Below are 57,671 nucleotides of genomic sequence, written 5' to 3'. Positions count from 1 at the left end.
CATGACGACGCCGGGAAGCGGCGTGAAGCCCATGGAGGTGTCGACGACCTTGCCGTGGGCCACGGCGGCCAGCGAGCTGCCGTTGCCGAGGTGGCAGGTGATGATCTTCAACTCTTCGATGGGACGGCCGAGAATTTCGGCGCAACGGGCCGACACGAAACGGTGGCTGGTGCCGTGAAAGCCGTAGCGGCGCACGTGGTCTTCCTTGTAATATCTTTCCGGCACGGCATAGCGGAAAGCGTAGTCGGGCATGGTCTGATGGAACGCCGTGTCGAAAACGCCGACCTGAGGGACCGACGGCAACGCGGCCGTGATCGCCTCGATGCCGATGATGTTGGCGGGGTTGTGAAGAGGTGCAAGAGGCGCACAGCGCTTCAGGGCGTTCATCACAGCAGGCGTGATTTTTACGGAGCTGGCGAACTCTTCGCCGCCGTGGACAACGCGGTGCCCGACGGCGCCCAGCTCGTCAAGGCTCTTGAGCACGCCGACTTTGGCATCGAGCAACGACTTGAGGACGAGATCGACAGCCACCTTGTGATCGGGAATCGCGGCCTCGGTCACCACCGCGTCCATGCCGATCTTGGTGTGCTTGAGGCGGGAACCGTCGATGCCGATGCGCTCGACCAGCCCCTTAGCAAGCACGGACTCGTTGTCCATGTCGAAGACCTGATACTTCAGAGAGGAGCTGCCGCAGTTGATAACGAGAATCTTCATTACAAAAAACCTCCTTGACGTTTTTGACGCTCTGTCGTATATCCAAACTGTCACTCATCCCCTGCCGCCTCGGGCAAATTCAGAGGAGAATCACCATCATGAGAAAAATCATCGGCATCGTCGCCGAATACAACCCCTTTCATCGAGGCCATCGGTATCAGCTCGAGGAAATAAAAAAAAGAAACGGCGATGCGGCCATCGTCTCCGTTTTGTCGTCGAACTTCCTGCAGCGGGGCGTGCCCGCACTGCTGGACAAATGGGAACGCGCCCACGCCGCGGTGCGCTGCGGCGTCGATCTGGCGCTCGAGCTGCCGCTGCCTTTCTGCTGCAACAACGCCGGCGTTTTCGCCGGCGGCGCCGTGGCGCTGCTGAAAGCGGCGGGCGTCGTCGAAGCGATTTCCTTCGGCATGGAAGACGAAACGGATCTGCTCGGCGCAATCTCTGCTATTTTAGTTCAGGAACCTCCGGCTTTCAAGGCTATTTTACAGAATTTCTTAAAAAAAGGATCCTCTTACGCCCAAGCGAGGGCCGAGGCGGCCGACCGGTTTTGTCCCGGCGGCGGCGCGCTGTTGGGCAAGCCGAACAACACGCTGGCCGTCGCTTACGCGGAAGCGGCGCTGCGCCAGAGGGCCGGTTTCGAACTGCTGCCGGTGCGGCGCGCCGGCGCCGGGTACAACGACCGCAGCGAAGGCGAGATCATGAGCGCCACGGGGATCCGCGAAGCGCTTCTGAACGGGCGGATGGAGAGCGCGTGCCGCGCCATGCCGGACGAAAGCGCGGCCATCCTTCGAAAAAATATCGCCGCCGGACGCTGCTGCCTCGACTGGGAACCGCTCTGGCAGGCGCTGCGGCTGCTGCTCATGCGCGCCACAAGCGCGGAACTGGCGCGATACGCCGAGGTGAGCGAAGGCGTCGAGAACCGCTTTCTCGACCAGTTTCCGCGCTGCGAGAGCTTCGAGGAACTGGCCGAACGGGTGGCCACGCGACGCTATCCGCGCACGCGCGTCCGCCGTCAGCTCATGAGCCTGCTGCTGAACGTCAGCGAGGCGGACAACCAGCTCTTTCAGCGCCACGGCCCCGCCTACATCCGTCCGCTGGCGATGAACAACCGCGGCCGCGAACTGCTGCGCCTGATGCGCAAAAAAAGTTCGCTGCCGGTGATCACGAAACCCGCGGGGCTGCACGGCGACGACTACGCCCAAAAGATCATGGCGCTAGAATTCCGCGGCGCGGCGCTGTGGGAAAGTCTTGTGCCCCGCCCCGACTGGGAGCGAGAGAAGAAGGCCGTGCCGCTGATCCTCGACGATTAGCTTTTCGCCGGAACGGCGCCGGCTTTGGCGCCGCTGTGAAAGCGTTCCACCAGGCGGCGGTGCACGTAGGGCGGCACGAGGTTGCGCACCTCGCCGCCGAGCTGGAACACGTCCTTGATGGTATGGCTGGAAAGGAACGAATATTTGGCGTCGGTGACGATGAACAGCGTTTCGATCTCCGGCGCCAGCTGACGGTTCATCAGCGCCATCTGAAACTCGTACTCGAAGTCGGACAGCGCCCGCAGGCCGCGGATGACGATGCTGCTTTTGCGCTGGCGCAGAAAATCCACCAGCAGTCCGGAGAAAGAGTTCACCGTCACGTTGGAAAGGTGTTTGAGAGCCTCGCGAGCCATATCGACCCGTTCGTCGATCGCGAAGGCTCCTTTTTTGTCGGAATTGATCAGGACCGAGACCTCAAGTTCGTCGAACAGCGCCGCCGCGCGTTCGGCGATGAATACGTGACCGTTCGTGATCGGGTCGAAGGAACCGGGATAAACCGCCTTATGCCTGTACATCGGAGACCTCCTTCAGTTTGAGGAAATCGAGCACCGAAACGCCGTAGCGCCGCTCGTCCGCCAGTTCCCAGGGCGAATCCGCCAGGTCGAGCGACTCGCGTTCGGCGCGCTCGAGGATCACCGTGCCGCCGGGCTTCAGCAGCCCGGCGTGAGCGCCGAGGAGCCGCGGCAGCTCGCTCATCCACTTCATCTCGTAGGGCGGATCGGCGAAAATCACGTCGAAGCTCAGCTCGCGTTTTTCCAGCCAGTTCAGCGCCCGGCGCACATCCATGCAGAGGGCGATGTGATTTTCTTCGCCCAGCGCGCGGCGGATCTCCGCCGCCCGGTCGCGCAGCAGTTCCACCGTGACGACGGACGCGCCGCGGGCGCGCGCCTCCTTCGCCACCCGGCCGGTGCCGGAGAACAGATCGAGAAAGCTCATGCCCGACAGAGGCCCGAGGATGCTGAACAGGGCCCCCAGCGTTTTGCCCGTGGTCGGCCTGACCTCCTTCACCGCGCCTGGATCCTTCGCGCCGCATCCTCGACGGCGAAGCGCACCGCCGGCGTCAGAAACGGGGCGAAAACGCCGTCCAGCTTGACCAGCGTACACTCCGGCTTGCTGACGATTTTGACGTAAAACTTCTGCTCGTAGCCGGAGTCGGTGCAGATCGTCTCTTCCAGCAGCGTGCCGTCGGCGGCGCGAAAACCGCCGCGGAAAGCCCAGTGTGAGTCCTCGCCGTGGCGCCCCTGCGCGCTGCCCGTTTGCCCCGTTACCGTCCGGTCGAGAAGATCGAGATCGACCGGCACCGTCGGCGCGATTCTTACGTGCATGCCCTCCACGCTCCCTTCTACCATTCGCGGCACGCTCCAAAGCGCCGTTTTTTCGATGTAAAGATGATGGATGTCCTTGCCCATGTCCAGCCATTTGCGCTCGTACTTGGTGGTGAGGTCGCGGCGGAAGTTGAGGCGGCGTTCGGCCAGCTTCAGCGCCGCGTGGGCACCGAGGATCCGTTCGACCTCGTCGGCGTACCAGCCCTCGTCGGTGGCCATCTCGAAGACGCCGCCGATCTTCAGCACCGAGGCCAGCAATCCGGAAAAGCCTTCCGAGGTGACGCGGCGGCGCGCATGGCGCTCCTTCGGCCAAGGGCAGGGGAAACTCATGTAAATGCGTTCCACCGAGTTATCGGCAAAGCATTCGCGCACGAGGAAGCGCGCGTCGCCGCACAGCAGGCGCACGTTTTCCAGCTTCAGACGCGCGACGCGCGACAGCGCTTTTTCGAGGCACATGTGGGAAACTTCCACGCCGTAAACCAGCGCCTCCGGGCGTTTCTGCGCGAGATCGACGAGAAAATCGCCGTTGCCGAAGCCGATCTCGATCAGCCGCGGCGCGCCCTCGCGCTCGGCCGGCAGGCGGCATTCCGGCGTCGGCCTGAGGATCACGTCTCCACGATTCAAAATTCTTCCCTCCAATGCCTTTCCCTGCGGTTTGCAAGCGCGGAATTCTCGTTTTTTTCCGAAAGACGGCTCATTATAACAAAAAGTCAGCGGCGCGTGAACGGTCCGCCCGCCGCCGTTTTCCCAAACGAAAAACGTTTCACGCGGAACATTTTCGATTTTTTCCCTTGGGCCGCCGTGTTCGCGACGATATCTTTCAGGAAATATGACGGTCGCGCGCCAAACGGCGCGGGCAAAAAAAGCCGGACTCCTTTTTCATCGACGAAAAAAGAAGTCCGGCCTCCCCGTTCAAAAATCGCTCACGCCCGGGCTTTCACGCCGACGGTAGCGGCGGTCAGAGCCTGCATGAGTTCTTCGTTCTCGTATTCCTCGAGGCGCCCCGCGTCGCCGAGTTCGGCCAGCTTCTGGTCGACGGGGATGCGCGCCAGCGTCTTGAGACTGAAAAGCTTCTCGATCTCCTCGCGGTGCGACGAGCCGAAAAGGTCCCAACGTTCGCCGCAGTGCGGGCACACCGCGTAGGACATGTTTTCGACCAGGCCGAGCAGCGGCACGTTCATCATCTTGCCGAGATTGATCTGCTTCTGCACGATCATCGTCGACAGGCTCTGCGGCATGGTCACGGCGAGGATGCCGTCGACCTGGATGCTCTGCATGACCGTCAGCGGCGCGTCGGCGGTCCCCGGCGGCAGGTCGACGACGGCAAAGTCAAGACCGCCCCAGGCGCCGTCCTCCCAGAACTGCTTGATGGTGCCGCTGATCAGCGGGCCGCGCCAGACGACGGGCGCGCCGTCGTCCTTGAGCAGCAGGTTGACGGAAAGCACTTCGATGCCGCTGGCCGTCGCGGGCATTTGGATCTTGTCGTTCTCCACGTACGGCGCCCGATCGATGCCCAACAGTTTCGGGATCGAAGGGCCGGTCACGTCGGCGTCGAGCACGCCGACGCGGTAGCCGGCGCGGTTCAGCGCCACCGCCAGCAGCGCCGAGACGGTGCTTTTGCCGACGCCGCCCTTGCCGCTGCCGACGGCGATGATGCGGCCGACGCCCTGCCGCGTCGGGCCGGGGATCTTATTGCAGTTTCCGGCCGACGAACAGCTGCTGCACGAACCATTACACGTTTCGCTCATAGCACAAGCCTCCCCAAATAAAACTCAACGGCCCCATCATACCACTTTTATGCCGTTTTATCCGAGAATCAGCTCGCCGGCCGCGGAAACGAGCGTCGTTTTGACCAGCGTCGCCGCCGGACGCACGCCGCTGCCGCGGATCGCGTTGGTCAGCACGCGCGCCGCCAGCACGCCCAGCTCTCTGACCGGCGCGCGCAGGCAATTGGCGCGCAGCAGGCGCGCCAGCCGTTCGTCGCCGCAGATTAGATCGGGGCGTTCGCCGTCGGGCGGTTTTTTCGGGCCGTCCCAGACGACGAACGGTTCGCCGTCGCCCGTTTCCGTTTCCAGTTCCGACAGAAACTCCATCACGGCCGCCGGGCCGCCGCGATAGCGCACGGGACGACGTTCCGCCAGCGCACGGACCCGCGCCGAAACGCTCTCGCGTTCCAGCGCCACGCTGAATTGGCCGGGGCGGGGGCTCGCTCCGACGCACACCACGGGGATTTCCAGCGCGCCAAGTTCCGGCGCCGGCGCGCCGAACCAGATCAGCCCGTCGGCCTTGCGTCCCTCGATGCGGCGCAGCACGTTGACGGCCGGCGAAGCGCCGCCGCCCTCGAAAAGGAGCAATTCCATTTTGCAGCGCGACAGCACGCCGGATACCGCGCCCAGGAACTCGCCCGTCCACGGCGCGTCCATGCGTTCCAACACCACGGCGGCGACGCCGGTGCGCTTGCTGGAAAGTCCGCTGGCCACAGCGTCAAGTTCGTAGCCCAGTTTCTTCGCCGCTTCCCAGACGCGGCGGCGCGTCTCCGCGGAAATGCGGCGGTCGCCGCGCAGCGCGCGGCTGACGGTGCCTTTGTTGACGCCCGCTTCGAGCGCCACGTCGGCCATCGTGACCCGAGCCATGGCGGGGCCTTAGATCTCGATGATGCTGCCGCCGATGAACTCGCGCAGCAGCGAATTGCTGGGTACCAGACGGGGATCCATCGCCGGCACGAAGCGCAGCATGCGCAGCAGCCGCATCGCCTCGCCGCGCTGGGGCGACTCCTCGCCGACGGAGCGCAGCAGAATCTCGGCATAGGGCTTCATCACCGGCAGCTCGTAGATCAGCGAAGAGTTGAACATCACGTCGGCGTTCTTCTGGTAGGGGAAAATATATTTTGCCGCGCCGCGCACCACCGAGGGCCAGCGGTTCAGCGTCGCCTCGGGCGAGTTGCCGCGGGTGCGGTTGTCGCGGATCAGGCGCCGCAGCAGGCGCACGTCGGTCGTGCTGGTGCGGGAATGCTGGTCGAGGCAGAGGCTGGTCAGCGGCGAGAGGAACACGCCGTAGCGCGCCTGCGGCGGGATCGCCGCCAGCACTTTGTCGTTGAGTCCGTGCAGCCCCTCGAGGATCAGCACGTCGTCCTTCTCCAGCTTCAGTTCATCTCCTTCGGCGCGGCGTCCTTCGTAAAAGTCGAAGCGCGGCAGCCGCACCGTTTTGCCCGCCAGCAGCGCGTGGACGTGTTCGTTCAGCAGCTCGGTGTCCACCGCCTCGACCGCTTCGAAGTCGCGCTTGCCGTCCTCGTCGAGCGGGCACTTGTCGCGGTCTACGAAGTAATCGTCCAGCGAGATCGCCACGGGGCGCCGGCCGGCCACTTCCAGCTGGATGCGCAGCTTGTGCGACGTAGTCGTCTTGCCGGATCCCGACGGGCCGGCGATGGTGATGACGCGGCGCTCGGGCACGCTCAAAAAATCCTGCGTCACCTCGGCGACCTTCTGGGCGTGGAGCGCTTCGGACATGAGGATCAGTTCCTTGCCGCCGTCGCGCGCCACCGCTTCGCAGATTTCCACCAGGTTGACGACGTGGAGTTTGCGCATCCAGTCGGCATAATCGAGAAAAACCGTCGAAAGCTTGTGCGAAGGCCGGTATTCGGGCAGTTCGCCGCGGCTCAGCGCGATCGGGAAGCGCAGCACGACCCCCGGCGCCAGTTTCGAGAGCTTGTAAGGGCGAAGATAACCGGTGGAAGGCACCATCGGCGAATAGAAATGGTCGCGCTCGCCGTCGCAGCAGGCCATCTCCACGGGCAGATCGGACCACATGTGGGCCAGCAGCTTCGCCTTGTCGGGGCGCTCGTGCTCTTCGAAAAAACGCCGCGCTTCGTCGATCGGCGTCATTTCGACGCGGATGGGCAGATCGGCGGCGATGATCCGTTCCATTTCCGCGGCAATGGCGCCGACCTTGTCCGCGCCGATCTCCTCGTCTTCGCCGTCGCGCCGTTCTCCCGGACGGGGCACAACTTCCCAGAACGTGCCCTCGGAAATGGAATGGGTGACGCGCAGGCCGCGCCCCAGCACGCGGCGGGCCGCGATGGTCAGCACGAAACTCAGCGAGCTCTGAAAGACGCTCACGCCCTCCGACGAGGCGAGATCGACCCAGCTGACCCGGGCGTCCTTGTCCACGATCCAGTTCAGCGGCCGCAGATAATGATTGACGTGCCACGCCACCACCGGCACGCCGCTTTGAGCGCCGCTCGAGCGACGCAGCAGTTCCTCGCCGCTTGCCGGCGCGTCGCACGACACGCTCTTTCCGTCGGGGAAAAACGCGTTAAACATTTCCCAGCCTCCTCACAGACAGGTCTGCGCGGCGAAATCGTACCGCGCGCATTTTGCTTTTCATTATACAATGCCCTACAATAATCGGCGCAGCGCCGAGTGAGAAATTTTCGGGCGAAAGGAGACGAACGTCCATGGCCGACGGATTCGAAAGCGACCGCAGCGAGGCTTATTTCTACGGCGGCATGAAGCCGCGCCCGGTTCCCCGGCGTATCGGACCGTCCGGGAAAGACCGCGGCGAAAAAGCGGCCGCTGCGCAACGAAAAAATCCCCGCGCCGGAGGATAAAAATTTCCTCCGCGCGGGGATTTTTTTCGATCCGCGGCTCAGCAGTCGATGATGAAGTGTTCGGGCTCGTAAAAGGTCTGGAAGTCGGTGAGGTTGTTCTCGCGGGCGATGTTTTCCACCTCGTCCTCGCTCTCCACGCTGAAAACGTCCACGCCCTCGTCGGTGTAATTGACGAGCAGACAGCCGTAGCCCTCCTTGACCCCGTCCTTGAAGGCCTGGAGGTACAACTCCAGTTCGATCAGGTCCTCGAAGAAGATCTCGCTGGACAGTTCGCCCTCGCTCTCCGCGCCTTCCTCGTCTTCCGTCAGCGCCTGAAGATAGGAGGAGATGCGGTCGTTCATCGTCTGTTCGAACTCGGGGGCAATGTCGAGCTGCATCTCGTCCTCGTTCAGCTCCCTGAAACTGCCGGCCGGCTTTCCTTCAACCCACAGCTCGCCGGAATACAGAAGGCTCTCGTCGTTGTCCTGCTCGGCCAGATTGTGGATCTCCACACCGTTAATTGACGCGTGCTCGATATCTTTCATTTTAGAAGGTCTCCTTCCCGGAACTTTCATTCCTCGGAATGCTGTCACTCATTTTACCCGAATCGGAACGTAACCGCCAGACTTCTTTTCGCAGAGCCTTCTTTTTTTAGACTCATAACAGGAAGCGAATCACCAGCGGCAGCGTCAGCACCGACAGCATCGTGCTGACCATGACGGCGCGGGCCGTGTAATCGCCGTCCATGCCCATGGCTTCGGCCATTGGAAACGTGTTCATGGCCACCGGCATGGCCATGACGAGGATACAGGTTTTCACCATCTCGGGCCGAGCCGGGAAAAATCTGAAACCCAGCACGAGGATCAGCGGCGAAACGAGCAGGCGCACGATCACGTCGGGCCAGACCTGAAGCAGATCGCGCCGCAGCTCCCCGGGCTTGAGCTTCATGCCCAGCGTTACCAGCGCCAGCCCGGTACCGAGGTCGCCGAGGATCTTCAGCGACAGGTCGAGCCAGCGCGGCAGAGGCAGGCCGACGCCCACATTCCACAGCGCTCCCAGCGCGATGCTGAGCACCACGGGATTGCGGGAGAACGAGCGGAGAACGCGCCGCAGAGAATCCTTTTTCAGGCCGCCGTGAAGCACGATCAGGCCGCTGAGGGCAGAAAAAATTTCAAAGCCCGCCACGGAAAGCGCCATGAAACGCCCGTAATATTCGAGCGCGCTTTCACCCCAGAGCATGATCACGGCCGGCATGCCCATAAACATGTTGTTCGAGCGGACCGCCATCATCACCGAGGCCGCTTTGCGCCGTGCGTCGCCGCGCCGGAAACGCTCGCTCAGCCAGGCGCAGAGGATCATGCCCAGGTAGCCGCCGTACAGCACAAGAATGAAATTGACGTCGTCAAAATCGCGGGAACCGAGCGACAGCGTGATGCGGAATATCAAGCAGGGCGCGGCCACATAAAAGACGACGCGCCCCATCTGCGCGCCGCCCTCGTCGTTCAAGACCCCCGCGCGCTTTAAAATCCAGCCCGTCATGATGCAGCACATGATGGGCAGGATCAACAGAAAACCGTTGAGCATAACCTCGACACCTCCGCCGGAAAATGTTTTTCATTATAGATTTTCCGGCGAAAAAAGGGAACCCCGCTTCGCCCCAATTGTCGAAGCTTCCCCGAGACGATATAATGGACTTGAACCATGAGACGGCATTCCCGCTCAGACCATCCAGAAAGAAGGAAAATCCATCATGACCCCGGTTCCTTCCCGCATTTTTCGCGAGTACGACATCCGCGGCGAAGCCGAGAGCGAACTGACCGACGAGAACGTGCTGGCGATCGCGCGCGCCTACGGCACGTATCTGAGACGCGCCGGTATCCTTAAAGCCGCCGTAGGCGGTGACGTGCGCCTGTCCACCGAGAGGATCCGCGCCGCGGCCGTCGAAGGCCTGCGCTCCTGCGGCGTCGACGTCGTAGACCTCGGCACGGTCACGACCCCCATGCTCTACTGGAGCTTTTTCCGCTTCAACGCCGACGGCGGTGTCATGATCACCGGCAGCCACAATCCGAAGAACATGAACGGCCTCAAGCTGGGGTTCAAAAAAGCCACGCTGTACGGCGAAGAGATACAGAAGATACGCCGCATGGCGCAGACGGGCGATTTCGACTTCGCCGCCGCGCACGGCACACTGGAAAAAGCCGATATCGCCGACGAGTACGTCGCCATGCTCGCGTCGAAGGTGCGCCTGCCACGGCCGATGAAGATCGTCATCGACCCCGCCAACGGCACGGCGGCGCTTTTCGCGGGCAAATTCTTCAAAGCCCTCGGCTGCGACGTCACCGCCCTGTACGACACGCCCGACGGCACGTTTCCCAACCACCATCCCGACCCTCAGAAGAAAGAAAACATGCGGGACCTGGCGCGCAAAGTCGTGGAGGTCGGCGCCGAGGCCGGCTTCGGTTTCGACGGCGACGCCGACCGCATCGGCGTCGTCGACAACGAGGGCGAGATCATCGGCGGCGACATTCTCATGGCCCTGTTCTGGCGCGAAATTCTGCCCAAGCACCCCGGCGCCACGGCCATCATCGAAGTGAAGTGTTCCAAAGCGCTCGAAGAGGAAGTGCGCCGCCTCGGCGGCCGCCCGTATTATTACAAAGCCGGCCATTCGCTGATCAAGGCCGAGATGAAGCGCGTCGGCGCGCCCTTCGCCGGCGAATACTCGGGACACATGTTCTTCGCCGACGAGTACTACGGCTACGACGATTCCTTCTACGCCGCCGCCCGGCTGCTGCGCCTCGTCGCCGCCGGAAACGAGACATTGGCGCAGATGCGCGCCTCGATTCCCGCGTATTATCACACCGAAGAGATGCGCATCGACTGTCCCGACGAACGCAAGTTCGACGTGATGAAACAGATCACCGCGCAGGCGCTCAAGGACCACGACGCCGTCACCGTCGACGGCGTGCGCATTCTCTACGACGGCGGCTGGGGACTGATCCGCGCCTCCAACACCCAGCCCGTGCTGGCCGTCAGATGCGAAGGCACGACACCGGAAAAGCGCGACGCTATCGCCGCCGATATCCGCGCCCGCATCCTTCGCGCCGGACTGCCCGACTTCCAGTGGAAAATGTAAGGAGACTGCCATGAACGATCCCATTGAAAAAGTGCAAAAGGCCCTCGACGAACTTCACTACGACGGCCAGATTATTCACAGCGACGCTACCATCTTCACCGTCGACGACGCCTCGAAAGCGATCGGCGTGACGCCGGGCGAAATCCTCAAGAGCCTGATCTTCATGGTCGACGGACAGCCGTGGCTCGTGCTCATGTCCGGCCCGAACAAAGTCCATTCGGGCAAAATCAAGCGACTCAGCCAGGGGCATCGCGTCACCATGGCTTCGCCCGACTACGTTTTCGAAAATTTCGGTTTCAAAATCGGCGGCGTGCCGCCTGTCGGTTATCCGCAGGCGCTGCCCGCCCTGCTGGACGAGGATTTGTGGAAATTTCCCATCGTCTGGGCCGCGGCCGGCACCGACCACGCCTTCTTCCCCGTCGCCCCGGAAACGCTGCGAGAATACACTCAAGGGCAGAAAGCGGCCGTCAAGAAAGAGCCGTCCCCTCAGGCATGATCTTCCGACCTTATTTCTGGAAATGCAGAAAGGAGCTTCCCATGAAAACGCCGGCACTCAAGATCTATCGTGAACGCCCCATCGCAGGCTGCGGCTGAAGCACAGCCATCTACACCGAGAACGAGCTGAAACATTTTCCCGGTGCAGCCAACCGCGTCGCGGCTGGTCAGCTTTACATGAAGCTCAAAGAAGAGTATGGCTCCCGTCTCAACATCGACTTTTACGACCCGCGCTGTTTTGTATTTCTTTTCGACGCGCTGCGCTATCGCCTGCGCGGCGACGAAGTCACCTGGGTGCTGAACGGCAAGGTGATCTTCCGCGGCATTCCCGCGTGGGAAAAACTGAAAGACGCTATCGACGGCGTCCTTTCAGCCTCATAGACAAAAGACGAGACCGTCCCGGCCTGCTGCAAGCCGGGACGGTCTCTTTTTTCGTATCCGCGTGAAAACGAACTCGATACCGATTTTCACTTAAAAATTTTAATTGGGAATCACCATCAGTCGTGATAGCGCAGATCGATGCGCAAAAGCCGCCGCGGACGGCCTGCCGCGTCCTGCGGCTCCTTTCCCAATACGACCAGATAGCGAAACTCTTCAAGCTTCTGCAGCAGCCTGTTCATGCTGCGCAGCGACAGCGAGCAGTAGCGCGCCAGCTCGGACGAAGTGACCGTGTCGGTTCGATATTGCAGAAGGGCCTGTTCGATCTTGCTCAGCGACCTGATCCCAATCCCGGTCTGCACGGAGATCTGGCGCAGATTTTCGTTGAACAGCCCCTTCGCGTCGGGATCGTCCGACAGCGAGATCGGTCCGAAAAAATGCCCCCTCTCGTCAAGACCGTAACAGCAGGATGCCGGGGTTTTTCGGCTTCTCTGCTGCGCCTTGTCGGCCGCGTAACGGGCCTCCCGGGCCGTATATCCGATGCCGATGCCCGCCGAGATCTTATCCAGGCAGGGATTTCGAAAGGGCATGCGCAGCAGACTGAGACCGGTGAAGTCCCCCGTCTCGGCCATCAGCGTCCTCAGATCGCACGCCACGTAATAATCGGTCGCGTCCGTCTGAAACACGGCGCCGCCGAGATGCTGCGCAAAATAATAAACGGACTCGCCGATCTGCGCCTGCAGTCTCAGCGTCTGCAGCTCGTTGTGCATGTGCATCTCGCGGCTCAGCTGGAATTCCGGCCGGATCGCGACCACCGCGGGAAGGTTTCTTTCGGCGGCGGTGATCTGATGTCTCAGCAGCAAAAACTGGAGCTTCTGCTGCAGGAGGGAGAAATTCGGGCCGGTCTTGATCGACGGGATCCCCATTGCCCGGAGTTTTTCGTAGATTTTCTCCAGTCCCGTCACGCACAGGTCCGCCCTGCCGGTGCGATAATTTTCCGCATGATATTGAACGACCCGCTGAAAATAATCTTCGGCCATGATGTCAAAGCGGGTATTGTACAGCCGCACGCTTTCTTCGGTTCCCTTCAGCTCTTCGCGTATCTCTTCGATGATCTCATCGCCAAAACCGTCCATGCTGACGTTCTGAATCCTGTTTTTATATTTCAGTCCCGCCTTGACGAGCGCGCACATGGTCGACAGCATGTTGCGCGGCATAAAATCCCACGGGACCGCGGGCTGAAGCAGAGACGTCGCGTACAGATAAGGCGTCTGTCCCGTGAAAAGCAGGGCGTCGCACTTCCTCTCGTTTTCCTCGATCAGTTTTATCGTCTCGTGAAAATCCCGATACGCCAGAGGCATCAGCTGCACGGAAAATTGCGCCGACTTTTTCCGCAGGATTTTCAGACTTGTCTCGGGGCCAATCACGCCAATGATCATCATCGTTCCCTCGCGATAGAGAAATCTCGCCCGTTTCGCATGATCCGGACACACACATCATTGTACCTAGGCATCGAATTAAGGTCAAATTAAGGTCGTTTTATAGCATCTCAGACGCACATATAATGAAATAAGCAGTGAATTTATTTTTACAAACGGATTCATTGCGATTCATTCCCGAAAAGGAGGTTCTCTTCATGTATTGGGCTCTTCTCGTCGTGTTCGGCATCTTCGCGCTGGGAGATTACCTTGGCGTCGTCTCGAAGGCTCGACTCTCCTCCGTGTTCGTCGCCCTGATGTGCTTTCTGATGCTGTTTCTGAGCGGCGTTCTGCCTCAGGATCTAATTAAGGTCGCCGGACTCACCGATTTGGCTAAAATGGCGACGCCGTTTCTCGTTTTCTCCATGGGGTCATCCATCAACCTGTCGCAAATGCGCAGGGAATGGAAAGTCGTCGTCATGTCGCTGGCGGCCATGCTGGTCGCCGTCGTCTCCGTACTTGCCGTCGCGCCGCTGATCGGCATGCAGAGCGCTCTGGTATGCATTCCCATCGTCAACGGCGGCATCGTCGCCACGCAGATCATGACCGCCGCCGCTCTTGAAAAAGGATTCGGGCTCGCCGCCGCGCTTGGCACGCTGGTGTTCGCCGTGCAGAAATTCGTCGGCACCATCCCCGCCTCGCACTTCGGCCTCAAGGAAGCGAAGCTGCTGGTCAGCGACTACCGCAAGAAAAAGGCCCAGGGCGTCGATCTTTTAAAGGCCACTCAGCCGAAGAACCGCGAGGAAACAGACGCTCCGCCGAAAAAAGTTCCGTTCTGCGTCCGGTACGACAAATATTACACCGTCTACATGACGCTCGGCATTGCGGCCGCAGTCGCTTACGTCAGCAGCCTGATCGCCGGGGTCACGGGCATCGCCGCTTCGATCTGGTGCCTGCTTTTCGGCATGCTGCTCAATCAGCTGCATCTGATCCCTTCGCGCATCCTCGACCGGGGAAAGTCGAGCGGGCTGTTCATGACGGCGACGTTTTGCAGTTTGATTCCCGCCCTGGCGAAGATCAAGCTTTCCGACATGGGCAGCATGGCCGTCAGTCTGGCGCTGGTATTCGGGGCAGTGCTGATCGGCACTTTCCTGCTGCTCTACGTCCTGCCGCTGTGGAAGTTCATCGGCTCGCGCAACATGGTGGTCGGCATCGCCATGTCGCAGCTGTTGGGATTCCCCGCCACGTTCCTGATCGTCAACGAAGTGGCGACGGCCGTCGCGCAGAACGACGACGAGAAGAACTACGTCGTCGAGAAGCTGACGCCGGCTTTCGTCGTGTCGGGCTTCGTCTCCGTGACAACATTCTCAATCATCATCGCGGGAATTTTCGCCTCCTTTCTACATCTGTTCCCGGCATCGTAAATCCGGCCACGAAAAATACGAACGAAACTGTCGAATCTGTTTTATAATAGCGGCGGCCTCGAAAAAACGCTCTGCGCCGTCAGGCGCCGCGCGAGTCCGCTCACAACCCAAGGAAAGCCGGAGGAAAAAATCATGAAATTCGACATGCTGAATTATCGTTATCCGTCTCGCCGCAGCGTCATTTGCGGGCGCAAAGGCATGGTCTGCACCTCTCAGCCGCTGGCGGCCCAGGCCGGACTGGACATTCTGAAAAAAGGCGGCAACGCCGTCGACGCCATGATCGCCACGGCGATCTGCATGACCGTATTGGAGCCCACAGGAAACGGGCTTGGCTCGGACGCTTTCGACCTCGTCTGGTTCGGCGGCAAACTTTACGGGCTCAACGGCAGCGGCGGCGCAGCGAAGCTTCAGACCCTCGAGAAGATGAAGGCCAAAGGCTACGATTCCATGCCGCAGCGCGGCTGGGATTCCGTCACGGTGCCCGGCGCCGTATCGGCCTGGAGCGAACTGCACCAACGTTTCGGACGCTTGCCCTTCAAAGAGCTGTTCGCCGCCGCCATCGACTACGCCGAAAACGGTTATCCCGTCCATCCCATCGTCGGCCGTCTTTGGAACGACGCGGCCAAAGTCTTCATGCCGTTCAGGGACAAGCCGGAATTCCGTCCGTTCTTCGAAACGTTCCTCAAAAACGGCGCCCCGGCGATCGGCAGCCTGGTCAGACTTCCCGATCACGCCAGGACTCTGCGCGAACTTGCCGAGACGAACTGCGAGAGCTTCTACCGCGGCCGAATCGCCGCGGCGTTCGACGCGTTCTCGAAAGAGACGGGGGGCCTCCTGCGCGCCGAGGACCTGGCGGCGTACCGGGCCGAATGGGTCGAACCGGTCAGAACCAACTACAAAGGCTACGAAGTCTGCGAAATTCCGCCCAACGGCCACGGCATCGTCGCGCTGATGACGCTGAACATGCTGCAGAAGATGGACACCTCGCTGGGTCGCGACGCCGAGCCGACGGTACACAAACAGCTGGAAGCGATGAAGCTGGCTTTCACCGACGGACAGACTTACATCGCCGATCCGCGCTTCATGAAGATGAAGACGGATTTTCTGCTCAGCGACGCCTACGCCGCGGGACGCAGCGGTGAAATCGGCGCGGAGGCGCTGCTGCCGAAGCCCATCGATCCGCAGTGCGGCGGCACGGTTTATATGTGCGCCGCCGACAGCGAAGGCAACATGATCTCGCACATCCAGAGCAACTTCCGCGGCTTCGGCAGCGGCATCGTCATCCCCGGCTACGGCATCGCGCTGAACGACCGCGGCAACGGCTTCAAGCTCGATCCGCGGTCCGACGACTGCATTGCCCCGGGCAAGAAGCCCTATCACACCATCATCCCCGGATTCCTGATGAAGGACGGCCGGGCCGTCGGTCCCTTCGGCGTCATGGGCGGTTTCATGCAGCCCCAGGGACACGTACAGGTGTTGATGAACATGATCGATTACGGCCTCAATCCCCAGGAAGCTCTCGACGCGCCGCGCTGGCAGTGGATCGGCGGCAAGAAGGTGGAACTGGAAGCCGGCTTTGACCCTGCCGTGGCCGAAGGGCTGCGCAAACGCGGCCACGAAGTGACCGTCACCGACGACTTCCTCAGCTTCGGCCGCGGCCAGATGATCCTGCGCGGCGGCGACGACGTGCTCATCGGCGCCACCGAGCCGCGCGCCGACGGCTGCGTCGCCGCCTGGTAAAAGGGACCGCCCCCCTCCGCTCAAAAAACACACAAACGCCAAGCGGCCGGGAGCTGATGCATTCATTTGAATCATCAGCTCCCGGCTGCTTGGCGTTTGTCCTGCGGAGGACATCGTCGGTCACGCGACCGGTCTTTTTCGTTTTACGAGTTTTCAGCGTTTGTTCCTGATCGTCTTGGGATTGCCCTTGCCGTTCCGCCACAGGATCACTGACCAGTAAAAGCGGCTCATTTCGCGGAAATCGCGCGGCTTGACGCCGAGGATGCTCTCCAGCTTTTCAAGGCGGTAATCCACCGTGGTGCGGTGTACGTGCAGCAGTTCGGCGGCGCGCACGACGCTGAAGCCGCTTTCGCACCAGGCCACGATCGTCTCCTGCAGTTCCTCGCCGTCAGTGCGCACAAAAAGCGGCGCCAGTTCGCGCTCCACCATGCTGTCGAGCAGGCGGGGCTCGGAACAGAGCAACAGCTCTTCGACGCGGAAGTCGGTGATGATGTGGACTTTGTCGCGCGGAAGCAGTTTGCTGCCGACGTTCAGGGCGACCTGCGCCTCGCGGTATGACGAAACCAGCCCGGGAATGCCGTCCTGCACGCTGCCGATACCGACCACGGCGGAAAAGCCGCGGCGCTTGAGCTGCTCGGTCAACTGCAGGCACTGCTCGCGTACCGCCACGTAGAACTTGTCGCGATTGAACTCGCGGCCGCGCATGGCGCTGCGGAAGACCACGTAGCGATGGGGGCCGACGCTGCCGGAAACGTCGCCGGGGGCGTTGAAGATCTGGCGAATGTCCATCAGCGTCCGGTCGCGCTCGGGATAGTCGCCGTCCTCGCTGCTTTGCGACGACGTGTCGATCTCGATCACCGAATAGGCCAGCGTTTTGTCGTAGCCCATCAGCGCCGCCTTGGTCTCGATCACCTGCGGATCGTTGATGCCGGGGCGGAACAGGGCGATATCGGCCACCAGAGCCTGAAGATTGCGCTCGCGCTCCAGCAGTTCGCGCGTGATCATGCGCTCTTTCAGGTACAGCTCGGCTTGGCTTTTGACAAGCTGGGCGAACGGCTTGACCTTTTCGGGATCTCCCGTGATGGCAATCGTGCCGATCACATGCTGCTCAGTATCGAGGATCGGATAGGTGACGCCGGGTTTGACGCCTCTCAGACGGCGGGCATCCTCTTCCGTTTCCCAACGAGACTGGCCCGTGCGCCCGACAATGGCGCACGCCTCGTTCAGCGTACCGATGCCGCGGTCAGGATCGCTGCAGCCGATCGTGATTCCGTCGGTATCGGTGATGACGACGTCGTAACCGATGACGCGGGAAATGTTTTCCGCAAGTTCCTGAGCAATAGGTCTAAGCATGTGTCTCCTCCCGGACATTGTATAATTGCAACGCATCTGCCTGATTTTGACGGGAAATAAGGCAAGTTTTATTCGCCAGCACGTTTACGAGAAGTCCTTCGCGACGAAATTTTATTTTGCTCTGCAAAAACTTTTAAGTCATATAGAAGCATTCCCACATGCATCATAATACCACTTTCAGTATTTTTGTGGAGCTCATTTTCATTTATTCACCTCAAGATTTTGAGATTTTTATGAACAAAAATAGAAGACGATCTACGTCTTTCCGTTATATTTTCGACAACGTGCCTGATTTCATCGGATGAACCACGCAAAAACGACAGAAGCGGCCCGCCCCAAATCACCGAAAAAGATACTACAGCACAGTTGGATTTTTCATTAAAACAAGATCGATATGCCGACAACGGCCAATTTTACGCCCCTCTTCACAGGTGCAGCAGTGATGTTCCACGTCGACGGCAAATTCTTCGCCGTTTTCCTTCACAAGCCATACCTTTGCTCCGACCCGCCGAAGTTCGGGGCCGCCGGACTTCCCCGCCGACAGCCCTCGTGCCGCGGCGAAAATGTCAAGCTGCTTTTCGGGAACCGGCTCGCCGGGATCCGAAGGCACGCTCTCGATGAATTCCCCCTTGTCCAGCGCCACGTTGGACAGGCGGTCGGCTTCGGCGTTCTGGGCCCTCGGCACCCAGCGGCAGCGCGCTTGCAGAGCGCGGGTACGCTCGATGATCGGGGCGGCCATCGCTTTCAGACGGGGTTCTTTGATCTTCCACTGCCCCGTCACCTGCGATATCACCAGTTTGCTGTCGCCGCAAATTTCCGCGTTCTTCAGACCACGACGTTCAAGCTCGTCGAGCAGCAGCCCCAGCGCCATATACTCCGCCTCGTTGTTGGTCTTCATGCCCAACGGCAGCGCACGACGCCAGATCACCCGTTCGTCGTCGTAAATCACCATGCCGGCGCCGGCCTCGCCGGGATTGCCGCGCGAGGCGCCGTCAAAATGTGCTCGGATCATCGGGCTTCCGCCTCCTTGCTCGTTTGCGCGCGCAGCGGCGGATAACGCCACAGCGTCGCGTAGATCGCGGGGGATGCTCCCGCCGCAAAACAGCCGATAGCCGCCAGCACTCCATCCAGTCTCATGCGCTTTGACACGCCGCCAATCGGCAGCGGCAGCGACGGCAGCACGTAGATGATAGAAATCAGGCTATGGGCACACAACGTCAGCACGAAAATACCGTAAAAATAAGAGGGCAGCTTCATACGCTCTTTCTCCCGGACGAAAAAATACCTGCACGCCCGTGGCGGCACGATAACCTGCGCACCGACGCCGCCTTTCAGAAACGACGACACCGCATGGCGATATTGTACACCTCGAATTGCATAAAAAGCTTTTTCCTCTATGAAAACAAATAAATCGTTTTCAACGGAAGCGAGGTCGCCCCATGAAAGCGCACACCAAACTCCTGTTCCGTGGCCCACACTGCTTTGCCCCATCGTCGGCCGTTTTTTCTCCGGGAAAAGACGCCATTCCCTGCCATGGTTCCCGAAACGGACTGACCGTCCACAAAAAAATCCTCTCGTCCGCGGACGAGAGGATTTTTTGTAGACGGCCGAACTCAGTGAGACAGCAGCGTCAACATGACGGCCGCGGCGACGGCCGTGCCGATGACGCCGGCCACGTTGGGCCCCATGGCGTGCATCAGCAGGAAGTGCCCGGGATTTTCCTTCTGACAAAGCACCTGGACGACGCGGGCCGCCATGGGGACGGCGGACACTCCGGCAGCGCCGATCATCGGGTTGATCTTGCCGCCGCTCAACCCTTTCAGGAGCTGCCCGAACCAGCAGCCGCCCGCCGTGCTGGCCATAAAGGCGACCAGGCCGAGGACGATGATCTTGATCGTGCCGAGGGTCAGGAACTTGTCCGCTTCCATCGTGGCCCCGACGGTCAGCGACAGGAAAATCGTGGTGGTGTTCATGATCGCGTTCTGAGCCGTGTCGCTGAGGCGGTCGGCGCAACCGCACTCGCGGATCAGGTTGCCGAACATCAGCACGCCGATCAAAGGCACCGACATGGGCAAGATCAGACCAGTCACGACCGTGACGACGATGGGGAACAAAATCCTTTCAAGCTTGCTGACGGGACGAAGCTTGTCCATCGTGATGGCACGGTCGGCCTTGCTGGTGCACAGCTTGATGATCGGAGGCTGGATCAGGGGAACCAGCGACATGTAGCTGTACGAAGCGACGGCGACAGCGCCGAGAATCTGAGGCGCCAGTTTCGAGCACAGGTAGATGCTGGTCGGCCCGTCGGCGCCGCCGATGATGGCGATCGAAGCGGCTTCCTGCACGCTGAAGCCCAGCACCATAGCGCCGAACAGCGCGATGAAAACGCCCAGCTGGGCGGCGGCGCCGAGGAGGAACGTGATGGGGTTGGCCAGAAGCGGAGTAAAATCGGTCATGGCGCCGATGCCCATGAAGATGATGACGGGATAGATCTCCTTGACCGTGCCGAAGGACATATAGTACAGGAATCCGCCGGCCTGCGTTTCATTGCCCAGCGCGTCGAGCACGGGCCCGGAGGTGATGCCCGACAGAGGCAGGTTGGCCAGAAGGCAGCCGAACGCGATGGGAATCAGCAGCAGCGGTTCGAAGCCGCGGCCGATGGCCAAGTACAGCAAGGCAAATGCCACCAGCAGCATGACAATGTTGCCGCCCGTCAGCCCCGCAAAGCCGGATTCGCCGACAATGCGGGCAAACGCTTCAGAAACAACGCTCATAATTTTTTCCTCCTTGGGAAAATCATAAGATGATGCGGCTCGAGCCGCTTTAAACCGTTTTACGCCCTCGGCAAGCCTTTACTTGCGGCCGGCGCTGACGATACGCATCGCGTAAATCACGCCGGTCAGTCCCGCGAGCACGAGAAACACCACGCCGAACGCAATTGCCGTGAGAGCCGTAGCCCCGCCCATGCCGTCAAAGACCATTCCCTTCACCTCCATAAAAGAATAACCCCTTGAATACCAATAAATACAAGCTATTAAAAAACTTCAACATAGACACGATGCGAATAAGAATAACGGAAAAAAGGTTCAGCGTCAAGACAAAAAAGGCTAAGAGAAGTTAAACGCCAGCAGAAAAGTTTCACAAATTCTCAAGCATACGACAGAAGCTGCTTAGGCCGGCACTGTCGTTTCGGCGTTCTCGTTCTGCGCTGCGGACTCGAAAACAAAAAAGGCAGCCGTCCCAGAAAACCAGGACGCTGCCTTTTCGTCACGAGCGGCGACGCCATGCAACGCTCCGCCGCGAAATAAGACGCAGGAAGTCCGCGCGGCCGCGCGGCCTCGGCAATTTTTCGCCGGCTATTCTGCGCCGTCGTCCGCCCCCCACTCCACCAGCACCGTTCCCCACGACAGGCCAACGCCGAAGCCGGACAACAGGACCTTCATGCCCGCTTTCAGCCGCCCCTGTTCCGCGCATTCCCCCAGCGCGATCGGGATCGTCGAAGAGACCGTGTTGCCTTTGTCTTCAAGGCTGATCACGAACTTGTCCTCGGGGAATCGCATTTCATCTCGCACTTGCTCCAGCAGAAGCCGTGACGCCTGATGAAAAACGACCAGGTCAAGAGCCTCTTTTCTGACACCGGCGCGTTCCAGGCAGCGCTGCACCGAACCGGGGACTTCTCTCAAGGAAAACTCGAGTACCTTGCGGCCGTCCATGAACAAATTCTCCTGGCTGTGCACGTTGCCGAAACGGTTCACTCGCTCTGCAGCCGTGCTTTCCGAACAGGGCAGCGCCGTCTCCCCCGCTTCGATGATGATATCACGAAGCCCCGAGCCATCGGTCCCGAGGTCGAAGCCGGTGACGCGGTCGCGCTCGCTGACTTCCAGGAGCGTCGCCGTGTGGCCGTCGCCGAAAATGGTGCGGATCGCCTTGTCCTGCTTGTTGACATAGCGCGTCACTTCGTCGCCTGTGAGCAGCAGCACGCGGTCGGCAATTCCGGCAGCGATATAGCCCTTGGCGACGGAGAGGCCGTACACGTAACCGGAGCAGCCCAGTTCGTAGTCCACGGCGCCGCAGCTTTTCCGCAGCCCAAGTTTGTGATGGACCACGCATGCAGTGGCGGGCGCAATGTAATCGCGGGCCTCGCAGCAGACAACCAGCATGTCGATGCTGTCGCGGGAAACCGCCGGATGTTCGGCAAAGAATTTCTCGCCCGCCAAGGCCAGATAATGGGACACCGGCTTGTCGGTGTCGGCAATATGGCGCCTGACGATGCCGGTTTTCTTATAAATTTTTTCGGGCGTCCACGTGCCGAATTCCCTGACCAGATCCTCGTTGGTCTCGAAGCGTTCCGGCAGGCACCAGGAAATTCCTCTGATTGACATTCCTCTGTTCATGCACTCAGTTCCTCCTCTACAATGGAACGTTTTTGCCGCACAAATTTTATGACTTGGTTTTAATGGCTAGTGTTAAATTTTAACTGATGCGAAGGCATTTCGCAATGCCATCTTAATTACATAATCCAACCGACTCTTTCGTCGGTACAGATCCCCAATTTTGTATCGCGAAACACGAAAAACATTTTCATTGACAGGCCACGACAATTCTGCTACCGTTCTGACCATACGAATTCGCCGTCTTTTTCAGCGGCGTTTTCAACTTCGAGAAAAGAGGCATCCTCCAGTGGAATCACAGATAGAAGAACAGGCAGAAGAAAAGAAGCTCGGGCTTTTTTCGATCTTCATGATGATCTTCAAGATCAGCGCCTTCACGCTCGGCGGCGGCGCCGTGCTGATCGGCCTGATCCAGGAAGCGGTGAACCGCACGGGAGTCGTGCCCGAAGAAAAAACGGCCGACATGCTGGCGCTTTCGCTGGCAGCTCCCGGCGCGATGGGCATCAGCATGTCCTATCAGGCGGGACTGGCGCTCGGCGGCCCGGCCGGCGCGGCGGCGGCCGTGTTCGGCATGGCGCTGCCGCCCTTCATCGCTATTCTTGTGCTTTCCAGCTGGCTGCTGGCGCACATGGGGTCGGGCTACATTTCCGCGTTCTTCAGCGGCGCCACGGCCGGCCTGGTGGTCGTGCTCGGCGCCATCGTCTGGAAGCTGGGCAAGAAAAACGCTCTCGTCAGCGTCAAGGACACCGCGATCTGCCTGCTGGTCGCCGCGGCGGTGCTGATCTTCAAGGTCTCCGCGGTGTGGGGACTGATCGGCGGCACGATCGTGGCGCTGATCGTCAACCTGCTTCTCGAGAAGGAAGGGAAAAAGGCATGACGGATCTGATCGCCCTGTTTTTCATCTTCGCCAAGGTCAGTCTGCTCACCTTCGGCGGCGGCCTGGCGTCGTTGCCGTTCCTCTATGAAGTTTTCGTCACCGAAAAGGCCTGGCTGACAGCCGGCGTGTTCAGCGAGACCGTCGCGCTCGCGCAGATGACGCCCGGCCCCATCATTCTCAATTCGGCCACGCTCCTGGGATACCGCTTCGCCGGGCTCGCCGGCTCCATCATCGGCACAGTGGCCGTTGTCGTCGCGCCGTTGTTGGTAGTGATGGCGCTGGTGTGGATCTTCGAGAACGCTTCCGGCACGGCGCGCCTCTGGGTCGACCGCATCCGCGTCGCCATGCGCCCCGTCGTGGTGGGGCTGCTGGCCGTGGCGCTGTGGACGGTGGCGCTGCCCGTGCTCCATCGCCGCGAGCTCTGGGCCTTTGCGGGACTGAGCGCCGCACTCTACTTCGCCGTGCCGTTCCTGCGCAAGTATCCGCAGATTTTGCTGTTCGGCATGGCGCTGCTGACCGTCGTCCTCTACGCCCTCGGCATGACGTCGCTCGCCGCGGCGTGACCTTTCGAAAAATCACGCTCGCCGAGAGACAAGCGCCGCGCGCTAAAAAACGTTCCGCGAAAAAGGCCGTCCGCGCCGGGAAAATTTCCCGGGCGCGGACGGCCTTTTGTCCTTTCACTGTCTCCTCACTTCATCCGCTTTCGAGAAAGAGACGCAGACGATTTTACACTCTCTTTACGTGCCCGATATTTTCCCCTGACAAAGCGGCATTATCCTCAAGGCACAAAATCGAAAGGAAAGAGGAGATAAAAAATGAGTATGAAGAAATTGGCGGCAGTTGTTCTGGCTATGAGCGTAAGCTGTGCGGCGCCGGCGTTCGCCGTGGCAAAAGGCGGGATCGACGTGATCTCGCGCGAAGAGGGGTCCGGCACGCGCGGCGCGTTTATCGAGCTTTTCGGCGTGGAGCAGAAGGATACTGACGGCAAAAAGGTCGACATGACGACCGACAACGCCGACATCACCAACAGCACCTCGGTCATGATGACGATGGTGGCCGGCAATCCCAACGCCATCGGCTACGCGTCGATGGGCTCGCTCAAAAAGGCGGACGTAAAAGCTCTGGCCATCAGCGGCGCGGCGGCTACGGCCGAAAATATCCGCAAGGGAGATTACAAGATCGCACGTCCGTTCAACGTCGCCGCGAAAGGACAGCTCCGCCCCGCCGCGCAAGCTTTCCTCAACTTCGTCATGAGCGCTCAGGGACAGAAGGTCATCGTCGACAACGGCTATGTCGCCGTCAATGAAAAAGCCGCTCCTTTCGCCGCCAAACGCGTCGCGGGCAAGGTGGTCGCCGCCGGTTCGTCCAGCATCGCGCCGATCATGGAAAAGCTCAAGGAAGCCTATCTGCTTGTGAACCCCGCCGCCGAGATCGAAGTGCAGACGAGCGACTCCACGACCGGCATGACCTCGGCCATCTCCGGCATCTGCGACCTCGGCATGGCTTCGCGCGGCCTCAAGGAAAGCGAGCTGAAAGCCGGCCTGACTCCGGTCGCGATCGCCATGGACGGCATCGCCGTGATCGTCAACAAGGGCAACGAGTTGAAGGGGCTGACCGTGGAACAGGTGCGCGACATCTATACGGGCAAAATCGAAAACTGGGAAACTTTGAAATAAAAACGATGACTCAGGCCAAAGAGAACGCCGCGAAGTGGATTTTCGCCGCGGCCGCGGCGGCGTCGGTAATCGCCGTAGCGCTGATCTGCGTCTTCCTCTTCGCGGGCGGCATTCCCGGAATGATGAAGATCGGCGTATGGGAGTTCCTCTCGGGAACTCGCTGGCGGCCGGGAAACGATATCTACGGAATCCTGCCCATGATTCTCGGATCGCTGTACGTCACCGCGGGGGCGCTGCTTATCGGCGCTCCCGCCGGTTTATTGACGGCCGTCTATCTGTCGCGCTTCGCGTCGCCGCGCATGACGCGTATCCTGCGTCCGGCCGTCTCGCTGCTGGCGGGAATTCCGTCGGTCGTGTACGGTTTCTGGGGCGTAACGACGATCGTGCCGCTGATCCGCCGGTATTTCGGCGGCAGCGGTTCAAGTTTGCTGGCGGCGGCGCTGCTTCTGGGCATCATGATCCTGCCGACGATTATCGCCGTCAGCGAGGCGGCGCTGAACGCCGCGCCCCGGAGTTATTACGAAGGAGCGCTGGCGCTCGGAGCCACCCACGAACGCGCCGTGTTCAGCGTCGTGCTCCGCGCCGCCCGTTCCGGCGTGATCGCGGCGATGATCCTCGGCGTCGGACGCGCCGTCGGCGAGGCTATGGCGGTGATGATGGTCGCCGGCAACCGCGCCGTGATCCCCACGAGCTTGTTCCGCGGCGTACGCACGCTGACGAGCAACATCGTCATGGAAATGGGCTACGCCGCCGACCTGCACCGCGAGGCGCTGATCGCAACGGGCGTCGTGCTTTTCGCGTTCATTCTGATCGTCAATCTCGCTTTTTCTCTGCTGCGAAGGAGGTCGCAGGCGTGACAATAAACCGCTTGAAATCGCTGCTGACGAAAGGCCTTGTTTACGCCGCCTCGTTCTTTACCGTCGCCGTGCTGCTGGTCATCGTTGCGGATATCCTGCGCCACGGCGTTCCCTATCTGAGGCCGGATCTTTTCGCATGGAAATACGATTCCGTCAACGTTTCGCTGACGCCGGCGCTGATCAACACGCTGTCAATGACGCTGCTGGCTCTTCTCGCCGCCGTTCCGGCCGGTCTTGGAGCCGCTGTCTACCTGGCGGAGTACGCCGCGCGCGGGGGCTTTTTCGTGAAAGCGGTGCGCGTCACGGCGGAAACGCTGTCGGGGCTCCCTTCCATTATTTACGGGCTGTTCGGGCTGCTCTTTTTCGTCACGGCCTGCCGCATGGGCATCTCGCTGCTGGCGGGAGCGATGACGCTGGCGATGATGATTCTGCCGCTGGTCATGCGCACGGCGGAAGAAGCGCTGCGGGCCGTGCCCGACAGTTATCGCGAGGCCAGCTTCGGCCTTGGCGCGGGACGTCTGCGCACGGTGTTTTGCGTCGTGCTTCCGTCGGCCGTTCCCGGAATTCTCGCCGGCGTTATTCTCGGCATCGGACGCATCGTCGGCGAGACGGCGGCGCTGATTTACACGGCGGGTACGGTCGCCGAGGTCGCCCGCAGCGTTTTCGATTCGTCGCGCACGCTCGCCGTGCATATGTACACGTTGTCCAGCGAAGGTTTGTACATGAACCAGACTTATGCTACCGCCGTTATGCTGCTGATCATCACCGCCGGCATCAACGCGTTGTCCTCTTTTGCGGCAAGGAGATTCGCCCATGGCTCGGTTTGACGTCGAAAATCTCAATCTGTATTACGATAAATTCCACGCGCTGAAAAACGTTTCCCTTTCCATTCCCGAACGTCAAGTCACGGCGTTCATCGGTCCTTCCGGCTGCGGCAAGAGCACGCTGATGAAGACTTTGAACCGTATGAACGATCTGCTCGAAGGCTGCAGAATCACCGGCAAAGTGCTTCTCGACGGCGAGGATATTTACGATACAATGGAGACGACGACGCTGCGCAAGCGCGTGGGCATGGTCTTTCAAAAACCCAACCCTTTTCCGATGAGCGTCTTCGACAACGTCGCCTACGGTCCGCGCACCCACGGCGTTCGCAGCCGCGCCCGCCTCGAAGCCGTGGTCGAGAAATCCCTCCGCGACGCCGCCATCTGGGACGAACTGAAAGACCGCCTCAGATCCAGCGCGCTTGGTCTTTCCGGCGGACAGCAGCAGCGCCTCTGCATCGCCCGGGCTCTGGCGGTGGAGCCGGAGGTGCTGCTGATGGACGAGTCCACCAGCGCCCTCGACCCGCTTTCCACCGCCAGGATCGAAGATCTCGTCACGGCGCTGAAGGAAAAATACACGATCGTCATGGTGACGCACAACATGCAGCAGGCGGTGCGCATCTCGGACACAACGGCGTTTTTCCTGCTCGGAGAGATCGTCGAGTACGACGGGACCGATCGCCTCTTTTCCAATCCTCGGGACAAGCGCACCGAAGATTACATCACGGGGAGGTTTGGTTAAAATGAGAAGCCGATTTGACAAGCAGCTGAACCAGCTCAACAACAACCTGCTGGCAATGGGGGCCCTGGCGGAACAAGCCATTGCAAGCGCCGCCCAAGCGCTGTCCGAACAGGACGAGGACGCCGCCGGACGGGCGATCGAGCTTGAACGGGAGATCGATTCTCAGGAGCGCGCCGTCGAGTCGCTCTGTCTCAAACTGCTGCTCGAACAGCAGCCCGTCGCCGGGGATCTGCGTCTGATCTCCGCGGCGCTGAAAATGATCACCGATCTGGAACGCATCGGCGACCAGGCGGCGGATATCGCGGAAATCATCCTGCGCCTGCGCGGGCAGGCTTACATCAAACCGCTGATTCATTTGCCGCGGATGGCCGCCAGAGCCATCGAAATGGTTACCGGCAGCATCGACGCTTTCGTACGGAAAGACCTCGAAAAAGCGAAGAGCGTCTTCGAGCTCGACGATCTGGTCGACGAACTTTTCCGCATCGTCAAGAACGAGCTGGTGGAACTGATCCACAAAGACGCCTCCTGCAGCGAGCAGGCCGTCGACCTGCTCATGATCGCCAAGTATTTCGAGCGGATCGGCGACCACGCGCAAAACATCGCCGAATGGGTGGAGTTCTCCCTCACGGGCGTCCATAAAAACGGAGAGAAAGAATGATCTATTACGTCGAAGACGATTCGGGTATCCGCGAACTGGTGGTCTACACGCTCAACCAGACGGGGCTCGAAGCCCGCGGCTTTGCGGAAGGTCAGGCGTTCTACGTCGCCTGCGCCGAACGGAAGCCCGATCTGATCCTGCTCGACATCATGCTGCCGCGCGAGGACGGCCTGAGCATCCTCAAACGCATCCGTCAGGACGCTTCGCTGAAAAGCGTCCCGACGATCATGGTCACCGCCAAAGGTTCCGAATACGATAAGGTGCGGGGACTCGACCTGGGCGCCGACGATTACATCGCCAAACCTTTCGGCATGATGGAATTGGTGGCGCGGGTCAAAGCCCGCCTGCGCGCGGCGGGCGGAGAAAAGGGCGCGGCCGTCCTCAGCTGCGGCGCGCTGAAACTGGACAGCCGGCGCCACGAAGTTACGGCCGGCGGCCGCCCGGTCGCGCTGACGCTGAAGGAATTCGCCCTGCTGGAACTGCTGATGCGGCATCCCGGCGTGGCCTTCACGCGCGAACAGCTTCTGGAACGCAACTGGGATTACAGTTACGAGGGCGGCACGCGCACCGTGGACGTCCACGTCCAGACTCTGCGCGGCAAGCTCGGCGACTGCGCTTCGCTGATCCAGACGGTGCGCGGCGTAGGATACAAATTGGGAGGTTGACGAATGCAGCGGCGAATTTTCTGGAGTATTTTTCTCACCGCACTGGCCGCAGTCTTCATCGTTGGGCTGTTTACGGCCCGGGCCTCCTACAAAAGCATCGACGCGCGCGTGGCCGAAGAGCTCCGCGCCGAAGCCCGATCCGTGGCCGCGACGCTGCCGCTTCTGCGCAACGCCGAAGAATATCTGAGCGCGTTGCCCGACAGCCGCCGCGTCACGCTCATCTCCGCCGACGGACAGGTCCTTTACGACAATCACGCGCCCAGCGGCGCAATGGAAAATCACCGCGCCCGCCCCGAGGTGCAGGAAGCGCTTCGCAGCGGCCGCGGCGAAAGCTACCGCTATTCAGACACGCTCACGGAAAAAACGCATTACTGCGCCGTCCGCTTGGACGACGGGCGTATTCTGCGCGTCGCCGTCACCCGCGGCACGACCGCCGGCCTGGCGCGCCGCGTCGTGTTCCCGCTGACCGTTACCGCGGCGCTGACCGCTTTGCTGGCTCTGTTTCTTTCGCGCGCTCTGGCCCGCGGCATCACCGCTCCGATTACCCGGCTCAACCTCGCCGAGCCCCTGGAGAACGACGCTTACGACGAGCTGACGCCGCTTCTGCTCCGCCTTGAAAATCAGAACGAGACGCTGCGCAGCCAGCTCGACGAGCTGGAAAATCAACGCCGCGAACTGGCCGCCGTTACGGAAAACATGCGCGAAGGGCTGCTCCACGTCGACAAAGAAGGAACGGTGCTGGCCATCAATCGCAGCGCCGCGAGAATTTTCGCGGTCGACCCCGCTCAATACGTCGGTCAGAATATCCTCCTCGTCAGCCGCAGCGCCGAACTGCACAGCGTTGTCCAGGCCGCGCAGGCGGGGCGCAACGGCGAAGCGCTGCTGGACGTCGGCGGCCGCGTTTATCGTCTTCTCTCCACGCCCGTGACCGTCGCCGGCGAACAAAAACAGGCGGGCATGGTCGTGCTGCTGCTCGACGTCACGGCCCGCCAGCAGGCGGAACGACAGCGCCGGGAATTCACCGCCAACGTGTCGCACGAACTGCGCACGCCGCTTACGTCCATCGCCGGTTACTCCGAGATCATGGCCTCGGGACTCGCCAAACCGGAAGACCTGCGCGGCTTCGCCGAGAAAATCCACGGCGAAGCCAGCCGCCTGATCGCGCTGGTCAACGACATCATGGAGCTGTCGAAGCTCGACGAGAAAGCGGCCCTGCCGCCTCGTGAAAACGTCGACCTCTTCGATCTCTGCGAAAAAATTTTGCCGCGTCTCAAACCCGAAGCTGAAAGCCGAAAAGTGCTGATCGAACTGACCGGCCGCCGCGCCTGCGTTTGGGGCGTTCGTCCCCTGCTCGACGAGATGGCGTTCAACCTGATCGAAAACGCCGTCAAGTACAACAGAGAGGGAGGCTCCGTTCTCGTCGACGTCGCCGAAGGGAACGAGACCGTCGCGCTGACCGTGCAGGACACGGGCATCGGCATCCCGCCGGAACACCAGGACCGCGTCTTCGAGCGTTTCTACCGCGTGGACAAGAGCCACAGCAAGGAAACCGGCGGCACCGGCCTGGGACTGGCCATCGTCAAACACGCCGCCGCGATTCACGGCGCGTCCGTCGAGCTGAGCAGCGCGCCCGATTCGGGCAGTTGTTTCACCGTGATTTTCGACAAAGAGTTCCACGCCCCCGCCTAGGAAAAAGCGAATGGGGAAGCCGGAGCGTTCGGCTTCCCCATTCGCTTTTTATAAACCGACGCGTTTCATGCCGCGGCGCACGGCTTCCCACAGCGCCAGAGTTCGTTCATCCTGCAGCGGCGGAGCGGGCAGCTCGGCGCGCGCGAATGTTTTCATAAAGATTTCGCCGTCGCCGTCCGGCCTCCAGCGGCGCGCGACGCCGCAGCTGAAAAATCCGAGGCCGCGCAGCCTCTCGCGATCTTCCTCGCTCGGCGGCGGCATAAAAAGCTCCAGCGTTTTGCCTTCGCGGCACAGCCGTTCGAGCGCGTCGAACAGACCGCGCCCGGCTCGGGCGGCGTCGATCCTCTGTACCGGCGGGGCGTCCGCCATCGTATACGCCGCGGCCAGCGAGCCGTTTTCATTCAGTTTGCCGCGGACAGGTTCCAATTCTTTGAACAGAAAGGTCTGGGCGGCGCGTTTCCCCACGGCCGGTTCCGCCGCCGTCAGCGCGAATCCGCACTCCGACAGAAGACGGTTCGAAGGACTGGACGCCTCGACCTGAGCGTAAAAGCCTTCCGGCAATCCCTCTTCGATCAAAAAGCGTTCGCCCAGGTCCTCCATGGCACGCGCCAGCCCCAGCCCGCGCGCTTCGGGCGCGACCATGCGGCGATAGGTGCGGAACAGCCGCCGGTTGGAACTCCCTTCGGCGCGGAATCCCGTCATGCCTACAAGGCGTCCGCCCCGGCGCGCCGCGACGAGGAACAAACCTTCGCCGACCATGCGCGCGATTGCCGACGGCTCGTAAAAGCGCCGGTCATAGTTTCCTCCGTACACCGACCGCACCAGAGCGGGGATCTCACGCTCGTCGCCCGCCCGGAACGACATGATCTCCGCTTCGCCGCGCGTCATTCTCATCCGGCCGCTCCTTTTCTTCTTTACGGCTCCGCCGCCAGTCTTTTCACGACCAGCGAGTTCCAGTTCAGCAGCGTCAGAAGCCGTTTCGCCGCGGCGGCGGTCTGTTCCTCCGTGCCGCCGCGCAGTACGATCTCGGCGTCGGAATCGATGCCCGCGCGTTTGAGCAGCGCGGCGGCCTCGGGGCTTTCGAGCTGCGCCGACGTCAGAAAGACTTCGAAAGCGGCGGGCGTTCGCTCCGCCGCGGGCGCGCCGCGCAGATCCACGACGAAAAAATCCTTTCGTCCGGCACGCTCCGTCACGTATGCAGCCCCGACCGTTTCGACGTTTTCCATTTTCCGCATTTTCGCGGCGTAGTCGGCGCGCCAGCCGAAGCCCATGAAGACGCCTGCGACGGCCATCAGGAACACGCTTTTTCTCATGGTGCGCTCATCCTTTCCCAGAGACTGCGTTCATTGTACAAAAAAGAGCAAGCGCAGGCAAACCGTTTTCGCCGTGAGTTTTCTACAAAAAAGAACGTTCGGAATCGAGCCATCCCGAACGTTCTCTTTAAATTTATTATTTATTCGACGGTGACGCTCTTTGCCAGATTTCGCGGCTGATCGATATCGCAGCCGCGCAGCAGCGCTGATTCGTAGGCGAATATCTGCAGCGGCAGAACTGTCAGGAACGGCGTTAACTCGGCTTCGGTCATCGGCACCTTGATTGTTCCCGACACATCGTTCACGTCGGGAACGTTTTCCGTGGTGACAATGATCACCGGCGCTTTTCTGGCGCGCGTTTCCTCCACGTTGGAAAGCGTTTTTTCCAGCAGCTCGTCCGCCGGGGCGACCACGACGACCGGAAGCTCTTCATCGAGCAGAGCGATGGGGCCGTGTTTCATCTCCCCGGCGGCGTACGCCTCCGCATGAACGTAGGAGATCTCTTTCAGCTTCAAAGCGCCTTCCATGGCCACCGGATAGGAAACGCCTCTCCCCAGGAACAGAAAATCCCGCGCTGCGCCGAACTTGCGGGCCAAAGAGCGAACGACGTCTTTCAAAAGCAACGTCTGTTCGACCTTGTACGGCAAATCCTTCATCGCTTCGGCGAGGCGCTTTTCGTCCGCGCCGGGCAGTTCGCCGCGGAGTTTGGCCAGATACAGCCCGGCCAAAATCAGCACCGCCATCTGCGCCGTGAACGTCTTTGTCGCCGCCACGCCGATCTCGATGCCGGCGTTCAGGCGGATCACGTCGTCCACTTCGCGGGCGATCGATGAATTGGGAGCGTTCGTCGCCGCCACGGTATAGGCCCCCAGCTCCTTCACGTGCCGAAGAGCTTCGAGCGTGTCGAGCGTTTCGCCGGACTGAGACACGAAAACCGCTATCGTATCCCCGCCGGCTCTGAGCGGTCGATAACGGTATTCGGAAGCGATATCGACGCGAATGTCAACCTTCAGATATTTCTCCAATACCCGCTGCGCGACGGTCGCCGCATAAAATGACGTGCCGCAGGCAACAAGGTCCATGCGCTTGAACGTCTTGGCCTTTTCAGGCGTGATTCCCCACTCGCCGCTGAGATCGATCAGATCGCTTGCGGTGCGGCCAAAAAGCGCGCGACGCAGGACGGAGCCCTGCTCGTTGATTTCTTTCAACATGAAATGCGGGTAGCCGGCTTTGTCGATCATCGCCCTGTCCACGTCTACGGAAACAGTGCGGCGCTGATGCGCAACGCCGTCGAGATCCCAGAACTCGGCGCCAGACGTGCTCAGACGGCAGATCTCGCCTTCGTTTAAAAAGATCACTTTGTCCGCGTGTTCGACGACTGCCGGCACGTCCGACGCGCAATACGCTTCGCCGTTTCCCAGAGCGACAACCAACGGTGCGCCTTTTCTCACGCAGTAGAGCTCATTCGGTCGATCGCCGAAAACAAGCACAAAGGCAAACGCTCCGCGGCACTTCTTGAAAAGCTGGCACAGAGCTTTGACAGGCTCTCCGTCATAGAGACGGGCAAGAAGCTGCGCCGCAACTTCCGTGTCCGTCTCCGAGCTGAAATGCACGTTCTCAGCGACGAGTTCGTCGCGGAGTTCCTTGTAGTTTTCGATGATTCCATTGTGGACGAGAACCACCATATGCTTCTCATCGGTGTGAGGATGGGCGTTCGCCGTCGTCACGCCGCCATGAGTGGCCCAACGGGTATGTCCGATGCCGACGTTTCCCTTCAGCCCGTCGGCGCCGACAAGCTCTTTGAGCTTCGCCACCTTGCCCACGGTTTTGACCGTCTTGAAAGTGCCCTTCTCGCAAACGGCAACACCCGCAGAATCGTACCCGCGATATTCAAGGCGCTCCAGCCCTTGAATGATAATCTCGCAGGCATTCTTGTTGCCGACATAACCAACAATTCCACACATACTGAGCAACCTCCTCAGCACTGAAGGGCCTCTGCCGTTTGTACCCAGGTCGCCCCGGGGTTTTGTGACAGAGGTTCATGGCTCCCCTTCGCCCGCCACGAAAGCATCCGCCGAATGGTTCGATCGCTTTCGTCCTCGTCGACTGTCGCCGCTGAATCAGAAACGGTTCAGTCCTGGCGCTTCCGTTCGTACGTTTCCTCCCAGCGTTTATATTATCACAAAATGGGGAGGATTGAACCGTACGGTTCAATCCTCCCCATTTTCCGAACGCGGCGAACTCTAAAGAGCGCGAATCATCGCGCCGAACTTCTTCGACAGCGACGCGAGCGTATCGCGGTCCTTGCATTCTACCAGCAGACGGATCAGCGGTTCCGTCCCCGAAGAACGCAAAAACACGCGCCCCGTCGCCCCCAATTCGCGATTCGTCTGTTCGATGGCATCTCTCAAATCCGCGTCCTGCATAACCTTATCCCGATCCGAGACAGCGATATTCGTCAGTTCCTGCGGGAACGGATCGAAACGGTCCACCAGCGTTTCAGGCACTTCCCCCAACTCGCGGCACGCGCGCAAGAAGGCGAAGCCCGTGCAGAGCCCGTCCCCCGTTCTGACGTAATGGTCGATGATCACGTGCCCGGATTGTTCGCCGCCCAGTCCGGAAGCCGTGTTCTTCATCATGTCAAGAACGTATCGGTCGCCCACGGCACAGCGAAAAACCTGAATTCCTTCCTTGCGCAGATGATTTTCCAGAATGCCGTTGCTCATCACCGTCGCGACGACGCCGCTGCCGAGAATGCCCTCCCGCTGCAGCCAGCGCGCCAGGACCCAGAGCACGATGTCGCCGTTGATGACCGCGCCCTGCCGATCGACCAACAGGACGCGATCGGCATCTCCGTCGTAAGCGATGCCGATGTCGGCGTCGTTCGCCCGCACCGCCTCGGTCAAAGCCTCCAAATGCATGACGCCGCTTTTCTCGTTGATGTTCAATCCGTCGGGCTCGGCGCCAATCAACACGCTCTCGCACTCAAGCTTTTGCGCGATCAATGGGATGACTGTCGAAGCGGCGCCGTTGGCGCAGTCGAAAACGATCTTCATGCCGGAAAGACGATCGCTGTCGAGGATTTGAAGCACGCGGTCGGCGTACATGATCGCAAACCCCTCCTCCGAAACCATCTCGCCGATGGAAGCCCCGGAAGGCCGCCAGTCGTCGATCAAGTCGTCCCCGAGATAGTCCTCGATCTCCAACTCTTCGCCGTCGCGCAGCTTTTGTCCCGCGCCGCTGAGAAATTTGATGCCGTTGTATTCCGGCGGATTATGGGAAGCGCTGATGATCGCCCCGCCCTGCGCCTTGAAGAAAAGAACTCCGTAGCTTACGGCCGGGGTCGGGATGACGCCCAGCAAAATAACCTCCGCTCCCGCGGACATCATTCCCGCCACAAGCGCCGATTCCAGCATTTTGCCCGAACGACGCGTATCGCGCCCGACCACGATCTTGGGACGCGGCGTGCCGCGCTGAATCAAAAACAGGACATAGGCCCTTCCCAGCCGAAGCGCCATTTCCGGAGTCATAGATCCTCTGTTGGCAATGTCGCGCACCCCATCGGTGCCGAACAGACAACGACAACGCGGCGCCGATGTGCTTTTAACATCCATTCGTTTTTCCTCCCCGAGACCAGATTATTGAGACTGCCGCGTCACCTTTACGGTTAACGGTTCAACGCCGACCGATTCGACTCCGGCGATTTCTTTTCGTTTCAGATGGACCGGCAGGCGCATCGACGGAGCGACAATATTGGAAACGTCGACGAAAGCCGTCAGTTCAAGATCTTTCAGCGTCAAGTTCTGCAAGACGTTGGCGGTTCCTTCGACATACACGGTCACCGTCGCCGGCTCAACGGCCCAGCGCACATCAGCGGACGCTCCCGTCACCGAAATGGGAATTTCTTCGTAGTCGCGGGTGTCGTTCAGCGTTTTCACTTCCACGTTCACGGTAACGGCCGGAGAAGAAAGCAGTGACAGGCCGGCGGGGACCTCCGCAATTTTCGTCTGGATGGAAGCGCTCTTGGAAAGGCGCGCCAGGTTGATCGGCTCTGTGTAAAGCTTGGCGACCTGATCGAACGCTTCCGCCCGTCCTTCGACAAGAATGGTCTCGGGCACCGCCTTCGCGGAAAGGAGGCGAAGGCTTGGCGGCAGCGTGCCGCGAGTTCTCACTTCCACGGGGAGTTCCTTGCGCGGTATTCCCTGATAGTAGGTTGCGGACACGGTCACGTCGGCAGGCGAAAAATCCAGTTCCACCCCGCTGGGGGATCTGAGCGGAATGCGCCAGGCGCCGCCGCGAAAAAGTTCCTCCAGAGTGGGGCGCACGGAAATTTCGTAGATCGAGGAAAGCTGATCCTCGCGTCCGTGAGCCACCACCACGTCCGGATCCGATGTGGCTCCATCCATGACGTATCCTTCCGGCATGTTCTCCGGAGGAAGGATCTTGACCTTGAGCTCCTTGTCGATCATGCGCGCCAGTTCGATTTCGACATCCTTGGGAACGATCTGCGCCACATTCATGCGAGACGGCGCTTTGAAATGAATGGGCACGGTATGACGCCCGGCGCCGAGATTTTTCAGATCGACTTCGGCAGTAAGCTGGGAGTTTTGCAGAACGTTCATTGCCCGACGCTCGCCGTTCAGCGTGACGACAACCGTCCTCACGGAAGGGAAAAGCGCAAGATCCGCAGGCGGATTCAAAAAGTCAAGGCGCACTTCATAAGTCTTGGCAATTTCCTCGTTGCGATTGCCAACGACGTAGAACCACAAAACAAACGAGAGGATCAACGAGAAAACAATCAAAAAAACTCTGGAAGAAAGCCAATCGTCAAGACGGGCAGGCTGATTCTTTTTCATCGCCAATCACCTAACTATTGCTGCCGAAAGAGCGCAGCTCTTCCTTAAGACTTTCCAAAACGCCCTGTTGCTCCTGATCCTGTCCGGAAAAATAGTGGACAAGATATTTTTTCAGCTGAGACTCTTTCAAATTTCTCGAAATTCTTCCTCCAATCGCCAGCGAAATTTCGCCGCGCTCCTCGGAAACGATCAACGACACCGCATCGGAGACTTCGGTCACGCCGATCGCGGCGCGATGCCGCGTTCCCAGCCAACGGGACAGGTCGGCATCTTCTGTGAGAGGCAGATAACATCCGGCGGAAATGATCTGTTCCGTGTCAATGATCGTGGCCCCGTCATGAAGCGGGTTGTTCGGCCAAAAAATGGCGATGATCAGCTCTTGGGTGATATCCGCGTTGAGGAGCACGGCGTTTCGCCAGTAATCCTTCAATCCTGTGCCCCTCTGCAGGACGATCAGCGCGCCGATTTTGTGCGCGCAGCAATACATCAGCGCTTTGGAGACTTCGTCGGCGACGACTTCGGCCCGCTTCAACGCCTTACTTCGCCGCCACATGCTGCCGCGGCCAAGCTCTTCGAGAATGCGACGCAGCTCGGGCTGGAAAATAATCGGCACGATGATGAGCAGCGCACTGAATCCTTGGGTCAAGATCCATGAAAAGGTATCCAGATTGAGCCAGCGTGCGACAAAAGAGAGAACAACAAGCAGAAAAAGGCCCTTGACCAGCTGTATCGCTCGTGTCCCTACCAGAAGACTTAACGTCTTATAAATAATATAGGTTACCAGTGCTATATCGATGACATCCTGCCATCTGAAAAATTTCAGCACGCCTACGGACAAGAACAACACTCCCCTTTTCCGGCTTATTTTTTGTGATATTTTTGGAAGAACTGTTAAATCATATCACATCTCCTGTCGCAAAAACATTGCCTCCCTCGCTCGGAATCACGCGCCGGCATGTGCGCCGGTATTGACAACGCCCTTATAGACAAGCCCAGCTTTGGTATCGACCGTTACAACCATTCCCGTCCGGAGCGACTCGACGGCCCCCCGCGCCCCCACAATGCAAGGCAATCCCAGTTCCAGCGAAACGATCGCTGCGTGACTGGTGAGACCGCCCTCTTCCGTCACCACGGCCGAAACCTTGTCAAGATATTTGACATAGTCTTTTGTCATGCTGCCGGTGACCAGAACATCTCCATTTTGAATTCCCACCAGGTCCTCGCCCTTTTTGACGACAAGAACCCGTCCGGTGACAACGCCCGGCAGCACCGGCAGCCCTCTGGCCACAATCTGTCCGATCGTGTAAACGCGCAGCATGTTCGTCGTTCCGGAAACGCCAAGCGGCATTCCGGCAGTGATCACAAGCATATCGCCCTCTTCGGCATATCCCCGCTGCATGACAGTCTGCACGGCATCCTTGATTGTTTGCTCCTCGGTGCCCCCTTCCGGGCACATGACAGGGAAAACTCCCCAATACAGGCACATTTCACGGCAGCTCTTCTCTGACGGCGTCACGGCCAGAATCGGACATTCCGGGCGGTATTTGCTGACCATGGTCGCGGTAGAACCGCTGCGCGTCAGCGACACGATCGCGCGCGCTCTCAATTTTCGCGCCAGCTCGACCGCCGCCATGCTCACGCCGTCGGGCACGCTGTCCTCCAGCGTCGGAACGGCGCAAGGTCTCTGCCAGCGAATGAGGCCTTCTTCCGCCCGCTGGACGATCCGCGCCATCGTCTCGACCGCGCGGACGGGATATTTTCCGGCTGCGGATTCACCGGACAGCATCACCGCATCCGCGCCGTCGAGAACGGCGTTGGCAACGTCATTCGCCTCTGCCCGCGTAGGACGCGGATTGCGGATCATCGAGTCCAGCATTTGCGTGGCCACGATCGTCAGCTTTCCCCGGCTGCGGCAGATGTCGATGATCTGTTTCTGAACCAGGGGCACGTCTTCCGTAGGGATCTCCACCCCTAAATCGCCGCGCGCCACCATCATGCCGTCGACGACGTCGGCAATCTCGTCGAGGCGTTCGACCGCTTTTCGGCTCTCGATTTTCGCGATCAGCTTGATATCGCCGCCGGCTTCTTCGACGACACGACGTACCGCCAAGACGTCGTCGCGATTTCGCACGAAGGAAACGGCAATAAAATCGACGTCGTTCTCCACGCCCCAGAGAATATCTTCTCTATCTTTGTCGGAAAGCGTCGGCAGGCTGATCTCCGCAGCGGGAACGTTGATTCCCTTTCGGTTCGACAGCAGGCCTCCGACGATCACCCTGCAGACAAGCACGTCTTTGCGGATCTCGATTATTTTAAGGTGGATCGTGCCGTCGTCGATAAAGACGTCTTGCCCAACCGCACATTCGCGCGCCAAAGTTGGATGGGTCATGCAGACCCATTTGTCGCAGCCGCGGCTGCCGTCGTCGGGACGCAGTTCAAAAAGCTGTCCCTGCTGCAGCGCTACCGGCTGATCGTTTTCGAGCAGCGTTGTGCGGATCTCCGGCCCTTTGGTGTCGAGCATGACCGCTACGGACGTTTTTTTCTCCGCGGCGACATTCCTCACCAAATGAAGCGCTTCCAGATGACTCTCATGCGTTCCATGGCTGAAATTAAGTCGGGCCACGTTCATGCCGGCATCTACGATGCCGCCGAGAGTTTCCCTGTTGAGGCTCGCAGGGCCAAGGGTGCAGACAATTTTCACTTTATGCTCCATAGATTCGCGTCTCCTCTCTGTCGCCGGGGAACGAAGCGCTGATCCGCGCTTCCCCTCTTCCAAAAAGCGCGACAAGATCATCCTCAAGCGCCCTGGACGAGGTCACTTTTACGTGGGGCAGCGCTATTGCCGCGGTTTCGACGTCATTATCGACTTTGAGAATAACCGTCTGCCTGCCGCGATGTTCTTTCAGCATCGCCAGGAACTTTTTCTGCGAGATCTCCCTCAAAGCGTCCAACGACAGGCAGATCTCCACATAATCGTGGTCCGAAGCGTCATTTTCAAGCGGTTGAACGTCCGTCGCGATAATCGTTCTTTCACCGCGGTCGTCCGGCCGCCCGGCGACAAGGTAAGGCTTGCCCTCGAACAACGTCGGCTTTATCTCAAGCCACGACTTTCCGCTGCGCGCTTTGGGGAAACAGATCACCTTGATTTCGTCCTCGCCGTCGTCAATGCTGAAGATTCCCATGGCGTCTCCCCGCTTCGTCATTTTTTCCTGCCAACCCGACAGAAGCCCTGCAAAGGTCGGCGTCGTGGTGTCGCTTTTCCAATAAGGAAGGTCGGCGATATGGGCATTCGCTTTTCGCGCCGCCAGGGGACGGAATTCATCGAAAGGGTGTCCCGAGATGTACATGCCCAGCGCTTCTTTTTCCATTTCCAGCTTTTCTGTCACGTTCAGATCGTCAACTTCGGCGAGCTCAGGCTGATCTTCGGACGTCATATCGCCGAAGAGCGACCCTTGATCGCCCTGCGAATCCCGCCTCGAAGCGACTTCAAACAGATTGTCCAGCGACGTCAAAAGCTGCTTCCGGTTCGAGTTCAGGCTATCGAAGGCGCCGGCCTTGATCAGGCTTTCGATGACGGCTTTGCCGACGCTGTGCTTGTCGACGCGAACGATGAAATCCCAGAAGCCTTTAAAAGGGCCGCCTTCTTCCCTGGCTTTGAAAATCGAGCTCAAGGCCGCTTCCCCGACTTTTGTCACGCCGCCAAGGCCGAAGCGAATTTCATTCTTCGTCGCCGTAAAATCCGCATAAGACTGGTTGATATCCGGCGCCAGAACATCGATGCCCGAGGCGCGGACCTCGCGCACATACCCGGCCATGACTTCCTTTTTCGCGCCAATCTTGCTGGACAGGTACGCCGCCATAAACTCCTTGGGATAATGCACTTTCAGCCATGCCGTCTGGTAAGTGACGAGGGCATAAGCGGCGCTGTGAGACTTGTTGAATCCGTAGCCGGCGAATTTTTCGATAATATCGAAGATCTCCGCGCCCTTCTCGGCATCGATGCCGTTTTTGGCTGCGCCGCTGATAAAGATGCTGCGGTGCTCGTCCATGACGGATTTTTTCTTCTTGCCCATGGCGCGGCGCAGCAGGTCTGCGCCTCCCAGCGTATAGCCCGCGAGCGTCGAAGCGCATTTCATGACCTGCTCCTGATAAAGCACGACCCCGTATGTTTCGTTGAGGACCGGTTCGAGCAGCGGGTGCAGATAATGAACTTCTTCGCCGTGCTTGCAGTTTACGTACTGATCGACCATGCCGCTTTCCAGAGGGCCGGGACGATACAGCGCCAAAATAGCGACGAGATCGGCAAAGCGGTCGGGCTGCATCTTTTTGATCAGGCGGCGCATCCCCGACGATTCAAGCTGAAATATGCCCAACGTGTCCGCGTTTTGCAGCAGCCGATAGACTTCGGGGTCGTCGAGCGGCAGGCGGTTCAGATCGCCGAGCGTCGTGCCGTTGCGCTTGACGTTGGCAACCGCTTCTTCGAGAATCGACAGCGTCTGCAAGCCGAGGAAATCCATTTTGACAAGGCCGAGGCTGGCAACGGGATCCATGGAAAACTGGGTTGCGACCTGCCCCTCTTCGATCTGACGCACCGGAACGAGATCCGTCAGCGGCTTGGGGGTAATGACCACTCCCGCCGCATGCTGAGAGCAGTGCCGTGCCAACCCTTCCATGCTGCTCGCGGAAGTCAGGAGCTTCGATATTTGCATATCGCTTTTTTCAAGAGCCTGCAAGTCCGGCGTCTGTTCCACCGCTTCCTTTATGCTCTTGGCGCCGTCAGGTACCAGGTTGGCAACCTTGTTGACGTCCGCATAAGGCATTCCCATGGCGCGCCCGACATCCTTGATGGCCTGCTTGGATTTCATGCGGCCAAAAGTGATGATCTGCGAAACGTTCTCCACCCCATATTTGTCGACCACGTACTTGATCAGCCGGTCGCGCCCTTTGTCGGAAACGTCGGTATCGATGTCGGGCATGGAGACTCGCTCGGGATTGAGGAACCGTTCGAAGATCAGGCCAAACCTGATCGGATCCAGCTCGGTGATCTTCATGGAATAGGCCACCAAAGACCCGGCCGCAGAGCCGCGCCCCGGCCCGATGGGGATGCCGTGGGATTTGCAGGCGCCAATCACGTCCGCGATAATCAGAAAGTACCCGGGAAATTTCATCTGCTTGATGATTCCCAATTCGTAACTCAGACGATTCTCGTATTCGTCGGGGATCACTTCGACGCCGAGACGTTCTTTCAAGCCCTTGCGGGCCATTTTTTCAAGGTATGTGTCAAGGGTCATCCCTTCCGGGATTTCGAACTTGGGCAGCAAATAATCTCCGGTGTTCAGGGCAAAATCGAAATGACACCGCTCCGCGATTCGCAGCGTGTTCTCCAGAGAGTCGGGAGCCTCGCTGCCGAAATACCCCCACATCTCCTGCGCGGATCTGAAATAGAAGTCATTCACCCTGAAGGACATGCGCCCAGGATCCGTGATGACCTTTTTCGTGCCGACGCACAGCAGCAGTTCGTGCCAGTCATAATCGCTGCTGTTCAAATAATGGGCGTCGTTCGTCGCAAGCAACGGGAAGTTGTTCTTCCGCGCCATTTCGATGATCAGTTTGTTGGCTGCTACCTGTTCGGGAAGCTGGTTGGGCATGATTTCCAGAAAGAAACTCTCCGCCCCGAAAATATCGCGGTACATCTGGGCACGTTCCAGCGCCCCTTTTTCGTTCCCTTCAAGCAAAAAACGGGGAATCTCGCCGGCCAGACAGGCCGAAGAGCAGATCAGCCCCTTGCTGTATTGGGCCAGCAGCTGGTGATCGACGCGCGGCTTGTAGTAGAAACCTCTCGTATTGGCGATCGATACAAGCTTGATCAGGTTGTGATAGCCTTCATCGTTCTCGGCAAGCAGCAGAAGGTGGTTGTATTTTTTTTCTTTATTGTCGATGCCATCGGGGCTGACATACATTTCACAGCCGATAATCGGCTTGACGCCCGCGCTTTTGCACTGTTGATAAAATTCGACGGCTCCATACATCACACCATGATCGGTCATGGCCACCGCCGGCATTCCCCATTCGGCGCAGCGCTTGGCCAAGTCGGCGCAGCGTATGGCGCCATCGAGAAGGCTGTATTCGGTATGTACGTGCAGATGAACGAAATTCTTCTCTGCGGACATAAAAATCTCCTTTCATGTCATACAGACGAGTTCAAACGCCCGGCTCCCCACATCTCATACTGATTTTCGTTCAAAAGGGCGCGGGGCTTCGTCCTTTTTTTCGCGTCGAAGGCGCGTCGAAAACTGCATGAAATCGCGCGCGAGCGCGGCATTTTCACTGATGTTTTCTCAGCGAAAATCAGTATCAGGAATCATTCCCGTCGGGGGCGTCGTCAGCACTTTCGTTGGGGCGACAATACAACAGATCCCCTTCCATGAAAGTTCCCCGCAGATAATCTGCAAGCGAGCTGTTTTTTGTTGAAGGAGAAGAGGGGGCATTTTTATCGGGCTGAGAGTTTCTTTTCTCGAGACGCTCTGAATCGGCCGTTTCCGCGTCATGGCGCAAAAAGTTCTCGCGCGGCGATTCCTTCCGGGGCTTATCCTCCGCGAGCGCCAGCTGCAGAGGCGCATTCTCAGGAGCAGGCTCCGCATCAAGATGATCAAAGAGCTCAACGCGGCTTCCACACTGGAGTTTTATGGACTGAACCGCCAGATCGTTCAGGTGCAGGACCGACTGTGCCGCTTTGGCCATGCGCTCGCTGTTCAGCGCCTCATATGCCTGAACGTCGTCTTCGTTCAGCAGGATGCCCAATTCCTGTCTCTCGCGATCGTAAACGATATCCGCAAGACATAACGGCACCGCGACGTTGGGCTTCTTGCCCAAGGCAGACAGAAGGGCGTCTTTCACATTATTGTGAAGAGGAGCCGGACTGCCGATGGTCTCCGCAACAGGAACTTCCGCCGCGGAAGGGGAAATGCCGCTCTCCGCGCCGGCAGCTTTTTCGTAAGACGGTATTTCTGTTTCAGGAGAGGTTTGCCTCTTCTGCGCTGCCGAGGCCGTGCCCTCCGACAGGCTGTTCTGCGTCGGAGCGAACGCCGGAACGACCGTCTCGCGCGCGTCGCTTCGAATCCGCGCCGCGCGTTCCCCAGAAGAAACCTCCGTCGCCGACGAGGCAGTCTTTCCATCCGGCGGCACTTCAGAAGCCGCGCTCTTCAGAGTCCAGCCGACCAACAGCCCGCACAGCACATCGGTCGAAAGTCCGCGCCGGACCTGAGGCAGGAGAGAGGCAATCCGCGCCATCAATTCTTCGAGATGCGGCAAAGGCAGAAAATCTTTCTCCTGCGCCAGCCACTGACGCTCTTCTTCCGAAAGCGCCAGTGCGCGCAGGATCTTTTCGCCCCAGCGCTTTTGCAGCCACAAATTCCGTACGCACACAAACAGCGCCGAGAGGAAGCGTTCAGGCTCCGCGCCCGAACGAAAGAGGCTTTCCAAAATGGGGAGCGAATTCTCCGGAGTTGCATGACTGTCGGACAGCCATTGACGAATCGAAGACGAACTGCCGCCCCCCAAAAGCTTATCCACCGTCTCCCGCGTCACGCTGCCGGCGCCTAAAGCGATTGCCTGTTCCATCAGGGACAGCGCATCGCGCATGCCGCCTTCCGAGTTGCGGGCAATCTCCCACAGCGCTTCATCCCGGGAATCGAGACGCTCCGCTTCCGCGACCCGCTGCAAACGATTGACGATCTGCTCCAAAGTCATGCCGTGGAACGGAATATGCTGACACCGAGAGCGAATTGTCACGGGCACTTTGTGGGGAGCGGTCGTTGCCAGAACGAATATCACGCGTTCAGGGGGCTCTTCGAGTGTCTTCAAAAGTGCGTTGAAAGCGCTGATCGACAGCATGTGGACTTCGTCGATAATGTAAACTTTATACTTACAAGTAAATGACGCCAAAGCGACGTGTTCTTTGAGATTGCGAATCTCGTCGACGCTGTTGTTGGAAGCGCCGTCTATCTCAATGACGTCGAGACAGCTTCCCTCGCGGATGGCCCGGCACGTTTCGCATTCATTGCAAGGTTCGGCTCCCGTCCTGTGCGGGCAGTTTGCCGCCTTTGCGAAGAGACGCGCAACGGTGGTCTTTCCACAGCCTCTCGGGCCGGAAAAAAGATAGGCATGACCTATCGCGCCGCTTTCAATAGCGCGTGTGATCACGCCAATCGCCGCGGACTGGCCGACGACGTCGGAGAACTTTTGCGGTCTGTACCGCCTGTAGAGGGATATATACACTTTTCTACCTCCAGAATGGGGCACGTTATACAAGTACTTTACAAGACATCTATACGATCGCTCCCCATTCGCCTTACAGGCTGTAATTCGCCATCGGATGCTTCTTTCTCGCTTCCGTCAAAGCTTTTACGAGCTGTAAACGAACGTGCCCCAAAGAATCTGTTCCTTTGGGCAAGGGCTCCCGCAAAATGCAGCTCACTCCGATATAGACCGCCGATGGACGACCGCCAGCCTCGTCAACGCGAATATCATACACGGGAGTTTCCATTTGCAGGGCCCGCTGCAGGGCCATCTGCGCTCCCTCAAAGAGCTGCCTGGCTTCGGAAGAGGCCGGTGCTTGCACAATCACCGTATCGTCAACCCTCAGCAAAAGTCTGTTTCCCTCCTCGCCGAGTCGAGGAATCAACAGTTTGAGGACGTTTTTGCGTTGGATTTTATGTCCTCTGCTTTCGACAGCGCCGGCAATGTAATGGATGCGTTCCGATATTTTGGGATGGTCACGATAAACGCCGGGATCGACCCAAGGCTGCTTCAGCTCTTCCGCGGCAAGACTTTCCATGACCGTGACGCCGGCAGACAGTTCATATCCCGCATTTGCGGAGATGGTCACCGCGCCGAGGTCAGCTTCCTGTTCAAGATCCCGGCTGTAAGCGTTCGAAACGGCAACGGCCGCTACGTTGGAAAGGACCATCGCAGCGCCGGCCCCCCGCGAAGCAACGGCGATCGCCAGAGCCGCAAGCGAAAGCTTCTGGTTCCGTTCCATTTGGATGATCCCGTGTTTTCCGTCGGCATGGCTCAACTCATGAGCCATGACAAAAGCGAGCTCTGCATCGGACCTGACAAAATCTATCAGACCCGTTGTGACATAGATGTTGCCGCCGGGGATACAGAACGCATTCGGCGATTTTTCTTTCACAACATGAACGTTGTATGGAAGCGGCCGTTTCACCCAAGGCGTCAAACGATTAAAAATGCCTCGCACGCGAGCAGTCACAAGAGGATCTTCAACAAATTCCATGTTTTTGGCAATTTCTTCGGCAACCCTCGCGCCAATCGCAACTTCCCGCTTCACGGAAGCTTCAATCCCCGATTCCTTTTTCTTGCGCGCGGAGGCCGGCTCCGTGCAGCCGCAAACGAGCAGGCCGAACATCAAAAAAACGGATATGCAGAAACGCTGTTTTTCTCTATGGCTGAACACGGATCAATCCCTCTTTTCTTTCAGCGTTCTCAGCGTTCTCCATGCCGGTCTTCGCGAGAGCGACACCCGGGAGGAGTTGCTCGCTTCGGAAACCTGCGCCGCCAATGTCTTTATTTGGCGCCGAGCCTTAATCCAGCTTTTCCAGCGTAACTTTATCGAGATACGCTTCTATTGACGCCCGCCCTTTGATGTTTCTGTCCACGTGGGTAGAGCTCTCAATCGCGCAAGCCATGGCAAAGCGAATCGAATCTTCCGTCCCCATCCCTTCGGCATCCGCGATCACCATCCCGGTGACGAGCGCATCCCGCGCCGTAAACAAAAAGGCTTGAGTTTTGTCCCGTGTCATCTTCGCGAGATAAGTTCCATGAGAGGTGGCAAAGACATCGCCGTAAACTTGATACGAGACCACGCCCCAAGGAATCCCCATCTCATGGACTTTGTGCGCGGCCGCCACGTAAGCTTCAAGAGAGTCAACTGGCCTGCCGGCCAGATGCTCGATCTGCGTATCCGGAACTTTCGCCATGCGGGGCTGGGTCTCCAGAGCCATCAGGAACGGAGAGCCATAGGCGTCGATATACACCGGCAAGCCGGCTTCCTTAGCCACCAGCGAAAGTTCTTTGTAGGTTTCTTTCGGCATTCCTGCCGGGAGGGAACCGCCGATAACAACCGCCGATGCCCTGTTGATCATGCGCTTGTAATTCATGAGAAACCTTTTGCGCGCCTCATCGTCAACCCGGGGACCTTTTTCATAAATACTCGTTCCCTCATCGGGATTTTTCAGGGAAAGATAAACATTCGTACGCGTCTCTCCCTGAATATGCACAAAATTCGTCGTGACATTTGCCCGGCGCAGCGCGTCACGAATGTATTCACCGTTGAAGCCGGCCAAGAACCCCATCGCCACGGCACTGTACCCCAGTTGCGTCAGCATCAGAGCAACGTTGACGCCCCGTCCTCCCGGCATCCTGAGGGTAGAATTCGCCCGAGACCAGCTGCCCAAAACAATCTCGTCAAGCAAGTACTCTTCATCCACCGAAGGGTTCAACGTTACAGTCACTATCATCGTCATTCCTCCATTTTTAGAAAGCCACGCGAAAACTTATACAGGAAATTCATCCTGATCCTTGACCAAAAGAGTGAATCGCAGCCGCAAAGCGCGCTCTTCAGACCACGCAGCAATCGAGCACGCTTGAGCGACTGGATTCTCCCGGCATGTCGTCGGCTCGCCGTCAATCCGTCCTCTCAAAGAACCGGCATCAATCACAGACAAGGAGAAAAAACTCTTTGAAAGAAACACTCCACGCTAAATCATACCACGTTTATGGGCGCTGAAACAGTTTTACAGTTTTCTTCAACATGACAATTTCTCACGAGAAAATCAACGCAAAGAAAGCCCAAAGAGAACCGCGAAACAAATAAAAGAGCCTGTCTCGTTTCTCGCTTTTTTGCGAGTTTCGAGACAGGCTCATCGTATTCCCTTCTTTTCTTTTCTATGCCATGAAGAGTACAATAAAACCGACTTCAGGAAAAGGAGTTGAAAACAACAGGGCGCAAAACAGGAAGACATTCAGAGAGCACACTTCCTCACATATGGATTGAATGGCGGGCTCGCCGCTACGAACAACGGCATCAACTTATTACAAAGGAGCGGATAGAAGATGCGCGTGTATTGTCTTGGAGACAGCATGACCTACGGCTTCGGAGTTTCCCGCCGCGAAGCCTGGCCTGCCCTTGTCGGCGCGGCGACCGGTCATGAGATGATCAACGCAGGAGTCAACGGCGACGCCACGTCGGGCATGCTTGCGAGGTTTTGCGTCGACGTTCCCCGGCTCAAACCGAACGTCGCCGTTCTTATGGGAGGCTGCAACGACATTTTCCTGACGGGAAGCGACAGCACGGCGCGGTGCAACATAGGGGCGCTGGTTCAGCAAGCTCTGTCCCTTGCGATCACCCCCGTGCTCGGCTTCCCGGTCCCCTTCGAACCCGACTTGATACGGGACGACTGGTCTCTTCTGACGGATTTCCGTTCAGCCGCAGAGATCCTGCGCCAATATGTCGCATGGCTGCGCCGTTATGCCGAAGTTTTTCGGGTACCCTTCGTGGATTTCTGGGGGCTGTTCGCGCAAATGCCAGATCCTCGGAGAACTTCATTCTACCTCGACGGCCTCCATCTGACCGCCCAGGGACATAAAATGATGGCCCATCTGATGGCCGAGAAACTGATACTGCTTTTCAATTAAAAAGCATCGTTGAAAATGCGGCCCTGCCGTGCGGCCGCGCCGCAAAAAAGCATGCGGCACGCGCTTTCACGCAGTTTTCGACGCGCCTTCGGCGCTCTGAGATGAGCGAAGAACCTGCGCCTTTTTAACGAAAACGAGGACGAATCCGTTTTATGGAGAAAACAGGTATCACTCAAGACAAGAGAGGATAATTCGCGACGTGATTATCCTCTCTTGTCCTGTACCAGTTCTTCATAAGAAAGTATGAGCATAATCTGCTGGGCGCTGCGAGGAAATTCAATCGCTCAGGATTGTCTCGACTGCTGCGCAGTCTGCACAGCTCGCTTTGTGAATCTTCCTCGCAGCGCCCTTCTGTTCGGCTGTTCAATTAAGAAACGATATTAAATTTATTTTCAAATTGTCTATACCTGCGGAGGCAAGTGTATGGCTCTGCTTTGCAGATCCAGCGCCGCTTCGGTAAGCGCTTCGCCCACCGTGGGATGCGCGTGAACGGTGGAAATGATCTCGTCCGCCGTCGCTTCAAGCCTGAGCGCCAAAGCGCCTTCAACGATAAGGTCCGTAGCGTGAGGGCCGACGATGTGAACGCCGAGAATCTCGCCGTATTTTTCATCGGCGACGATCTTGACCATGCCATCGGTTTCGTTCATGATCAGGCTCTTGCCGTTCCCTATCAAGGGGAAGCGCCCGACTTTGATCTTGCGTCCCGTTTCAACGGCAGCCTTCTCGGTCATGCCTACCCAGGCCATTTCCGGAAGAGTATAGACGCAGGAGGGGACGGTCTTATAGTCCATGTCACGGGCGGCTCCCATAATATTTTCCGCCGCGACCTCCCCCTCCGCGGAAGCCACATGCGCTAGCATGATGGGCGAGCAGCAGTCGCCGATGGCGTAAATGTTCCTGACGGAGGTCTCCATCCTTTTATTGACGACGATGCGGCCGCGCTCGGCCTTCACTCCAGCGGCGTCAAGGTTCAAAGCCGCTGTGTCGGCGCGTCTGCCGATGGAAAGAAGAACCTTGTCGGAGCTGAACTGCAGCTCTCTGCCCAGAGAATCGAGCACATGGGTCATCACGCCGCTCGAAATGGAGTCAAAACCAGTCACCTTACAGCTCGTATGGATTTTCACCCCAAGGGCTTCCATGCGCTTGCGGACGATGACTCCCATTTCCTCGTCGGCAGGTGGAAGAATTGCCGGCATCATCTCGACGACGGTCACATCCACGCCCAGAGTCGCGTACAAGCAGGCAAACTCCATGCCGATCACGCCTCCGCCCACGATAAGGAGCTTTTCAGGCAGTTTCGCGAAGGAAAGGGCTTCGGTACTCGTCACGATGCCTTCCGACTCGATTCCCGGAATTGCAGGAATCACGGGAGCCGAGCCGGCGGCGATCACAAAGGCATCGGCCTGGATGGTCCTGCCCGACACTTCGACGGCGGAGGAAGAGAGAAAATGAGCTTCGCCGGACACGACGGCAACTTTATTGGCGGTCAGAAGCCCTGACACCCCGTCTACAAGCTGCTCGACGACCGCGTTTTTTCGATTCTGAACGGCAGCCCAATCCACGCGAAGGCCGCTGCACAGGACGCCGAAATCCGCCCCGTGTTTCATCTCGCCGTAGAGTTCGGCCGACTTGACGAGAGCCTTGGTGGGAATGCACCCCACATTGAGACAAGTGCCGCCCACTCTCTCCCTCTCCACGAGTGTGACGTCGGCCCCAAGCTGCGCCAAACGGATGGCGCAGACATAACCGCCGGGGCCCCCGCCGATGATGACGACTTTTTTCTTGCCGGCGGAAGACGCTGCAGAGGACACCGCGGCCGGAGCCACGGGCGCCTCCCTCCCGTCTGAAGCCCGCGGCGGCGCAGACCTCGAAGAGACGACCTCGCCGGCCTCGCCGACAAGCGCAACTTCCCCACCCACCGCAATGCTGCAGTTCTCGGGCACCTCAATTTTAAGAAGCACCCCGGAGACCTCCGACTGATACTCATAGGTCAGCTTATCGGTGGACACGACGAAAAGAACTTCGCCGACGGCAACAGCGTCGCCTTCAGCCTTGTTCCATTTTGAAATGGTGCCTTCGGTCATCGTCAGGCCAAGCTTAGGCATGGTGATGGATTGAGCCATTGATCTTTATCCTTCTTTCGCAATATCTAAAATACAAGAGGAGGAACCGAACGTTCTCTCGCCAGAGCCTTTCTTCCTCAGAGCAACATCAGGTAAGGATTTTCCAAGAGCTCCTTCAGCCTCTGCAAGAACTTCGCCGCGTCGGCGCCGTCCACAGAACGGTGATCGGCGGTCAGGCAGAAGGTACTCATTGGGCGGATCGCGATCTGTCCATCCCGGACCACAGCACGGTCTTCGATCATAGTTACACCGAGAATGCAGGATTCAGGCGGGTTGATGATGGGCGTAAAGTGCTTGATGCCGAACATGCCCAGGCTGGAAATCGTAAAGGTGCCACCGGACATGTCGTCGGGCATCAAACTGCCGCTGCGGGCCTTTTCCACAAGCGCCGCGCTCTCGCCCGAAATTTCCGCCAGTCCCTTGGTCTGCACGTTCTTGACGTTGGGAACGACCAAGCCGCCGTCCACCGCCACAGCAAGGCCAATATTGACGAAGCCATGCATGACATAACACTTGCGCTCCATGTCGGTCGAACAGTTGCACATGGGCATCTCCATGAGAACTCGAGCGCAGGCCTTCATGATAATGTCATTAAAGGAGAGCTTGGCGCCGCCGTTCTTCAACGCATTGCGCATCGCCTTGAGAGCAGTGCAGTCCACGTCGGTCTGGTAATTGACCGCGGGAATCGCAGTGACGCTCTCGGTCATGCGCTCCGAGATAATCTGACGCATTTTCGTCATGGGCTTTACATCCGCCTCGTTTTCACAGGTTTTCACAGCCTCCGGAGCTTCGGCGGCAGACGTCGCAGGAACGATCCCCGCGGCTTTCATGACATCGCCGCTCATGACGCGGCGGTCGAGCCCCAGGCCAGCCATGTCCACGCCAAGTTCCGCAGCCATCTTCGCGGCGAGCGGCGATGACTTGACCTTGTTCGCGGCAAGCCATGCTTCCACGTCGGCCACGTGGATCATAGGCGGTTCTCCATGGCCGGCGACGGCGGAAAGATCCACCTTTCTCTCCCTGGCCAGACTCCGCGCTTTAGGCGTCGCATTGACGATACGGGCATCTGCATAGGCCCTGGCGTCCGCCAGGTGAACCATGGGAGGCTCCCCGTGTCCCGCAATCAGTGAAAGATCGATGCCACGGGCTTTCGCGAAGGCGCGAGCTTTGGGCGAAGCGTTAACGGAACTCTCCTTCAGCGACGGCGACGCCACGACGGGTCCCGTCCCGCTGGCTTTCGAGATTTCAACGGAAACGACCTTCGCCGCGGGAACGGCTTCGACCGATTCGTCGGCTTCTCCAACGATGCCCACTTCGCCACCGACGGCGACCGTTCCCTCCTCGGGCACGACGATTTTCAGCAGCGTCCCGGTTACCTCCGCCCGATACTCATAGGTCAGCTTGTCGGTGGAAACGACGAACAGAGAGTCTCCAGCGGCAACTGAATCTCCTTCTTTCTTCAACCATTTCGAAATCGTTCCTTCAGTCATGGTCAGACCGAGTTTGGGCATCGTAATAGAAGTTGCCATGAACCAATTCCCTCTTTCTCTTTAAAAATCCGACATCAAGACGCCTCTGTCCCAATCAGCTCATTGAGCAAGCGTTCAGGAAAAGCCCGTCCCGCCTCGGCGAGGACACGTTTACCCTAACAGACACGGGCAAACCGCGCAGACAGGAGTCCTGAAGGATCCTACAGCATTCCCATCCAATGAGGAAGGGCCGTCGTAATGGAGGGGAACAGCGTGATCAACAACAGAGCAACCAGAGCAGCGAAAAGCTGAGGGAGAACATCCGGAACTATCTCTTCGATCGTCAGGTTGCTAATACGAGCCCCGACATAAAGGTTGACCGCCACGGGAGGCGTAACTTGCCCTATCGCCAGGTTAATCGTCATCATAATGCCAAACCAGATGGGATCCCACTGAAAATGAGCGATGATGGGCATCAGAATAGGCAGGAAAATGTAGCAGATCGAGATCGCGTCAAGGAGCATGCCCGCAAAAAGCAGGATCACGTTGATCATGAGCAGAATGACTACGGGATTGTCAGAAACGGACAGCAGAACCGCCGCAATTTTATCGATCAGTCCGATAGTAGCCCCGATCCAGCCGTAAAGCCCGGCGCAGGTGACCACGAGCATGACCACAGCGGTAGAGACCACCGTGTCGACGAGAATGTCGTAAAACATCCTCCACGACATGGTACGGTAGACCACCATGCCGACGAACAGACCATAAAACACAGCCACAGCCGCCGCTTCAGTGGGAGTGAAAATTCCGCCGTACACTCCGCCGAGGATGATCACAGGGGTGATCAGTCCCCACAGGGCGTCCACGAAGGCCTTCCAGACTTCCTTGGAAGAGCCCCTGGGCGCGCCACAGTAACCGCGTTTTACCGATACAAGATAAACAAGAACGCACAAGCACCCGGCAACCACTAACCCAGGTAACACACCGGCGGCGAACAGCGTGCCGATGGACTGCTCCATGATATCTCCATAGACAATGAAGCAAATGCTCGGAGGGATGATAATGGCAAGCCCCGCCGCGACCGACACGACGGCTGTCGCAAAGGGTTTGTCATATCCGGCGTCGACCATGCCGGGGATGAGGATAAGTCCCAAAGCAGCTACCGTAGCAGGGCCCGATCCCGAAACGGCCCCCCAGAAAGCGGCGACAAGAACGGTTGCCACCGCAAGCCCCCCTGGCATGTCACCCACAAGCTGCTTGATCAGATTGATCAGGCGCTCCGCGATCCCCACCTTCTCCATGATGACGCCCGCCATAACGAAGAAAGGGATCGCCAGCAGAGGGAACTTGGCGATGCCTGAAAAGTAGCTGTAGGAAAGCATCTGGTACCCCATGTCCCAACCGATGGCAACGACGATGGCCGTCATGCCCAGGGAAATGGCGATAGGCACGCCGAGAAGCAGAGGGATGAAGAAAAGGACGACAGTCCAGAGCGCTGAATCCGAAAAGAATTCGCTCATATGAACCACCCCGTTCTCAATATTTTCCCTGCGCGGTGAAATCACGCGCAGCCTGCGAAAATCTGATCAAAATAATGATGGAAAAGAAGGGAACCGCAGCAGAATAGACGGCCGCTGGGATAGCGAGCGATTCTGTGACAGCCCCGAGTTCAATCTCATCTATCACCTGGGAGGTTCCGAGCCACGTCAGCAGACCGAAGAAAGTCACCGTCAGAAAACAGGAAAAGCAAAAACAGATCTTGCGGACTTTCTTCGGCAGATGATTATATATAAAGGTCATGGCTAGATTCGCATTCTGGCGGAAAGCCAAGGATGTCCCCGCCATCACGAGCCACACAAAAAGGTTGACCGTCACTTCCTCGGTGAACGAAAGCGGATAAACGATAACATAGCGAGTCACCACGTTCACGAAGGTGATCGAGACCATTATAAAAAGAACAACCGCGCCCACGATCTCTTCGAAGTGAGCGAAGAACTTTTTCAGCATGACGCCGCTCCTTTCACGTTGAAAGTGTACCGGAACAGAAAAGCTGGCTTTCGAGAAAACGCTCAGTTACATGGGGAGCGCCTTACGCGCTCCCCATGTATGGAATATCGCGAGAACTACTTCTTGGCGACGGCAGCCATGTCTGCGGCCGCCTGATCCATGATTTGCGGGAACTTACTATACCACTCGTCTCGAACCGGCTTTGCCAGAGCAGCGAAGGCGGCGGTCTGCTCAGGAGTCAATTGGGTGACGACCATTCCGACCCGGGCGAGTTCTTTGTACCAGTCGGTAACTTCGGGCAGCTTGTTCATCTTGGCAAGGTAATCATAGGCCCAGCCGTCGTCAAGACCGATGCGTGCGAGGGCGGTCTGGAATTTCGCGGCTTCCTTGGCGGCTTCCTCGATGATAATCTGATCTTCCTTGGAAAAGGATTTCCAGACACCGGGGTTCACCGAGAACAGCGTAGGATCGATCACGCAGTGCCAGTCCAGCATGTACTTGTTGTACTCGTAGACTTTTACGGGATAGAAGGTGTTGATCGGGTTTTCCTGGCCGTCGACGACGCCCTGCTGCAGGGCAGTCATCGTGTCGGACCAGTTCATGGCGATGGGGTTGGCTCCCATGGCCTTGTAGGTATCGAGGAACAGCTTGGAGCCGACGACGCGAATCTTCAGCCCTTTGAAATCCTCCGGGGTGTGGATCTCCCTTTTCGAGTTGGTCAGCTCGCGGAATCCGTTTTCGCCGTAAGCGAGAACTTTAACGCCCTTGAGCTCTACGGCCGTCTTGAGCATGGCGCCGCTTTTTCCTCCCGTGATGGCGTCCATCGCGGCATAGCGATCGGGCTGTTCCGCCACGAAGAAGGGCATGGCGAAAAGGTTCAGCTCCACAACCTGAGGCGACCAGTTGATCGAGGACTGGCAGGCAAAGTCGATAGCCCCGTTGCGGAGCATCATAAAGGCGTTGGTCTGCTTGCCAGTCGTCAATTGAGCGTTAGGATAGACCTTGATGTTGACGCGACCATCCGTTCGGGCGCGGACCAGATCCGCAAAGTACTGGGCTCCTTGGCCCCAGGCGGTGGTAATGCTGGGAACGATATCGAGCTTGTACTCGCTCTTGTACGCCGCCATGGCGGGGACGGCGGCGCCAACGACTAGGACGGTCAACAACACTGCTGCAAACTTCTTCATTAAGATATCCTCCTCACATGTTTGAGTATCGCTTAAGCTCTCAAAGAGAACCTGAAACCGATCTGCAATAGAACACCCCGCCCCGTGCCGGCGGCACTCTCACGGCCGCGAAAGCAGGTTAAGGGTCGTGATCCAAGAATTCGTAAAGGAAGTTTAGAACATTTTTCTGATGCCGGCCATGATTTTCTCCGGCGAGAGGCGATAAGCCTGCTCGAGAGGACGAGCAAAAGGAACTGGGGTAAAGGGAGCGCCAAAACGAAGGATCGGCGCATCAAGCATTCCGATAGCTTCCTCGGCGACGGTGGCGGCGATTTCTCCGCCAAAGCCGCCATGCTTCACGGCTTCATGGACGATACACAGACGGCTGGTCTTCGCAACGGACTCAAGGACCATTTCCCTGTCCCAGGGAACGATCGTGCGCAGGTCGATCAGTTCGACGCTGATGCCTTCTTTTTCCGCCAGTTTGACGACTTCCTGGCAGGTGGTGTGAAGGCAGTGAGACCAGGAAACCACGGTCACGTCCGTACCGGCCTTGTCAATTCTTCCCTTGCCGATGGGGACGTAAAAATCGCTGTCTTCCGGGACTTCGCCTTTGGTGCTGAACAGGGCTTTGTGCTCAAAGTAGATGACGGGGTTGTCATCGCGGATCGCGGATTTCAAGAGCCCTTTCGCGTCGGCAGGGTTGGAAGGGGAAACGATCTTTAATCCGGGGATATGCGCAAAAATGCCCTCAACCATCTGAGAATGCTGTGCGGCAGCCTGGCTAATCAATCCATCAGGAGCCCGAAGAACCATGGGGACAGTCTTCTGAGCTCCGAACATGTAATGAACTTTAGCCATTTGGTTGAACACCTCGTCGCCGCAGACGAGCATAAAATCGGCAAAATGCATGTCGGCAACGGGACGCATTCCTGCAAGAGCAGCTCCAACGGCAGCACCGATAATCGCCGTCTCGCTGATCGGCGTGTCGCGGACTCTGTCGGTGCCAAAACGTCCAGGGAGCTCCTTGAACTGGCCGAAAATGCCTCCCTGACGGGCGATGTCCTCTCCCATGACGAATACGGAGGGATCACGCTCCATCTCTTCGATCATGGCCTCCTGAGTCGCCTGAGAAAAAGTGATGGTTTTCATGGCTGACGAGCCTCCTTATACGTAGAGATCCTCATAAATTGCTTCGGGCGCGGGCTCCGGACTTTCCTTGGCGAACTTCAGCGCCTCGGCAATTTCCCGTTCCGCCTGCTTGTAAACGGCATCGAGATCAGCTTGAGTCAAGGCGCCAGCCTTCAAAACCTTTTCCTCAAAACGGGTGATCGGGTTGTTGGTCTCGAATTCGTGTTGGACTTCCTCTTTCGTGCGGTATTTCTCGGGGTCGCCCACGAAGTGACCCTTGATTCGATAGGTCTTGCACTCCAGGAGAACAGGGCCTTTCCCCGCGCGGATATCGGCGATGATGTCCTTCGCAGCCTCATAAACAGCCAAAACGTCGTTTCCGTCCACGATATATCCGGGAATGGAATACCCCTGACAGCGGTCAGCAATATTTTCCACGGACGTGGTGGTTCTATAAGGAGTCGTGGAAGCCCACTGGTTCATCTCGCAGACGAACAGCACGGGCAGCTGCCAGATGGCGGCCATGTTCAGGGCTTCGTGAAAGGTACCGCGATTGGAAGCTCCATCGCCGAAGAATACGGCAGAAACTCTGTCTTCGCCGGAGAGCTTTGTGGCGAGGCCGGCGCCAACCGCCAGCGAATAGCCGCCGCCGACGATGCCGTTGGCTCCAAGCATGCCGATGCTAAAATCCGCAATGTGCATGGAACCGCCCTTGCCTTTGCAGTACCCCGTGACCTTGCCAAAGATCTCGGCCATCATACGCTTCAGGTCGGCGCCCTTGGCGATCGTGTGGCCGTGCCCGCGGTGGGTGCTTTCAATATAATCGCGATCGGTCATATTCGTCATAACGCCGGCAGCGATAGCTTCTTCGCCGATGTAAAGGTGAACGAAACCGGGAATCTCGCCCGCAAGGAAGTGAGACTCGACCGTTTGTTCAAAAAGCCGGATGGTCACCATCTTTCTGTAGAGCTCCAACAACAGCTTTTTGCCGTACTTCCCCACAGGAATCGTCGGTTCCTTACGAATAGCAAGCGCACTCATCCAAACAACCTCCCTAACGATTTTTTAACCCCTCTTGGTGAAACCGATACTATTTCTCAATTAAAATGCCGAACATAGAGGCGCTGCGGGGAGATTCACAAAGCAGGCTGCGCAGACCGAGCAGCGGTCGAGGTAGTCCCGAGCGACTGAACTTCCCCGTAGCGCCCCGCAAGCCATGTTAGTTCTTTCTATCAAGAAATAGTATGATACTGATTTTCAATGAGAAGGCATCAGTGAAAATGCCGCGCTGGCGCACGGCCGCGCTGCAAAAAGCATGCAGCACGCGATTTAATGCAGCTTTCGACGCGCCTTCGGCGCTCTGAAAAGGGCGAAGAACCTGTGCCCTTTTTAACGAAAACGAGTATCACTCCATCGCGAGGTGAAATAACCCCATCGAACCTCTGTCTTCTCACGCTCCATCAAGAAATCAGCACGTGTTTCGCAAAAACCATGTGGGCGTGCATCTGCCGCTTGGCCTCTTCCGAGTCCCCCTTTCGCAGGGCACCAAGTATTTTCACGTGTCCTTCCAGCGCCTCCAGCATCTGAGGTTTGTTGCGCAAAATAACTCCGCCGGGGGCGAGAAAGCGCTCACGAGCGCT

At 58.7% G+C, this 57,671-nt stretch carries 52 protein-coding genes (2 of these 52 cut by a window edge); 17 read left to right on the top strand and 35 right to left on the bottom strand.

Going from position 1 to position 57,671, the window contains the following annotated elements; genetic code table 11:
* A protein-coding gene (locus tag FYJ74_RS08980) for an acetate/propionate family kinase (RefSeq protein ID WP_154529241.1) crosses the window boundary here: on the bottom strand, positions 1–714 show its 5' portion. Its footprint begins 474 nt before the window's first position; only the first 714 of its 1,188 coding nucleotides appear in the window; the start codon lies at positions 712–714; its stop codon lies beyond the left edge, outside the window.
* Between the two features lie 98 nt (positions 715–812).
* Between FYJ74_RS08980 and FYJ74_RS08975 the strand changes: the two genes are divergently transcribed.
* Entirely contained in the window at positions 813–2,024 is a 1,212-nt protein-coding gene (locus FYJ74_RS08975; RefSeq protein WP_154529240.1) for a tRNA(Met) cytidine acetate ligase, read from the top strand.
* On the opposite strand, the gene coaD is transcribed toward FYJ74_RS08975, so the two are convergent.
* From coaD to FYJ74_RS08945, 6 genes are all read right to left on the bottom strand, one after another.
* On the bottom strand, positions 2,021–2,539 hold the full coding sequence (coaD, locus tag FYJ74_RS08970) for a pantetheine-phosphate adenylyltransferase (RefSeq protein ID WP_154529239.1): 519 nt from the start codon (positions 2,537–2,539) through the stop codon (positions 2,021–2,023). The genes FYJ74_RS08975 and coaD overlap by 4 nt on opposite strands.
* A complete protein-coding gene (locus FYJ74_RS08965; protein WP_320634000.1) occupies positions 2,526–3,032 on the bottom strand; it encodes an RsmD family RNA methyltransferase in 507 nt (168 codons plus the stop codon). Before FYJ74_RS08965 ends, coaD begins: the two co-directional genes overlap by 14 nt.
* Positions 3,029–3,973 (bottom strand): tRNA (guanosine(46)-N7)-methyltransferase TrmB, encoded by a 945-nt coding sequence (gene trmB / locus FYJ74_RS08960; protein ID WP_154529238.1) that lies wholly within the window; start codon positions 3,971–3,973, stop codon positions 3,029–3,031. Before trmB ends, FYJ74_RS08965 begins: the two co-directional genes overlap by 4 nt.
* A 299-nt stretch (positions 3,974–4,272) precedes the next feature.
* Positions 4,273–5,097: a P-loop NTPase gene (locus FYJ74_RS08955; RefSeq protein WP_154529237.1), complete on the bottom strand. Its 825-nt coding sequence runs from the start codon at positions 5,095–5,097 to the stop codon at positions 4,273–4,275.
* Positions 5,098–5,154: 57 nt separating this feature from the next.
* Positions 5,155–5,982 (bottom strand): LacI family DNA-binding transcriptional regulator, encoded by an 828-nt coding sequence (locus tag FYJ74_RS08950; protein WP_154529236.1) that lies wholly within the window; start codon positions 5,980–5,982, stop codon positions 5,155–5,157.
* A 9-nt stretch (positions 5,983–5,991) separates the two neighbouring features.
* The gene (locus FYJ74_RS08945; protein ID WP_154529235.1) at positions 5,992–7,668 is read right to left on the bottom strand and encodes a nucleoside kinase; all 1,677 of its coding nucleotides are present in this window, start codon (positions 7,666–7,668) and stop codon (positions 5,992–5,994) included.
* A 134-nt stretch (positions 7,669–7,802) separates the two neighbouring features.
* Here FYJ74_RS08945 and FYJ74_RS08940 point away from each other — a divergent pair, with 134 nt between their 5' ends.
* Entirely contained in the window at positions 7,803–7,955 is a 153-nt protein-coding gene (locus FYJ74_RS08940; RefSeq protein WP_154529234.1) for a hypothetical protein, read from the top strand.
* Positions 7,956–7,993: 38 nt separating this feature from the next.
* On the opposite strand, the gene FYJ74_RS08935 is transcribed toward FYJ74_RS08940, so the two are convergent.
* Positions 7,994–8,479 carry a hypothetical protein gene (locus FYJ74_RS08935; RefSeq protein ID WP_154529233.1) on the bottom strand — a complete coding sequence of 162 codons (486 nt, stop codon included), beginning with the start codon at positions 8,477–8,479 and terminating at the stop codon, positions 7,994–7,996.
* 112 nt (positions 8,480–8,591) lie between these two features.
* Positions 8,592–9,518, bottom strand: a complete 927-nt coding sequence (locus tag FYJ74_RS08930) for an AEC family transporter (protein ID WP_154529232.1) — start codon at positions 9,516–9,518, stop codon at positions 8,592–8,594.
* Positions 9,519–9,684: 166 nt separating this feature from the next.
* On the opposite strand from FYJ74_RS08930, the gene FYJ74_RS08925 reads away from it, so the two are divergent.
* The 3 genes from FYJ74_RS08925 to FYJ74_RS08915 all read left to right on the top strand — a co-directional run bounded on the left by FYJ74_RS08925 (position 9,685) and on the right by FYJ74_RS08915 (position 11,943).
* Positions 9,685–11,067 (top strand): phosphomannomutase/phosphoglucomutase, encoded by a 1,383-nt coding sequence (locus FYJ74_RS08925; RefSeq protein WP_154529231.1) that lies wholly within the window; start codon positions 9,685–9,687, stop codon positions 11,065–11,067.
* Positions 11,068–11,077: 10 nt separating this feature from the next.
* Positions 11,078–11,563: a YbaK/EbsC family protein gene (locus tag FYJ74_RS08920; RefSeq protein WP_154529230.1), complete on the top strand. Its 486-nt coding sequence runs from the start codon at positions 11,078–11,080 to the stop codon at positions 11,561–11,563.
* Between the two features lie 176 nt (positions 11,564–11,739).
* Positions 11,740–11,943: a hypothetical protein gene (locus tag FYJ74_RS08915; protein WP_154529229.1), complete on the top strand. Its 204-nt coding sequence runs from the start codon at positions 11,740–11,742 to the stop codon at positions 11,941–11,943.
* A 116-nt stretch (positions 11,944–12,059) separates the two neighbouring features.
* Here FYJ74_RS08915 and FYJ74_RS08910 read toward each other — a convergent pair whose 3' ends face one another.
* Positions 12,060–13,382, bottom strand: coding sequence for a hypothetical protein (locus FYJ74_RS08910; protein WP_154529228.1), 1,323 nt, complete (start codon positions 13,380–13,382; stop codon positions 12,060–12,062).
* A 194-nt stretch (positions 13,383–13,576) separates the two neighbouring features.
* Between FYJ74_RS08910 and FYJ74_RS08905 the strand changes: the two genes are divergently transcribed.
* Entirely contained in the window at positions 13,577–14,782 is a 1,206-nt protein-coding gene (locus FYJ74_RS08905) for a hypothetical protein (protein ID WP_154529227.1), read from the top strand.
* A gap of 132 nt (positions 14,783–14,914) precedes the next feature.
* The gene (locus FYJ74_RS08900; protein ID WP_154529226.1) at positions 14,915–16,522 is read left to right on the top strand and encodes a gamma-glutamyltransferase family protein; all 1,608 of its coding nucleotides are present in this window, start codon (positions 14,915–14,917) and stop codon (positions 16,520–16,522) included.
* Between the two features lie 153 nt (positions 16,523–16,675).
* Here the strand turns inward: FYJ74_RS08900 and FYJ74_RS08895 are convergent, their stop codons facing one another.
* The 6 genes from FYJ74_RS08895 to FYJ74_RS08870 all read right to left on the bottom strand — a co-directional run bounded on the left by FYJ74_RS08895 (position 16,676) and on the right by FYJ74_RS08870 (position 22,269).
* Positions 16,676–17,875 carry a CdaR family transcriptional regulator gene (locus FYJ74_RS08895; RefSeq protein WP_154529225.1) on the bottom strand — a complete coding sequence of 400 codons (1,200 nt, stop codon included), beginning with the start codon at positions 17,873–17,875 and terminating at the stop codon, positions 16,676–16,678.
* A 355-nt stretch (positions 17,876–18,230) separates the two neighbouring features.
* On the bottom strand, positions 18,231–18,887 hold the full coding sequence (locus FYJ74_RS08890; protein WP_154529224.1) for a ribonuclease HI family protein: 657 nt from the start codon (positions 18,885–18,887) through the stop codon (positions 18,231–18,233).
* Positions 18,884–19,366 carry a hypothetical protein gene (locus FYJ74_RS08885; protein ID WP_154529223.1) on the bottom strand — a complete coding sequence of 161 codons (483 nt, stop codon included), beginning with the start codon at positions 19,364–19,366 and terminating at the stop codon, positions 18,884–18,886. Before FYJ74_RS08885 ends, FYJ74_RS08890 begins: the two co-directional genes overlap by 4 nt.
* 122 nt (positions 19,367–19,488) lie before the next feature.
* Positions 19,489–20,649: a sodium ion-translocating decarboxylase subunit beta gene (locus FYJ74_RS08880; RefSeq protein WP_154529222.1), complete on the bottom strand. Its 1,161-nt coding sequence runs from the start codon at positions 20,647–20,649 to the stop codon at positions 19,489–19,491.
* 78 nt (positions 20,650–20,727) lie between these two features.
* Entirely contained in the window at positions 20,728–20,871 is a 144-nt protein-coding gene (locus FYJ74_RS08875; protein ID WP_154529221.1) for a hypothetical protein, read from the bottom strand.
* Between the two features lie 360 nt (positions 20,872–21,231).
* Complete coding sequence (locus tag FYJ74_RS08870) at positions 21,232–22,269, bottom strand: 3-oxoacyl-ACP synthase III family protein (RefSeq protein ID WP_154529220.1); 1,038 nt, start codon at positions 22,267–22,269, stop codon at positions 21,232–21,234.
* Between the two features lie 286 nt (positions 22,270–22,555).
* On the opposite strand from FYJ74_RS08870, the gene FYJ74_RS08865 reads away from it, so the two are divergent.
* The 9 genes from FYJ74_RS08865 (at position 22,556) to FYJ74_RS08825 (ending at position 30,251) form a co-directional block, all read left to right on the top strand.
* Entirely contained in the window at positions 22,556–23,143 is a 588-nt protein-coding gene (locus tag FYJ74_RS08865; protein ID WP_320634131.1) for a chromate transporter, read from the top strand.
* Positions 23,140–23,706 carry a chromate transporter gene (locus FYJ74_RS08860; protein WP_195838875.1) on the top strand — a complete coding sequence of 189 codons (567 nt, stop codon included), beginning with the start codon at positions 23,140–23,142 and terminating at the stop codon, positions 23,704–23,706. Before FYJ74_RS08865 ends, FYJ74_RS08860 begins: the two co-directional genes overlap by 4 nt.
* Positions 23,707–23,958: 252 nt before the next feature.
* Positions 23,959–24,819 (top strand): substrate-binding domain-containing protein, encoded by an 861-nt coding sequence (locus tag FYJ74_RS08855; protein WP_154529219.1) that lies wholly within the window; start codon positions 23,959–23,961, stop codon positions 24,817–24,819.
* Positions 24,820–24,824: 5 nt separating this feature from the next.
* The gene (gene pstC, locus FYJ74_RS08850) at positions 24,825–25,676 is read left to right on the top strand and encodes a phosphate ABC transporter permease subunit PstC (protein WP_154529218.1); all 852 of its coding nucleotides are present in this window, start codon (positions 24,825–24,827) and stop codon (positions 25,674–25,676) included.
* Positions 25,673–26,503, top strand: a complete 831-nt coding sequence (gene pstA, locus FYJ74_RS08845) for a phosphate ABC transporter permease PstA (RefSeq protein WP_326830916.1) — start codon at positions 25,673–25,675, stop codon at positions 26,501–26,503. The genes pstC and pstA overlap by 4 nt, the downstream gene beginning before the upstream one ends.
* Positions 26,490–27,239: a phosphate ABC transporter ATP-binding protein PstB gene (pstB, locus tag FYJ74_RS08840; RefSeq protein WP_154529217.1), complete on the top strand. Its 750-nt coding sequence runs from the start codon at positions 26,490–26,492 to the stop codon at positions 27,237–27,239. The genes pstA and pstB overlap by 14 nt, the downstream gene beginning before the upstream one ends.
* 1 nt (position 27,240) lies before the next feature.
* Positions 27,241–27,897, top strand: coding sequence for a phosphate signaling complex protein PhoU (gene phoU, locus FYJ74_RS08835; protein WP_154529216.1), 657 nt, complete (start codon positions 27,241–27,243; stop codon positions 27,895–27,897).
* Complete coding sequence (locus tag FYJ74_RS08830) at positions 27,894–28,562, top strand: response regulator transcription factor (RefSeq protein WP_154529215.1); 669 nt, start codon at positions 27,894–27,896, stop codon at positions 28,560–28,562. The genes phoU and FYJ74_RS08830 overlap by 4 nt, the downstream gene beginning before the upstream one ends.
* 3 nt (positions 28,563–28,565) lie before the next feature.
* Complete coding sequence (locus tag FYJ74_RS08825; RefSeq protein WP_154529214.1) at positions 28,566–30,251, top strand: sensor histidine kinase; 1,686 nt, start codon at positions 28,566–28,568, stop codon at positions 30,249–30,251.
* Positions 30,252–30,299: 48 nt separating this feature from the next.
* Here FYJ74_RS08825 and FYJ74_RS08820 read toward each other — a convergent pair whose 3' ends face one another.
* From FYJ74_RS08820 to FYJ74_RS08770, 11 genes are all read right to left on the bottom strand, one after another.
* Positions 30,300–31,145, bottom strand: coding sequence for a GNAT family N-acetyltransferase (locus FYJ74_RS08820; protein WP_154529213.1), 846 nt, complete (start codon positions 31,143–31,145; stop codon positions 30,300–30,302).
* A 20-nt stretch (positions 31,146–31,165) separates the two neighbouring features.
* Positions 31,166–31,564, bottom strand: a complete 399-nt coding sequence (locus FYJ74_RS08815; RefSeq protein ID WP_154529212.1) for a hypothetical protein — start codon at positions 31,562–31,564, stop codon at positions 31,166–31,168.
* 140 nt (positions 31,565–31,704) lie between these two features.
* Positions 31,705–33,528 carry a glutamine--fructose-6-phosphate transaminase (isomerizing) gene (gene glmS / locus FYJ74_RS08810; RefSeq protein ID WP_154529211.1) on the bottom strand — a complete coding sequence of 608 codons (1,824 nt, stop codon included), beginning with the start codon at positions 33,526–33,528 and terminating at the stop codon, positions 31,705–31,707.
* A gap of 279 nt (positions 33,529–33,807) precedes the next feature.
* A complete protein-coding gene (gene glmM, locus FYJ74_RS08805) occupies positions 33,808–35,178 on the bottom strand; it encodes a phosphoglucosamine mutase (protein ID WP_154529210.1) in 1,371 nt (456 codons plus the stop codon).
* A 24-nt stretch (positions 35,179–35,202) separates the two neighbouring features.
* Positions 35,203–36,420 (bottom strand): CdaR family protein, encoded by a 1,218-nt coding sequence (locus FYJ74_RS08800; RefSeq protein ID WP_154529209.1) that lies wholly within the window; start codon positions 36,418–36,420, stop codon positions 35,203–35,205.
* A 10-nt stretch (positions 36,421–36,430) separates the two neighbouring features.
* Positions 36,431–37,258, bottom strand: a complete 828-nt coding sequence (cdaA, locus tag FYJ74_RS08795; protein ID WP_154529208.1) for a diadenylate cyclase CdaA — start codon at positions 37,256–37,258, stop codon at positions 36,431–36,433.
* 105 nt (positions 37,259–37,363) lie between these two features.
* Entirely contained in the window at positions 37,364–39,133 is a 1,770-nt protein-coding gene (gene pyk, locus FYJ74_RS08790) for a pyruvate kinase (RefSeq protein ID WP_154529207.1), read from the bottom strand.
* Positions 39,123–42,590 (bottom strand): DNA polymerase III subunit alpha, encoded by a 3,468-nt coding sequence (dnaE, locus tag FYJ74_RS08785; protein WP_154529206.1) that lies wholly within the window; start codon positions 42,588–42,590, stop codon positions 39,123–39,125. The genes pyk and dnaE overlap by 11 nt, the downstream gene beginning before the upstream one ends.
* A gap of 184 nt (positions 42,591–42,774) precedes the next feature.
* Complete coding sequence (gene dnaX / locus FYJ74_RS08780) at positions 42,775–44,697, bottom strand: DNA polymerase III subunit gamma/tau (protein ID WP_326830915.1); 1,923 nt, start codon at positions 44,695–44,697, stop codon at positions 42,775–42,777.
* 73 nt (positions 44,698–44,770) lie between these two features.
* A complete protein-coding gene (locus FYJ74_RS08775; protein ID WP_154529204.1) occupies positions 44,771–45,895 on the bottom strand; it encodes a M48 family metalloprotease in 1,125 nt (374 codons plus the stop codon).
* 127 nt (positions 45,896–46,022) lie between these two features.
* Positions 46,023–46,958 (bottom strand): 1-phosphofructokinase family hexose kinase, encoded by a 936-nt coding sequence (locus tag FYJ74_RS08770; RefSeq protein ID WP_154529203.1) that lies wholly within the window; start codon positions 46,956–46,958, stop codon positions 46,023–46,025.
* Positions 46,959–47,553: 595 nt separating this feature from the next.
* Between FYJ74_RS08770 and FYJ74_RS08765 the strand changes: the two genes are divergently transcribed.
* Positions 47,554–48,135: a GDSL-type esterase/lipase family protein gene (locus FYJ74_RS08765; protein WP_154529202.1), complete on the top strand. Its 582-nt coding sequence runs from the start codon at positions 47,554–47,556 to the stop codon at positions 48,133–48,135.
* A gap of 401 nt (positions 48,136–48,536) precedes the next feature.
* Here the strand turns inward: FYJ74_RS08765 and lpdA are convergent, their stop codons facing one another.
* From lpdA to FYJ74_RS08725, 8 genes are all read right to left on the bottom strand, one after another.
* Positions 48,537–50,258, bottom strand: a complete 1,722-nt coding sequence (gene lpdA / locus FYJ74_RS08760; protein WP_154529201.1) for a dihydrolipoyl dehydrogenase — start codon at positions 50,256–50,258, stop codon at positions 48,537–48,539.
* Between the two features lie 77 nt (positions 50,259–50,335).
* Complete coding sequence (locus FYJ74_RS08755) at positions 50,336–51,787, bottom strand: 2-oxo acid dehydrogenase subunit E2 (RefSeq protein ID WP_154529200.1); 1,452 nt, start codon at positions 51,785–51,787, stop codon at positions 50,336–50,338.
* A gap of 161 nt (positions 51,788–51,948) precedes the next feature.
* Positions 51,949–53,247, bottom strand: coding sequence for a TRAP transporter large permease (locus tag FYJ74_RS08750; RefSeq protein WP_154529199.1), 1,299 nt, complete (start codon positions 53,245–53,247; stop codon positions 51,949–51,951).
* A gap of 16 nt (positions 53,248–53,263) precedes the next feature.
* Positions 53,264–53,734: a TRAP transporter small permease gene (locus tag FYJ74_RS08745; RefSeq protein WP_154529198.1), complete on the bottom strand. Its 471-nt coding sequence runs from the start codon at positions 53,732–53,734 to the stop codon at positions 53,264–53,266.
* Positions 53,735–53,850: 116 nt separating this feature from the next.
* Positions 53,851–54,921 (bottom strand): DctP family TRAP transporter solute-binding subunit, encoded by a 1,071-nt coding sequence (locus tag FYJ74_RS08740; RefSeq protein ID WP_154529197.1) that lies wholly within the window; start codon positions 54,919–54,921, stop codon positions 53,851–53,853.
* A 153-nt stretch (positions 54,922–55,074) separates the two neighbouring features.
* The gene (locus FYJ74_RS08735; protein ID WP_154529196.1) at positions 55,075–56,052 is read right to left on the bottom strand and encodes an alpha-ketoacid dehydrogenase subunit beta; all 978 of its coding nucleotides are present in this window, start codon (positions 56,050–56,052) and stop codon (positions 55,075–55,077) included.
* Between the two features lie 15 nt (positions 56,053–56,067).
* On the bottom strand, positions 56,068–57,072 hold the full coding sequence (locus FYJ74_RS08730; RefSeq protein WP_154529195.1) for a thiamine pyrophosphate-dependent dehydrogenase E1 component subunit alpha: 1,005 nt from the start codon (positions 57,070–57,072) through the stop codon (positions 56,068–56,070).
* A 419-nt stretch (positions 57,073–57,491) separates the two neighbouring features.
* Positions 57,492–57,671, bottom strand: partial view of a GntR family transcriptional regulator gene (locus tag FYJ74_RS08725; RefSeq protein WP_154529194.1) — the end only. It continues 447 nt past the right edge of the window; only the last 180 of its 627 coding nucleotides appear in the window; the start codon falls outside the window, past its right edge; the stop codon is at positions 57,492–57,494.

It is taken from the genome of Pyramidobacter porci, from assembly GCF_009695745.1.
GTDB classification, from domain to species: Bacteria; Synergistota; Synergistia; order Synergistales; family Dethiosulfovibrionaceae; genus Pyramidobacter; species Pyramidobacter porci.
This window is presented reverse-complemented; position numbering and strand designations above follow the sequence as displayed.

Excerpts from the sequence above, each read along its gene's own strand:
- FYJ74_RS08975 (WP_154529240.1), top strand. The coding sequence starts at position 813 with ATGAGAAAAATCATCGGCATCGTCGCCGAATACAACCCCTTTCATCGA.
- coaD (WP_154529239.1), bottom strand. The coding sequence starts at position 2,539 with ATGTACAGGCATAAGGCGGTTTATCCCGGTTCCTTCGACCCGATCACG.
- FYJ74_RS08955 (WP_154529237.1), bottom strand. The coding sequence starts at position 5,097 with ATGAGCGAAACGTGTAATGGTTCGTGCAGCAGCTGTTCGTCGGCCGGA.
- FYJ74_RS08950 (WP_154529236.1), bottom strand. The coding sequence starts at position 5,982 with ATGGCTCGGGTCACGATGGCCGACGTGGCGCTCGAAGCGGGCGTCAAC.
- FYJ74_RS08945 (WP_154529235.1), bottom strand. The coding sequence starts at position 7,668 with ATGTTTAACGCGTTTTTCCCCGACGGAAAGAGCGTGTCGTGCGACGCG.
- FYJ74_RS08940 (WP_154529234.1), top strand. The coding sequence starts at position 7,803 with ATGGCCGACGGATTCGAAAGCGACCGCAGCGAGGCTTATTTCTACGGC.
- FYJ74_RS08935 (WP_154529233.1), bottom strand. The coding sequence starts at position 8,479 with ATGAAAGATATCGAGCACGCGTCAATTAACGGTGTGGAGATCCACAAT.
- FYJ74_RS08930 (WP_154529232.1), bottom strand. The coding sequence starts at position 9,518 with ATGCTCAACGGTTTTCTGTTGATCCTGCCCATCATGTGCTGCATCATG.
- FYJ74_RS08925 (WP_154529231.1), top strand. The coding sequence starts at position 9,685 with ATGACCCCGGTTCCTTCCCGCATTTTTCGCGAGTACGACATCCGCGGC.
- FYJ74_RS08920 (WP_154529230.1), top strand. The coding sequence starts at position 11,078 with ATGAACGATCCCATTGAAAAAGTGCAAAAGGCCCTCGACGAACTTCAC.
- FYJ74_RS08915 (WP_154529229.1), top strand. The coding sequence starts at position 11,740 with ATGAAGCTCAAAGAAGAGTATGGCTCCCGTCTCAACATCGACTTTTAC.
- FYJ74_RS08910 (WP_154529228.1), bottom strand. The coding sequence starts at position 13,382 with ATGATGATCATTGGCGTGATTGGCCCCGAGACAAGTCTGAAAATCCTG.
- FYJ74_RS08905 (WP_154529227.1), top strand. The coding sequence starts at position 13,577 with ATGTATTGGGCTCTTCTCGTCGTGTTCGGCATCTTCGCGCTGGGAGAT.
- FYJ74_RS08900 (WP_154529226.1), top strand. The coding sequence starts at position 14,915 with ATGAAATTCGACATGCTGAATTATCGTTATCCGTCTCGCCGCAGCGTC.
- FYJ74_RS08895 (WP_154529225.1), bottom strand. The coding sequence starts at position 17,875 with ATGCTTAGACCTATTGCTCAGGAACTTGCGGAAAACATTTCCCGCGTC.
- FYJ74_RS08890 (WP_154529224.1), bottom strand. The coding sequence starts at position 18,887 with ATGATCCGAGCACATTTTGACGGCGCCTCGCGCGGCAATCCCGGCGAG.
- FYJ74_RS08885 (WP_154529223.1), bottom strand. The coding sequence starts at position 19,366 with ATGGGGCAAAGCAGTGTGGGCCACGGAACAGGAGTTTGGTGTGCGCTT.
- FYJ74_RS08880 (WP_154529222.1), bottom strand. The coding sequence starts at position 20,649 with ATGAGCGTTGTTTCTGAAGCGTTTGCCCGCATTGTCGGCGAATCCGGC.
- FYJ74_RS08875 (WP_154529221.1), bottom strand. The coding sequence starts at position 20,871 with ATGGAGGTGAAGGGAATGGTCTTTGACGGCATGGGCGGGGCTACGGCT.
- FYJ74_RS08870 (WP_154529220.1), bottom strand. The coding sequence starts at position 22,269 with ATGAACAGAGGAATGTCAATCAGAGGAATTTCCTGGTGCCTGCCGGAA.
- FYJ74_RS08860 (WP_195838875.1), top strand. The coding sequence starts at position 23,140 with ATGACGGATCTGATCGCCCTGTTTTTCATCTTCGCCAAGGTCAGTCTG.
- FYJ74_RS08855 (WP_154529219.1), top strand. The coding sequence starts at position 23,959 with ATGAGTATGAAGAAATTGGCGGCAGTTGTTCTGGCTATGAGCGTAAGC.
- pstC (WP_154529218.1), top strand. The coding sequence starts at position 24,825 with ATGACTCAGGCCAAAGAGAACGCCGCGAAGTGGATTTTCGCCGCGGCC.
- pstB (WP_154529217.1), top strand. The coding sequence starts at position 26,490 with ATGGCTCGGTTTGACGTCGAAAATCTCAATCTGTATTACGATAAATTC.
- phoU (WP_154529216.1), top strand. The coding sequence starts at position 27,241 with ATGAGAAGCCGATTTGACAAGCAGCTGAACCAGCTCAACAACAACCTG.
- FYJ74_RS08830 (WP_154529215.1), top strand. The coding sequence starts at position 27,894 with ATGATCTATTACGTCGAAGACGATTCGGGTATCCGCGAACTGGTGGTC.
- FYJ74_RS08825 (WP_154529214.1), top strand. The coding sequence starts at position 28,566 with ATGCAGCGGCGAATTTTCTGGAGTATTTTTCTCACCGCACTGGCCGCA.
- FYJ74_RS08820 (WP_154529213.1), bottom strand. The coding sequence starts at position 31,145 with ATGAGAATGACGCGCGGCGAAGCGGAGATCATGTCGTTCCGGGCGGGC.
- FYJ74_RS08815 (WP_154529212.1), bottom strand. The coding sequence starts at position 31,564 with ATGAGAAAAAGCGTGTTCCTGATGGCCGTCGCAGGCGTCTTCATGGGC.
- glmS (WP_154529211.1), bottom strand. The coding sequence starts at position 33,528 with ATGTGTGGAATTGTTGGTTATGTCGGCAACAAGAATGCCTGCGAGATT.
- glmM (WP_154529210.1), bottom strand. The coding sequence starts at position 35,178 with ATGGATGTTAAAAGCACATCGGCGCCGCGTTGTCGTTGTCTGTTCGGC.
- FYJ74_RS08800 (WP_154529209.1), bottom strand. The coding sequence starts at position 36,420 with ATGAAAAAGAATCAGCCTGCCCGTCTTGACGATTGGCTTTCTTCCAGA.
- pyk (WP_154529207.1), bottom strand. The coding sequence starts at position 39,133 with ATGGAGCATAAAGTGAAAATTGTCTGCACCCTTGGCCCTGCGAGCCTC.
- dnaE (WP_154529206.1), bottom strand. The coding sequence starts at position 42,590 with ATGTCCGCAGAGAAGAATTTCGTTCATCTGCACGTACATACCGAATAC.
- FYJ74_RS08770 (WP_154529203.1), bottom strand. The coding sequence starts at position 46,958 with ATGATAGTGACTGTAACGTTGAACCCTTCGGTGGATGAAGAGTACTTG.
- FYJ74_RS08765 (WP_154529202.1), top strand. The coding sequence starts at position 47,554 with ATGCGCGTGTATTGTCTTGGAGACAGCATGACCTACGGCTTCGGAGTT.
- lpdA (WP_154529201.1), bottom strand. The coding sequence starts at position 50,258 with ATGGCTCAATCCATCACCATGCCTAAGCTTGGCCTGACGATGACCGAA.
- FYJ74_RS08755 (WP_154529200.1), bottom strand. The coding sequence starts at position 51,787 with ATGGCAACTTCTATTACGATGCCCAAACTCGGTCTGACCATGACTGAA.
- FYJ74_RS08750 (WP_154529199.1), bottom strand. The coding sequence starts at position 53,247 with ATGAGCGAATTCTTTTCGGATTCAGCGCTCTGGACTGTCGTCCTTTTC.
- FYJ74_RS08745 (WP_154529198.1), bottom strand. The coding sequence starts at position 53,734 with ATGCTGAAAAAGTTCTTCGCTCACTTCGAAGAGATCGTGGGCGCGGTT.
- FYJ74_RS08740 (WP_154529197.1), bottom strand. The coding sequence starts at position 54,921 with ATGAAGAAGTTTGCAGCAGTGTTGTTGACCGTCCTAGTCGTTGGCGCC.
- FYJ74_RS08735 (WP_154529196.1), bottom strand. The coding sequence starts at position 56,052 with ATGAAAACCATCACTTTTTCTCAGGCGACTCAGGAGGCCATGATCGAA.
- FYJ74_RS08730 (WP_154529195.1), bottom strand. The coding sequence starts at position 57,072 with ATGAGTGCGCTTGCTATTCGTAAGGAACCGACGATTCCTGTGGGGAAG.